52 protein-coding genes and 1 tRNA gene (1 of these 53 only partly in view) are annotated in these 57,429 nt (G+C 61.6%); 24 read left to right on the plus strand and 29 right to left on the minus strand.

Features of this window, described 5'->3' with window-relative positions:
* The 4 genes from ACZM22_RS05555 to feoB form a co-directional block, all read right to left on the minus strand.
* Positions 1–1,361: ParB/RepB/Spo0J family partition protein (locus ACZM22_RS05555; RefSeq protein WP_489543371.1), on the minus strand; the 1,361-nt coding region annotated here is incomplete at its 3' end.
* A gap of 682 nt (positions 1,362–2,043) precedes the next feature.
* Positions 2,044–2,904, minus strand: coding sequence for a DUF2238 domain-containing protein (locus tag ACZM22_RS05560; RefSeq protein ID WP_489543372.1), 861 nt, complete (start codon positions 2,902–2,904; stop codon positions 2,044–2,046).
* The gene (locus ACZM22_RS05565) at positions 2,901–3,080 is read right to left on the minus strand and encodes a FeoB-associated Cys-rich membrane protein (protein ID WP_489543373.1); all 180 of its coding nucleotides are present in this window, start codon (positions 3,078–3,080) and stop codon (positions 2,901–2,903) included. Before ACZM22_RS05565 ends, ACZM22_RS05560 begins: the two co-directional genes overlap by 4 nt.
* On the minus strand, positions 3,077–5,416 hold the full coding sequence (gene feoB / locus ACZM22_RS05570; RefSeq protein ID WP_489543374.1) for a ferrous iron transport protein B: 2,340 nt from the start codon (positions 5,414–5,416) through the stop codon (positions 3,077–3,079). Before feoB ends, ACZM22_RS05565 begins: the two co-directional genes overlap by 4 nt.
* A gap of 264 nt (positions 5,417–5,680) precedes the next feature.
* On the opposite strand from feoB, the gene asnS reads away from it, so the two are divergent.
* From asnS to ACZM22_RS05590, 4 genes are all read left to right on the plus strand, one after another.
* A complete protein-coding gene (gene asnS, locus ACZM22_RS05575) occupies positions 5,681–7,075 on the plus strand; it encodes an asparagine--tRNA ligase (protein ID WP_489543375.1) in 1,395 nt (464 codons plus the stop codon).
* Between the two features lie 224 nt (positions 7,076–7,299).
* Positions 7,300–8,175, plus strand: coding sequence for a hypothetical protein (locus tag ACZM22_RS05580; protein WP_484424267.1), 876 nt, complete (start codon positions 7,300–7,302; stop codon positions 8,173–8,175).
* The gene (locus ACZM22_RS05585) at positions 8,168–9,898 is read left to right on the plus strand and encodes a class I adenylate-forming enzyme family protein (RefSeq protein WP_489543376.1); all 1,731 of its coding nucleotides are present in this window, start codon (positions 8,168–8,170) and stop codon (positions 9,896–9,898) included. Before ACZM22_RS05580 ends, ACZM22_RS05585 begins: the two co-directional genes overlap by 8 nt.
* Positions 9,899–9,925: 27 nt before the next feature.
* Positions 9,926–10,615 carry a helix-turn-helix transcriptional regulator gene (locus ACZM22_RS05590; protein WP_484438339.1) on the plus strand — a complete coding sequence of 230 codons (690 nt, stop codon included), beginning with the start codon at positions 9,926–9,928 and terminating at the stop codon, positions 10,613–10,615.
* A gap of 59 nt (positions 10,616–10,674) precedes the next feature.
* Here ACZM22_RS05590 and ACZM22_RS05595 read toward each other — a convergent pair whose 3' ends face one another.
* Positions 10,675–11,601 (minus strand): AEC family transporter, encoded by a 927-nt coding sequence (locus ACZM22_RS05595; RefSeq protein WP_484424266.1) that lies wholly within the window; start codon positions 11,599–11,601, stop codon positions 10,675–10,677.
* Positions 11,602–11,772: 171 nt separating this feature from the next.
* On the opposite strand from ACZM22_RS05595, the gene polA reads away from it, so the two are divergent.
* The 5 genes from polA (at position 11,773) to ACZM22_RS05620 (ending at position 16,713) form a co-directional block, all read left to right on the plus strand.
* Positions 11,773–14,421, plus strand: coding sequence for a DNA polymerase I (gene polA, locus ACZM22_RS05600; RefSeq protein ID WP_489543377.1), 2,649 nt, complete (start codon positions 11,773–11,775; stop codon positions 14,419–14,421).
* A 3-nt stretch (positions 14,422–14,424) separates the two neighbouring features.
* Entirely contained in the window at positions 14,425–14,892 is a 468-nt protein-coding gene (gene rimI / locus ACZM22_RS05605; protein ID WP_489543378.1) for a ribosomal protein S18-alanine N-acetyltransferase, read from the plus strand.
* The gene (gene tsaD, locus ACZM22_RS05610) at positions 14,889–15,902 is read left to right on the plus strand and encodes a tRNA (adenosine(37)-N6)-threonylcarbamoyltransferase complex transferase subunit TsaD (RefSeq protein ID WP_484424263.1); all 1,014 of its coding nucleotides are present in this window, start codon (positions 14,889–14,891) and stop codon (positions 15,900–15,902) included. The genes rimI and tsaD overlap by 4 nt, the downstream gene beginning before the upstream one ends.
* Before the next feature lie 526 nt (positions 15,903–16,428).
* Positions 16,429–16,504, plus strand: a tRNA-Thr gene (locus tag ACZM22_RS05615).
* Between the two features lie 32 nt (positions 16,505–16,536).
* Entirely contained in the window at positions 16,537–16,713 is a 177-nt protein-coding gene (locus tag ACZM22_RS05620; protein ID WP_489543379.1) for an antitoxin VbhA family protein, read from the plus strand.
* A gap of 131 nt (positions 16,714–16,844) precedes the next feature.
* Here ACZM22_RS05620 and ACZM22_RS05625 read toward each other — a convergent pair whose 3' ends face one another.
* The 10 genes from ACZM22_RS05625 to ACZM22_RS05670 form a co-directional block, all read right to left on the minus strand.
* Positions 16,845–19,445, minus strand: coding sequence for an EAL domain-containing protein (locus tag ACZM22_RS05625; RefSeq protein ID WP_489543380.1), 2,601 nt, complete (start codon positions 19,443–19,445; stop codon positions 16,845–16,847).
* Positions 19,446–19,564: 119 nt separating this feature from the next.
* Positions 19,565–20,350, minus strand: coding sequence for a GGDEF domain-containing protein (locus ACZM22_RS05630; RefSeq protein WP_489543381.1), 786 nt, complete (start codon positions 20,348–20,350; stop codon positions 19,565–19,567).
* Positions 20,332–20,712 (minus strand): hypothetical protein, encoded by a 381-nt coding sequence (locus ACZM22_RS05635; RefSeq protein ID WP_489543382.1) that lies wholly within the window; start codon positions 20,710–20,712, stop codon positions 20,332–20,334. The genes ACZM22_RS05630 and ACZM22_RS05635 overlap by 19 nt, the downstream gene beginning before the upstream one ends.
* Positions 20,713–21,093: 381 nt before the next feature.
* The gene (locus ACZM22_RS05640) at positions 21,094–21,816 is read right to left on the minus strand and encodes a TVP38/TMEM64 family protein (protein WP_489543383.1); all 723 of its coding nucleotides are present in this window, start codon (positions 21,814–21,816) and stop codon (positions 21,094–21,096) included.
* Between the two features lie 151 nt (positions 21,817–21,967).
* A complete protein-coding gene (locus ACZM22_RS05645; RefSeq protein WP_489543384.1) occupies positions 21,968–23,110 on the minus strand; it encodes a homoserine dehydrogenase in 1,143 nt (380 codons plus the stop codon).
* Between the two features lie 103 nt (positions 23,111–23,213).
* The gene (trxA, locus tag ACZM22_RS05650) at positions 23,214–23,519 is read right to left on the minus strand and encodes a thioredoxin (RefSeq protein WP_489543385.1); all 306 of its coding nucleotides are present in this window, start codon (positions 23,517–23,519) and stop codon (positions 23,214–23,216) included.
* A gap of 75 nt (positions 23,520–23,594) precedes the next feature.
* A complete protein-coding gene (locus ACZM22_RS05655; protein WP_489543386.1) occupies positions 23,595–24,116 on the minus strand; it encodes a GNAT family N-acetyltransferase in 522 nt (173 codons plus the stop codon).
* 97 nt (positions 24,117–24,213) lie between these two features.
* The gene (locus ACZM22_RS05660; RefSeq protein ID WP_484424255.1) at positions 24,214–24,501 is read right to left on the minus strand and encodes a DUF1294 domain-containing protein; all 288 of its coding nucleotides are present in this window, start codon (positions 24,499–24,501) and stop codon (positions 24,214–24,216) included.
* A gap of 2 nt (positions 24,502–24,503) precedes the next feature.
* Positions 24,504–25,430 carry a pseudouridine-5'-phosphate glycosidase gene (locus ACZM22_RS05665; protein WP_484424254.1) on the minus strand — a complete coding sequence of 309 codons (927 nt, stop codon included), beginning with the start codon at positions 25,428–25,430 and terminating at the stop codon, positions 24,504–24,506.
* Position 25,431: 1 nt separating this feature from the next.
* Entirely contained in the window at positions 25,432–26,523 is a 1,092-nt protein-coding gene (locus tag ACZM22_RS05670; protein ID WP_489543387.1) for a PfkB family carbohydrate kinase, read from the minus strand.
* Between the two features lie 221 nt (positions 26,524–26,744).
* Here ACZM22_RS05670 and pfkA point away from each other — a divergent pair, with 221 nt between their 5' ends.
* Positions 26,745–27,722 (plus strand): 6-phosphofructokinase, encoded by a 978-nt coding sequence (pfkA, locus tag ACZM22_RS05675; protein WP_489543388.1) that lies wholly within the window; start codon positions 26,745–26,747, stop codon positions 27,720–27,722.
* A 286-nt stretch (positions 27,723–28,008) separates the two neighbouring features.
* Here the strand turns inward: pfkA and ACZM22_RS05680 are convergent, their stop codons facing one another.
* Entirely contained in the window at positions 28,009–29,283 is a 1,275-nt protein-coding gene (locus tag ACZM22_RS05680) for a methionine gamma-lyase family protein (RefSeq protein WP_484437136.1), read from the minus strand.
* A 10-nt stretch (positions 29,284–29,293) separates the two neighbouring features.
* The gene (locus tag ACZM22_RS05685; protein WP_489543389.1) at positions 29,294–30,049 is read right to left on the minus strand and encodes a hypothetical protein; all 756 of its coding nucleotides are present in this window, start codon (positions 30,047–30,049) and stop codon (positions 29,294–29,296) included.
* Between the two features lie 95 nt (positions 30,050–30,144).
* On the opposite strand from ACZM22_RS05685, the gene ACZM22_RS05690 reads away from it, so the two are divergent.
* The gene (locus ACZM22_RS05690) at positions 30,145–30,486 is read left to right on the plus strand and encodes a GIY-YIG nuclease family protein (protein ID WP_489543390.1); all 342 of its coding nucleotides are present in this window, start codon (positions 30,145–30,147) and stop codon (positions 30,484–30,486) included.
* Positions 30,479–31,438 carry a tRNA dihydrouridine synthase gene (locus ACZM22_RS05695; protein WP_489543391.1) on the plus strand — a complete coding sequence of 320 codons (960 nt, stop codon included), beginning with the start codon at positions 30,479–30,481 and terminating at the stop codon, positions 31,436–31,438. The genes ACZM22_RS05690 and ACZM22_RS05695 overlap by 8 nt, the downstream gene beginning before the upstream one ends.
* Positions 31,439–31,480: 42 nt before the next feature.
* Here the strand turns inward: ACZM22_RS05695 and ACZM22_RS05700 are convergent, their stop codons facing one another.
* Positions 31,481–32,794, minus strand: coding sequence for a G5 and 3D domain-containing protein (locus ACZM22_RS05700; RefSeq protein ID WP_489543392.1), 1,314 nt, complete (start codon positions 32,792–32,794; stop codon positions 31,481–31,483).
* 220 nt (positions 32,795–33,014) lie between these two features.
* On the opposite strand from ACZM22_RS05700, the gene yqeC reads away from it, so the two are divergent.
* Positions 33,015–33,680, plus strand: a complete 666-nt coding sequence (yqeC, locus tag ACZM22_RS05705) for a selenium cofactor biosynthesis protein YqeC (RefSeq protein ID WP_489543393.1) — start codon at positions 33,015–33,017, stop codon at positions 33,678–33,680.
* Between the two features lie 57 nt (positions 33,681–33,737).
* On the opposite strand, the gene rsmA is transcribed toward yqeC, so the two are convergent.
* On the minus strand, positions 33,738–34,595 hold the full coding sequence (gene rsmA, locus ACZM22_RS05710) for a 16S rRNA (adenine(1518)-N(6)/adenine(1519)-N(6))-dimethyltransferase RsmA (RefSeq protein ID WP_489543394.1): 858 nt from the start codon (positions 34,593–34,595) through the stop codon (positions 33,738–33,740).
* A 91-nt stretch (positions 34,596–34,686) separates the two neighbouring features.
* Positions 34,687–35,562, minus strand: a complete 876-nt coding sequence (locus ACZM22_RS05715; protein ID WP_483268081.1) for an RluA family pseudouridine synthase — start codon at positions 35,560–35,562, stop codon at positions 34,687–34,689.
* A 91-nt stretch (positions 35,563–35,653) separates the two neighbouring features.
* Here ACZM22_RS05715 and ACZM22_RS05720 point away from each other — a divergent pair, with 91 nt between their 5' ends.
* Positions 35,654–36,763 (plus strand): DUF362 domain-containing protein, encoded by a 1,110-nt coding sequence (locus ACZM22_RS05720; protein WP_489543395.1) that lies wholly within the window; start codon positions 35,654–35,656, stop codon positions 36,761–36,763.
* 56 nt (positions 36,764–36,819) lie between these two features.
* Here ACZM22_RS05720 and ACZM22_RS05725 read toward each other — a convergent pair whose 3' ends face one another.
* On the minus strand, positions 36,820–37,347 hold the full coding sequence (locus ACZM22_RS05725) for an O-acetyl-ADP-ribose deacetylase (RefSeq protein WP_484424243.1): 528 nt from the start codon (positions 37,345–37,347) through the stop codon (positions 36,820–36,822).
* A 144-nt stretch (positions 37,348–37,491) separates the two neighbouring features.
* On the opposite strand from ACZM22_RS05725, the gene ACZM22_RS05730 reads away from it, so the two are divergent.
* Positions 37,492–38,160: a beta/alpha barrel domain-containing protein gene (locus tag ACZM22_RS05730; protein WP_489543396.1), complete on the plus strand. Its 669-nt coding sequence runs from the start codon at positions 37,492–37,494 to the stop codon at positions 38,158–38,160.
* Between the two features lie 41 nt (positions 38,161–38,201).
* Here ACZM22_RS05730 and ACZM22_RS05735 read toward each other — a convergent pair whose 3' ends face one another.
* The 8 genes from ACZM22_RS05735 to ACZM22_RS05770 all read right to left on the minus strand — a co-directional run bounded on the left by ACZM22_RS05735 (position 38,202) and on the right by ACZM22_RS05770 (position 48,744).
* Complete coding sequence (locus ACZM22_RS05735; protein ID WP_489543397.1) at positions 38,202–39,557, minus strand: 8-oxoguanine deaminase; 1,356 nt, start codon at positions 39,555–39,557, stop codon at positions 38,202–38,204.
* A 70-nt stretch (positions 39,558–39,627) separates the two neighbouring features.
* Positions 39,628–40,620, minus strand: a complete 993-nt coding sequence (locus ACZM22_RS05740) for an ABC transporter permease (RefSeq protein WP_489543398.1) — start codon at positions 40,618–40,620, stop codon at positions 39,628–39,630.
* Between the two features lie 4 nt (positions 40,621–40,624).
* On the minus strand, positions 40,625–41,719 hold the full coding sequence (locus ACZM22_RS05745) for an ABC transporter permease (protein WP_484437125.1): 1,095 nt from the start codon (positions 41,717–41,719) through the stop codon (positions 40,625–40,627).
* A complete protein-coding gene (locus ACZM22_RS05750) occupies positions 41,712–43,253 on the minus strand; it encodes an ABC transporter ATP-binding protein (protein ID WP_489543399.1) in 1,542 nt (513 codons plus the stop codon). Before ACZM22_RS05750 ends, ACZM22_RS05745 begins: the two co-directional genes overlap by 8 nt.
* A 299-nt stretch (positions 43,254–43,552) precedes the next feature.
* The gene (locus ACZM22_RS05755; RefSeq protein WP_489543400.1) at positions 43,553–44,821 is read right to left on the minus strand and encodes a BMP family ABC transporter substrate-binding protein; all 1,269 of its coding nucleotides are present in this window, start codon (positions 44,819–44,821) and stop codon (positions 43,553–43,555) included.
* Between the two features lie 255 nt (positions 44,822–45,076).
* A complete protein-coding gene (gene arcC / locus ACZM22_RS05760) occupies positions 45,077–46,015 on the minus strand; it encodes a carbamate kinase (RefSeq protein WP_489543401.1) in 939 nt (312 codons plus the stop codon).
* Between the two features lie 94 nt (positions 46,016–46,109).
* On the minus strand, positions 46,110–47,303 hold the full coding sequence (gene ygeW, locus ACZM22_RS05765) for a knotted carbamoyltransferase YgeW (RefSeq protein ID WP_483268091.1): 1,194 nt from the start codon (positions 47,301–47,303) through the stop codon (positions 46,110–46,112).
* A gap of 43 nt (positions 47,304–47,346) precedes the next feature.
* Positions 47,347–48,744, minus strand: coding sequence for a YgeY family selenium metabolism-linked hydrolase (locus ACZM22_RS05770; RefSeq protein WP_489543402.1), 1,398 nt, complete (start codon positions 48,742–48,744; stop codon positions 47,347–47,349).
* A 221-nt stretch (positions 48,745–48,965) separates the two neighbouring features.
* Between ACZM22_RS05770 and ACZM22_RS05775 the strand changes: the two genes are divergently transcribed.
* The 9 genes from ACZM22_RS05775 to yfmH form a co-directional block, all read left to right on the plus strand.
* Positions 48,966–49,619 (plus strand): helix-turn-helix transcriptional regulator, encoded by a 654-nt coding sequence (locus ACZM22_RS05775; protein ID WP_483268093.1) that lies wholly within the window; start codon positions 48,966–48,968, stop codon positions 49,617–49,619.
* A complete protein-coding gene (locus ACZM22_RS05780) occupies positions 49,616–51,091 on the plus strand; it encodes a pyridoxal-5-phosphate-dependent protein subunit beta (protein WP_489543403.1) in 1,476 nt (491 codons plus the stop codon). The genes ACZM22_RS05775 and ACZM22_RS05780 overlap by 4 nt, the downstream gene beginning before the upstream one ends.
* Before the next feature lie 74 nt (positions 51,092–51,165).
* Positions 51,166–52,407: a threonine synthase gene (locus ACZM22_RS05785; protein ID WP_483269136.1), complete on the plus strand. Its 1,242-nt coding sequence runs from the start codon at positions 51,166–51,168 to the stop codon at positions 52,405–52,407.
* A 174-nt stretch (positions 52,408–52,581) separates the two neighbouring features.
* A complete protein-coding gene (gene ylxM, locus ACZM22_RS05790; RefSeq protein ID WP_483269135.1) occupies positions 52,582–52,947 on the plus strand; it encodes a YlxM family DNA-binding protein in 366 nt (121 codons plus the stop codon).
* 3 nt (positions 52,948–52,950) lie between these two features.
* Positions 52,951–54,330 (plus strand): signal recognition particle protein, encoded by a 1,380-nt coding sequence (gene ffh / locus ACZM22_RS05795; RefSeq protein WP_489543404.1) that lies wholly within the window; start codon positions 52,951–52,953, stop codon positions 54,328–54,330.
* 63 nt (positions 54,331–54,393) lie between these two features.
* Positions 54,394–54,633 carry a 30S ribosomal protein S16 gene (gene rpsP / locus ACZM22_RS05800; protein WP_483269202.1) on the plus strand — a complete coding sequence of 80 codons (240 nt, stop codon included), beginning with the start codon at positions 54,394–54,396 and terminating at the stop codon, positions 54,631–54,633.
* A 15-nt stretch (positions 54,634–54,648) separates the two neighbouring features.
* Positions 54,649–54,879 (plus strand): KH domain-containing protein, encoded by a 231-nt coding sequence (locus tag ACZM22_RS05805; protein WP_483269201.1) that lies wholly within the window; start codon positions 54,649–54,651, stop codon positions 54,877–54,879.
* 140 nt (positions 54,880–55,019) lie between these two features.
* The gene (gene yfmF, locus ACZM22_RS05810; RefSeq protein WP_489543405.1) at positions 55,020–56,285 is read left to right on the plus strand and encodes an EF-P 5-aminopentanol modification-associated protein YfmF; all 1,266 of its coding nucleotides are present in this window, start codon (positions 55,020–55,022) and stop codon (positions 56,283–56,285) included.
* A 1-nt stretch (position 56,286) separates the two neighbouring features.
* Positions 56,287–57,429: the 5' portion of an EF-P 5-aminopentanol modification-associated protein YfmH gene (yfmH, locus tag ACZM22_RS05815; protein WP_489543406.1), read on the plus strand. 141 nt of this gene lie beyond the right edge of the window; only the first 1,143 of its 1,284 coding nucleotides appear in the window; it begins with the start codon at positions 56,287–56,289; its stop codon lies off the right edge, out of view.

Genomic DNA, 57,429 nt, shown 5'->3' on the forward strand with positions numbered 1-57,429 from the left:
TCTTTCATTTTGGCGGGAGTGACCTCCTTGCCAAAATACTTTTCCAGTTCCGCAGTAGAAATAATCACGCCTCGATCCTCCTTTTTCTGTTCTGATAAGATGCCGTCAATGACATCGCCGTTGAGCTTGCCTTCCTTATCCAGCTCCCGGAGCCGTTTAGCTTGGGCCAGCGAGGGCGAAGCCTGCTCCCCGTCAATGGAAACAGCAATAAGCCTCTGATTTTTCGGTTTGATGTAGGACAGTTCCACGGCAGGCATAAAGCCCATCTTTTTATCGTCTACCTTATCCAGAAGCTCCGGCACAAGAGAGTTGAGCCGCAAGTAGCGCATGACCTTTTTATAGTTCATCTCATGCGCCTCGCCCACAATCTCAACCGAGCGTTTTCCAACATCGCCTTCCGCAACGCCTTTCAGCCGCCCGCCCTGATGCTTAATGTCCTCAACCTCAAGTTCCAGCAGCGCGGCCAATTCACTGGGGAGCATCCCGTCACGCTGCTTGTTGCTGTCCTTCATGGCCTGCACCGCTTCGTGGTCGGTCATTTCACGGACAATAAAGGGCATTTCCTCCAGCCCCGCCAGTTCACTGCCGTGGGTACGGCGATGGCCCGCTACAATTTCATAGCCGTTTCCGTCTTTCTCCGGGCGGGCAAGACCGGGAACCATTACACCGTTTACGCGGATAGAAGCAACGATTTCCTGCATCTTCGCATCGTCCCGTACCTTAAAGGGGTGCGGACGGAATGTGTGAAACGGATGAACCTCGGAAAGTTTCAGATAAACCAGCTTGCCTTCCTCAACCGGGCGGGGCGGTGTGGTCGGCTCGGGCGCCGTCTGTTCCGCAGTGGCAGTTTCCTTCGGTGCCGTATCCTGTGCGGGCTTAATGGGCTCCTTGGCATCCGGGGCCTTTCCGTCACTTCGGGACACTTTGTCTCGTTTGGACGGCTTGGGCTTGTCATGGGCCGCCTTATCCGCCTTGGGTGGGCGGCCCTTGCGGGCCCCAGCCGATTTCTCCGATTTCTGATTTTCAGTCGCAGCCTTTTCCGCTTTCGGCGGACGGCCACGGCGCGGCTTTTTCGGTTCCTCCGTATTGGCGGGCTGCGGTGTTTCTCCGGGGGCTGCCGCCTCTGGCGTTTCGTGGGTTTCCGCCTTTTCGACTTCGGCGCGGGCGTTCTGCCTCTTTTCCGCCATAAGTTCATTGATTTTGTCAAAGGACACAACCACATCGCCGGGCTCAGGTATGGCAGGCCCGGTCTGTTCCTGCTGGGGCTCAGACGCTGCGGCCTGTTCGGGTGTGGTGATAGGCTCGGCGGCCTCCGGGGAAATATTCTCCGCAGAGCCAGTATTCAATTTTTCATCGGCCATTTACGATCCTCCTTTTCGTTAAAGTTGCACAAATTTGAACGCTAAAATTTTGTAGTTATTTTTGTGCCTCCTTTCCGTCTATCCACGCAAAAAAGCCGCCCGTTTTTCATGCCGGACGGCTTTTTGCGTAATGTGATAGATCAAATATTATTTTTTCTGGTTTGTAGGCTCCGAAAAGCCTTGTATTTACAGTGTTCCTAATAGGAAGTAATCATATGAAAATGGCATCATAAACAGCAAAAATGAGAAGGCGATTCGGAAACTTTTAGCGGAAAGCAAAGTGCCTAGAATTGCAGCACTAACTGATTATCATTGCAATTAACTGTGACTGAGATATGGCGCAGGTTGCGGACTGATTGTACGAATTTGCCGTCCGCTTCAACCGCGTAGAAAGAATAATGTTGACTTAGTATAGCTGTCAAACAAAATCTGCGCGTACCGCTATCTCCTCTGGGGGCTGCTGGCTGTGCTCTAACTGAGCGAAACGGGTACCGCACGAGTAGCACAGTTCATCCCTACCCATGCAGGATGTCAGCTGAATAAACGAATCAGGGAGGCAGGCCGATGGCCTGCCTCCCTGCAGCTTTATGCGTGCTTAGGTTTGACGTTTACCGACTTTCGCACCAGCTACCCTTGTGCCACAATGTGTACTTGTGAAAACGTAGCCTCGGGCGTCTCTTGTTTACGTTTCCTCCGGTGTATCCGGCGTTTCTTCCGTGTCCGGCAGCTCCTCGGCGGCATTCTCCGATTCTGTGATGGTGGGAATGAACGCCCGGGCCAGCCTGCCCCTGCCGCGGTGCTTGATGTAGAAGTACCCGATGGTGCTGAACACCACTGCGCCGATAAAATTGACGAACAGGTCCGCCATGGTGTCGTACAGTCCGATGTCCAGATACCCGTCAAACCCCAGGTCCTGTCCGTTGACGGCTACGGAGTGGATGCCGTCGATGGTGACGGGAGTGTTGCTGTTGGTGGGGTCCAGCATCACGGAGGTGATGGACTGCACCACGGTGTCCTTCTGCATGTCCATGTGGAACAGCCGGTCCATGCCGAACTCAAAAAACTCCCACAGCACGCCCACCGTCATGGAAAAGCAGAACGCTGCCAGCGCCACGTAGATGGGGGACAGCTCAAACTTGATGCGGCTGTTGCGGTTGAGGATGTCGATGAGGGCGAAGCCTGTGGCGGCGCACAGAAAGCCGGTGGTGGTGTGGAGCATGGAGTCCCAGTGGGGATAGGTGATGAAATAGCACTCCAGCTCGCCCAGGATCTCCGCCGCGAAGATAAACAGCAGGATGATGATCTCCAGCGTGGACGGCAGCTCGATGCCGAAGTTCTGCTGGATAAAGAACGGCAGCATGAACAGCGCCAACACCAGCAGGCAGATGAACGCGCTCTCGTACTCGCCGCGGATGATGGAGGATACCAGCGTGCCCAGCACGATGAGCCGCAGCACCAGATACACCGCGAATACCACGGGCTGCCGCCGGATGGTGCCCTTCAGGTCACGAGGGCTGGGAATGGGCTTGTGGGGTTTCTTCATAGTGTCTCCTCCTTGTGGGCCGACCGGCAGGATGAGCAGGACCGGTCGTGTTTCCCGCGGCTGCTGCATCCCTTGCAGCCGCCGCAGCAGTTTTTCCGGTTTCCGACGGCGGTGCGGAACGCAAGAAACAGCGCTGCCGTCACCGCTGCGAGAATGAGAATGTCCCAGACGTTCATAGCAGCACACTCCCGATACCGTGGGCCACGAAAGCCACCACCCACGCGATGAGACACTGCCATACGGCCAGCCCGACCGCCCATTTGCCGCCCAGCTCACGCCGGACGGAGGTCACCGCCGCGATACAAGGGGTATACAGCAGGCTGAACACCAGCAGCGTCGCCGCAGCCAGCGGAGAAAGAATGCTGCCGATGCTGTTTCCGAATAGTACCTCCAGTGTAGACGCCACGCTCTCCTTGGCCATAAAGCCGCTGATGAGGGCGGTGCAGATGCGCCAGTCGCCCAGCCCAAGCGGCGCGAACAGCGGAGCCAGTACGCCGGCGGCCATGGCCAGCATGCTGTCCGCAGAGTCGGACACCATGTTCAGGCGCAGGTCAAAGCTCTGGAGGAACCACACCACCACCGTGGCGATGAGAATGACGGAGAAGGCCCGCTGCAAAAAGTCCTTGGCCTTTTCCCACAGCAGCTGCGCCACGTTCTTAGCGCTGGGCAGCCGGTAGTTGGGCAGCTCCATCACGAAGGGAATGGGCTCGCCGCTGAACAGCGTGCCCCTATAGAGCAGTGCCGCCAGGATCCCCACCAGGATCCCCAGCAGGTACAGCCCCGCCATGATAAGGCCGCCCCGGCCGGGAAAGAACACGCTGACAAAGAACGAGTAGATGGGCAGCTTGGCCGTGCAGCTCATGAACGGCGTCAGCAGAATGGTCATTTTCCGGTCCCGTTCGCTGGTCAGGGTGCGGGTGGCCATCACTGCGGGGACGGTGCAGCCGAAGCCGATGAGCATGGGAACGATGCTCTTGCCGGACAGGCCGATCTTCCGCAGCGGCTTGTCCATGACAAAGGCCACTCTGGCGATGTAGCCGCTGTCCTCCATCAGGGACAGGAAGAAGAACAGCGTCACGATGATGGGCAGGAAGCTCAGCACGCTGCCCACGCCGGTGAAAATGCCGTCAATGACCAGGCTGTGGACGGCGGGGTTCACATCCAGCCCTGTCAGGGCGCTGTCCGTCAGGGCGGACAGCTTGTCGATCCCAGCTGCCAGCAGGGACTGGAGCCACGCCCCGATGACGTTGAAGGTCAGATAGAACATCAGCAGCATGATGCCGATAAAGCAGGGGATCGCGGTGTAGCGGCCGGTCAGGATGCGGTCGATCTTCTCGCTGCGCACGCGCTCCCGGCTCTCGTGGGGCTTGATGACCGTCTGCTCGCAGAGGCGTTCAATAAAATCGAACCGCATGTCCGCGATGGCGGCACTGCGATCCAGACCGCGCTCCGCCTCCATCTGCAGCACGATGTGCTCCAGCATTTCCCGCTCGTTTTCATCCAGCGCCAGCTGCGCCAGAATGAGACTGTCTCCCTCGATGGCCTTGGTGGCGGCAAAGCGTACCGGCAGACCGGCCTGCACGGCGTGATCCTCGATGAGATGTACCACCGCGTGGATGCAGCGGTGTACCGCGCCGCCGTGGTCGTCCTTGCCGCAGAAGTCCTGCTGCAGCGGCGGCTCCTGATATTTCGCCACATGGACAGCGTGCTGCACCAGCTCATCCACACCCTCGTCCTTGGCGGCGGAGATGGGGACGACCGGAACGCCCAGCATGGCCTCCATGGCGTTGACGTCGATGGAGCCCTGATTGCCCACCAGTTCATCCATCATGTTCAGCGCCACCACCATGGGAATGCCCATTTCCAGCAGCTGCATGGTCAGATACAGGTTTCGCTCGATGTTGGTGGCGTCCACGATGTTGATGATGGCTTTGGGCTTGTCCTGCAGCACGAAGTTCCGCGACACGATCTCCTCGCTGCTGAACGGGGACATGGAATAGATGCCCGGCAGGTCGGTGACCTCCGTGTTGGGATAGCCGCGGATCACACCTGTTTTGCGGTCCACCGTGACGCCGGGGAAGTTGCCCACGTGCTGTCTCGCTCCGGTGAGCTGGTTGAACAGTGTGGTCTTGCCGCAGTTCTGATTGCCCACCAGCGCGTAGGTCAGGACGGTGTCCTCCGGCAGCGGATGCTCGCCCTCCTTGCTGTGGTACTTGCCGCTCTCGCCAAGACCGGGATGGTCGGGGTCCCGGGCGCGATCCACACCGACATGGCTGCGGCTGCGCTGCCGGATCGGCTCGATGTCGATCTGATCGGCCTCCGCCAGACGCAGCGTCAGCTCGTAGCCATGGACCTGTACCTCCATGGGGTCTCCCATGGGGGCCAGCTTTACCACCGTTACCTCTGCGCCGGGGATCATGCCCATATCCAGAAAGTGCTGCCGCAGCGCACCCTCGCCGCCCACCCGGCGAATCACGGCGCTTTTGCCTGCCTCTAATTCTCTCAGCGTCATATGTAAGTGTTCCTCTTTTCAGGAATAGTTTATCTTCTTACTGTACAGGATGGCATGGCGCTCTGTCAAGCCCCGTTCCCTCGCAGGAGCGGGTTTTGCCCGCCTGTAATCGAAAAAAATATGCCAAAAGCGGAGAGAAGAGCCTTCCGGCGGTTTCCCGAAACTCCTCCTTGTAAAATCTGCCGCGGCAGTGTATAATATATTGCCAAAGCATATTATGGCACAGCGTGTGCCCCGAAATATCAACAGAAAAGGTGAAAGACTATGGAACGAATGAAAATCGCAGCGATCTTCGCCGATCAGGAGTCTCTGGGCGGCAAAGAGGTCACGGTCTGCGGCTGGGCGCGTACCATCCGCGACATGAAGACCTTCGGCTTCATCGAGCTGAACGACGGCTCCTGCTTTAAGAATCTGCAGGTGGTCATGTCCGCCGAGGAGGTCTCTAATTATAAGGAGATCGCCGCGCAGAACGTGGGCGCGTCCCTGATCGTCCACGGCGCCGTAGTGCTGACGCCGGATGCCAAGCAGCCGCTGGAGGTCAGAGCCTGCGCCATCGAGGTGGAGGGCAAGTCCACCCCGGATTACCCTCTGCAGAAGAAGCGCCACAGCGTGGAGTTCCTGCGTACTATCCAGCATCTGCGTCCCCGCACCAATCTGTTTTCCGCCACGTTCCGCGTCCGCTCTGCGGCGGCCTACGCCGTCCATGAGTTCTTCCAGAGCCGCGGCTTCGTGTATGTCCAGACTCCCATCATCACCGGCTCCGACTGTGAGGGCGCCGGCGAGATGTTCCAGGTCACCACGCTGGATCTGAACAACGTCCCTAAGACCGAGGATGGTCAGGTGGACTACTCTCAGGACTTCTTCGGCAAAAAGACCAGCCTCACCGTGTCCGGCCAGCTGAACGCCGAGAACTTTGCCATGGCCTTCGGCGATGTGTACACCTTCGGCCCCACCTTCCGCGCCGAGAACTCCAACACCCAGCGCCACGCCGCCGAGTTCTGGATGATCGAGCCGGAGATGGCTTTCTGCGATCTGGCCGGCGACATGGACGTGGCCGAGGCCATGATCAAGCACATTATCCGCAGGGTGCTGGAGCGCTGCCCGGACGAGATCGACTTCTTCAACAGCTTCGTGGACAAGGGCCTGAAGGAGCGGCTGGAGCATGTGGCTTCCTCCGACTTCGGCCGCGTCAGCTACACCGACGCCGTGGAGATTTTGAAAAAGAACAACGATAAGTTTGACTACAAAGTGGAGTGGGGCACCGATCTCCAGACCGAGCACGAGCGGTATCTGACAGAGCAGGTGTTCAAAAAGCCGGTATTCGTCACCGACTATCCCAAGGAGATCAAGGCGTTCTATATGCGCCTCAACGACGACGGCAGGACTGTGGCCGCGGCGGACTGCCTGGTGCCGGGCATCGGCGAGATCATTGGCGGCAGCCAGCGCGAGGAGCGTCTGGACCTGCTGGAGAGCCGCATCCGCGAGCTGGGCATGAAGCCGGAGGACTACTGGTGGTACTGCGACCTGCGGCGCTACGGCTCCTGCCGCCACGCCGGCTTTGGCCTGGGCTTCGAGCGCATGGTGATGTACCTCACCGGTGTCAGCAATATTCGTGATGTGGAGCTGCACCCCCGCACTGTGGGCAGCGCCGATTTCTAAAAAAACGTGCAGGCAAAGGGACTGCGGCCATGTGCCGCAGTCCCTTTTAATACTTCTTCATCATGAACTGCAAAAAAACGAAAAAAAGGGTAGTAATTTGGGGGGTGGCCTGCTATAATGAAAAACTGCAGGTTAGTCATGTTATTGGTGCTATCTGATATAAATTATTAGGTGTGCTTGTAAATAGTTGACATTTTTATTAGGTAAACTTACAGGAGAAAAATATGGAAACACAGAAAAAACGCCGTGGTGACCGGAAGGACGGACGGCTCCTGCGGGAGTTGGACTCCCTCCACTACATCACGGGCATCATCTACCCCAACCGCTGCGACAACGAGGCCTATGTCTCCCTGCGCATCGACCTGACGGCCATGAACGCCTATCTGGCCGAGAAGAACAAGGAGGAGACGGAATTTCCCTACACCATGTTCCATCTGGTGGTGGCGGCACTGCTGAAGACGATCATGCTGCGTCCCAAGCTGAACCGCTTCATTGCCAACAGCAATTTCTATCAGAGAAACTATATCTCCGCCTCTTTTGTGGTGAAAAAGCAGTTCTCCGACAAGGGCGCCGAGGCGCTGGCCGTCATGCGCGGCAAGGAGGACAACACTCTGGCCGATGTACACGAGTATATCCGCCAGCAGGTGACGGAGTGCCGCAGCGAGAAGGTGGACCCTACCACCGGCGTCATGGACTATCTCAACAAGATCCCCCGCTTCGTCAGCAAGGCCGCTATCCGCATCCTGATGTGGCTGGATAAGCACGGCTGGGTGCCCAAGGATATCATCGCCACGGACCCCTATTATAATTCGGTGGTCATCTCCAATCTGGGCTCTATCAAGCTCAAATGCGGCTATCACCACCTGACCAACTGGGGCACCTGCTCCCTGTTCTGCATCATCGGCGAGAAGAAGCTGTTTCCCTTCTATGATGCGGACGGGAACGTGACAATGAGGGAGACGCTGGATCTTGGCCTGACCATCGACGAGCGTCTGGCAGACGGCTATTACTATTCCAAGTCCGTGCGGCTGCTGAAATATCTGTTGGAGCACCCCGAGGAACTGGAAAAACCGCTGAGCGAGGAGGTACAGTATGAGTGAAGTAAAGACCCCGTGGGAGAACTATATGGGCGACGTGCCCATGCATCTGGACTATTTTCAGGGCAGCATGTTCGACGCTGTGGAGCGTATGGCGGACATGTATCCCAATTATATCGCGTTTGACTTTATGGGCCGCTCCGTCACCTACCGCCGGATGGTGCAGGAGATCGAGAAGTGTGCCAAGAGCCTGAAGACCCTTGGCGTGCGGCCCGGCGACCGCATCACCATCGCCATGCCCAACTGCCCCCAGGCCATCTACATGTTCTACGCCGTCAACCTGGTGGGCGGCATTGCCAACATGATCCACCCCCTGTCGGCGGAGAAGGAGATCGAATTCTATCTCAACGCCTCCGAGTCCACCACGGCCATCACGCTGGACCAGTTTTACAACAAGTTCGAGCATATCCGCCAGAACACCCATATCATCAACATCATCATCGCATCGGTGAAGGATGAGCTGAGCCGCACCATCCGCGCCGGCTACATGCTCACAGAGGGCCGCAAGATCCAGAAGATCCCCGAGGATGCGCCTGTCATCCGCTGGCGGGAGTTTATGGAGATGTCCCGGTACTGCTTCTATAAGAACTACCGGGTGGAGCGGGGCTTCAACGATCCCGCCGTCATCCTGTACTCCGGCGGAACCACCGGCACCACCAAGGGCATCGTGCTGACCAACGGCAACTTCAACGCGCTGGGTCAGCAGATCATCGCCACCAACCCCATGTTCCGGCCCGGCGACAAGATGCTGGCGGCCATGCCCCTGTTCCACGGCTTCGGCCTGGGCGTGTGCGTCCACTCCATGCTGGCCAACGGCGGCCGCTGCATCCTCATCCCCCGCTTCACCGCCAAGAGCTACGCCAAGCAGATCGTCAAGTACCGCTGCAACTTCATCGCCGGCGTCCCCACGCTGTACGAGGCGCTGCTGCGCCTGCCCAGCATGGACAACGCCGACCTCAGCAGTCTGAAGGGCGTGTTCTCCGGCGGCGACAGCCTGTCCATCGAGCTGAAGAAGAAGTTCGACAAGTTCCTGTACGACCATAAGGCCGTTATCCAGGTGCGGGAGGGCTACGGTACCACCGAGACGGTGACGGCCTGCTGCCTGACGCCCACCAACATCTATAAGGAGGGCTCCATCGGCCTGCCGTTCCCCGACACGTACATCAAGATCGTGAAGCCCGACACCGACGAGGAGGTGCCCTACGGCGAGGAGGGCGAGATCCTGCTGGCCGGGCCCACCGTGATGAAGGAGTACATGAACAACCCCGAGGAGACGGCCAGAACCCTGCGCAAGCACGCGGACGGCCTGACCTGGGTGTACACCGGAGACCTGGGCACCATGGACGATCAGGGCTTCATCTACTTCAAGGGCCGCGCCAAGCGGATGATCATCTCCTCCGGCTACAACGTGTACCCCGGCCAGCTGGAGAACATTCTGGACGCCCACGAGAAGGTGCAGATGAGCTGCATCATCGGCGTGCCCGATGCCTATAAAATGCAGAAGGTCAAGGCATTCGTGATGCTCAAGCCCGGCGTTCCCGCCGACGATGCCACCAAGCAGGAGCTGCTGGCCTACTGCCGCAAGCACATCGCCAAGTACGCCATGCCCTACGACATCGAGTTCCGCGAGGAACTGCCCAAGACGCTGGTGGGCAAGGTGGCCTACCGCGTGCTGGAGGACGAGGAGAAGGCCAAGCTGGCTGTCCAGCAGCCGGAAGAGGCGTAATATAACAAACAAAGGAGGCTGACTCCCATGGACAAAGAATTGAAGCGGCACTATACGCTGCTCGTGGACTTTCTGGGCCACGTCATGGGCCCCGACTACGAGATCGCGCTGCACGAACTGAAGGATGATTCCAACGAGATCATCGCCATCGCCAACGGCGAGTTGACGGGACGTCATCTGGGGTCGCCTCTGAGCAACAAGATGCTGGAGTATCTGGCAGGGAATCTCAGCGAGACGCAGAACTATGTGCTGGATTTCGAGACGGTCTCCGCCACCGGCAAGACCATGTGCTCCAACTCCATGCTTATTCGCGGCCGCTCCGGCGAGCTGACGGGATTTTTGTGCATCAACTTCGATGCCAGCCGCTATGAGGAACTGGCCCGCAAGGTCATGGAGCTGTGCGGCGGCGGCCTGAAGCGCGGCGTACCCAGCGGTACGCGGCTCATCGCCGACAGCAACGATCCGGTGGAGATGCCGGTGCGCAGCGGATATCCCACGTCGATCGCCGGCGCCACCGCCAGCATCGTGTCTCAGGTGGTGGCGGACTATCCGGTGGAGGTGGACCGCCTGACCCAGGACGAGAAGATGGAGATCATGGACATCCTGAACCGCAAGGGCGTGTTCCTGCTGAAGGGCTCCGTCAGCCACGTAGCCCAGGCGCTCCACAGCTCTGAGGCCAGCATCTACCGGTATCTGGGGAAGCTGAACAACAAGTGAAGAACGCGAAAAGCCTCCCGCAGCATAGGCTGCGGGAGGCTTTTTATGCACAGAAGAAATCAGGCCAGATAGTCCACCAGACTCACGACCAGGGGCATGGTCAGGGCGGAGAAGGCGGTTTGTACCGACACCATGGAGGAGGCCAGCTCCGAGTCCAGCTCGAACTTGGCCGAGAGCATGCTCAGCAGAGCAGCTGCCGGCGCACTGGCGGCGATGACCAGGACCATGGTCAGATCGCTGTTCAGACCCAGGGCCAGGCAGATGCCCAGAGACAGCAGGGGGAACGCCACCAGACGCAGCAGCATGGTGATCCAGGAGCTGGCGCCCTTCAGAGCGGCGCGAAAGTCGGCGTGGCTCAGCTGGGAGCCTACCACCACCATAGGCAGCGGCGTATTCAGGGCCGAGAGGTACGTCGCGGGGGTCATGATGATATCCGGCAGAGTGATTTCCAGCAGGTACAGGGCCAGAGCCAGCACGATGCTGATGACGCCGGGATTCAGCAGCAGGGGGCGCAGCTTCAGCTGGGTCTTGTCACCGGTGATGGCGTAGATGCCGTAGGTCCAGCTGAGGAACGTGAAAATCACGTTGTAGGCCGAGCCGTAGAATACGCCGATGGTGCCGATCAGAGAGGTCATCACGGGGTAGCCCATGAAGCCGCAGTTGGAGAACACGGCGGCAAACAGCAGCAGGTTCCGGCGATGCCGGTCCGTGTCGTGGATCATCAGGCGGGACAGCACGATGAAAGCCACGTGCAGCAGGAGGGACACGGCCACCACGACATAAAAGTTGTGGAGCGTATCCTGCTCAATGGGACGCTGGAAGGCCACCAGCAGCATACAGGGGCTGACGATATACATCACCAGCGTGCTCATGCTGGCGGCGCCATGGTCGTCGATGAGCTTGAGCTTCCCCAGCACGTAGCCCACGGCCATCAGCAGATATAGCGTAATGATCTGACGGCCCACCGTCAGAAAGGATTCGATCATGCCAGGGAGCCTCCTTTATCCAATGGCGCAGCGCGCCGATGTCTTTATAAAAATTCCGCAAAGCACCAGACAAGTCTATCACAAAACCGAAAGCTGTCAAGAGAAACGGTTGTTTTATGGGGGAAATCGGCGTATAATACAATTACTTATGGATAAAAACGGAGGCTCCCTATGAAATTGATGGTCCTTGACGGCAACAGCATCGTCAACCGCGCCTATTACGGCATCCGGCCCCTGACCACGCGGCAGGGACTATACACCAACGCCATCTACGGCTTTATCACCACGCTGCAGCGCCTGCTGGACGAGGAGAAGCCGGAGGCGCTGTGCGTCACCTTCGACCGGCGGGAGCCTACGTTCCGGCATGAGGCCGATGCGGCCTACAAGGCCCAGCGCAAGGGAATGCCGGAGGAGCTGGCGATGCAGATGCTGCCGCTGAAGCAGGTGCTGACGGCCATGAGCATCCCTCGGTATGAGCTGACGGGGTACGAGGCCGACGACCTTATCGGTACCATCAGCCGCAAATGCGAGGCGGCGGGCTGGGACTGCGTCATCGTCACCGGCGACAAGGACAGCCTCCAGCTTATCACCGACCACACCAAGGTGAAGCTGGTGTCCACCCGCATGGGCCAGACCACCACCAAGGACATGACGCCGGAGACATTTCAGGAGACCTACGGCTTCGCACCCATCCATATGATCGACCTGAAGGCTCTGATGGGCGATAGCTCCGACAACATCCCGGGCGTGCCGGGCATCGGGGAAAAGACCGCCATGGCCCTGGTACAGGAGTACGGCAGCATCGATACGCTGTACGCACAGATGCCGGACGTTCACGCCAAGCCCGCCGCCCTGCGGAAGCTGCAGGAGGGGGAGGAGTCGGCGCGGCACAGCTATTGGCTGGCCACCATCGTCACCGACGCGCCGCTGGAGTTCAGACCGGAGGACAACCTGCGCCAGCCCTTCAAGCCGGAGCTGTACGACCTGTTCCTGCGGCTGGAGTTCCAGAAGCTCATCGACAAGTACGGTCTGTCCCCCAGCCGCACCGCGGAGGAAAAGCCGTCTCACACCGCCCATGCGGAGATCGTGGAGACGGCGGCGCGGGCGGAGGAGCTGCTGACCCTGTGGCGGGCGGCAGAGCGCGTCACCGTCTACGGCCTGCCGGATCTCTCCGCGCTGGCGGTAGAGTGCGAGGCGGGGGAGGATGCGACCCTGATGGCGGAGCTGTACGAAAACCGCTACGCCGGGAACTGGCATGACCTGTTGGCGTCGCTGTTCGCGGCGGACATCAAAAAGGTGGGGCACAACGTTAAGGATATGATACGCGCCCTGCTGGAGCGGGAGCTGCCCGCCGAGGGCTTTGTGTTCGATACGGCGCTGGCGGCGTACCTCTGCGACGCCACCGCCGGCAGCTACGATATCGCCAAGCTGTTCCTCTCCTTTTATAACGAGGAGCTGCCCAAGCCCGCCCATCTGGAGCCGGAGGCGTTCACCTCCCTGCTGGGGGACGACGCGGCGGCGCAGACGGCGCTCATCAGCTATACCTCCGCCGTGTCGGCGCTCCACGAGACGCTGGCGCCCAAGCTGCGGGAGCTGGACATGGAGCCGCTCTACTACGATGTGGAGCTGCCGCTGTGCCGCGTGCTGGCGGAGATGGAGACGGCGGGCTTTCTGGTGGATCGGAAGGCGCTGGCCCAGTACGGCGAGACGCTGCAGGGCGTCATGGACGAGACGGAGCAGGCTATCTACGACGCGGCGGGAGAGACATTCAACATCAACTCTCCCAAGCAGCTGGGCGTGATCCTGTTTGAAAAGCTGGGCCTGCCCCACGGGAAAAAGACCAAGACCGGCTGGTCCACCAATGCCGACGTGCTGGAAAAGCTGCGGTACGATGCGCCCATCGTGGCGGATGTGCTGCGCTACCGGCAGTACGCCAAGCTGAAAAGCACCTACGTGGATGGGCTGATGAAGGTCATCGAGCCGGACGGGCGAGTGCGCACCAGCTTCCAGATGACGGTGACGGCCACGGGGCGGCTGAGCTCCACGGAGCCAAACCTCCAGAATATCCCCACCCGCACGGAGCTGGGCAGCCAGCTGCGGCGGATGTTCACCGCGCCGGAGGGCTGCGTGCTGGTGGACGCGGACTACTCTCAGATCGAGCTGCGGCTGCTGGCCCACATTGCCGGCGACACCGAGATGCAGGCGGCGTTCCGGTCAGGGGAGGATTTCCACACCGTCACCGCCTCCCGCGTGTTCCATGTGGAGCCGCAGGAGGTGACACCGGAGATGCGCCGCCGCGCCAAGGCGGTGAACTTCGGCATCGTCTACGGCATCTCCGCCTTCTCGCTGGCGCAGGACATCGGCGTCACGGTGGCGGAGGCCAAGGCGTATATGGAGCGGTATTTTGAGACGTATCAGGGCGTGCGGCAGTATATGACCGACGTGGTCACCAAGGCGGAGCAGGACGGCTACGTCCAGACGCTGATGCACCGGCGCCGCGCCCTGCCGGAGCTGAAAAGCAGCAATTTCAACATGCGGGAATTCGGCAAGCGGGTGGCGCTGAACATGCCGGTGCAGGGCACCGCCGCCGACATCATGAAGCTGGCCATGGTGCGGGTACACCACCGCCTGAAGCGGGAGGGGCTGCGCGCCCGGCTTCTCATGCAGGTACACGACGAGCTGATCGTGGAGTGTCCGGCATCGGAGCGGGAGCAGGCAGAGCGCCTGCTGACGGAGGAGATGGAGCAGGCCGCGCAGCTGTCCGTGCCCCTGATCGCCGAGGCGCACAGCGGCAAAAACTGGCTGGCAGCGAAGGAGTAAGACATGAAACAGGTAAAGATCGTACCCATGGCGGCGGAGCATCTGGACCGGCTGGAGCAGCTGGAGCGGATGTGCTTCTCCCGCCCGTGGTCCAAGAAGATGCTGGCTGAGGAGCTGGACAACCAGTGCGCCGCCTTTCTGGTGGCGGTGGAGCCGGAGACGGAGAAGGCGGTGGGCTACGCGGGCCTGCTGGTGGTGGCTGACGAGGGCTACATTACCAACGTGGCCGTGGACCCCTCCTGCCGCAGGCAGGGCGTGGCAGCCCAGCTTCTGCAGGTGTTCGACAACTTCGCAAAGGGCAATCATCTGGCGTTCCTGACGCTGGAGGTGCGGTCCTCCAACGCGGCGGCCATCGCGCTGTATGAGGGCTTCGGCTTCCGGGAGGTGGGGCGGCGGCGCAACTACTACGACCTGCCCAAGGAGGACGCCCTCATCCTCACAAAATACTACACGGAGGAGGCGGCGCAATGAACATTCTGGCCTTTGAATCCTCCTGCGACGAGACGGCTGTGGCAGTGGTGCGGGACGGACGGCAGCTGCTGTCCGACGCGATCCTCTCTCAGGCGGACATGCACGCCCTGTACGGCGGCGTGGTGCCGGAGATCGCCTCCCGCAAGCACGTGCAGGCCATCGCCGCCCTATCCGACAAGGCGCTGGCCGACGCGGGCCTGACGAAGCGAGACATCGACGCCGTGGCGGTAACGTATGCCCCGGGGCTTATCGGCGCGGTGCTGGTGGGGGTGTCCTTTGCCAAATCCGCTGCCTACGCGCTGGGGGTGCCGCTGATCCCCGTACACCATGTGCGGGGCCACATCGCCGCCAACTATCTGGCGTTTCCGGAGCTGGAGCCGCCCTTCGTGGCACTGGCCATCTCCGGCGGCAACACCCTGATCGTGGACGTGAGGGACTACACGGATATGACGGTGCTGGGCGCTACCCGCGACGACGCGGCGGGGGAGTGCTTCGACAAGGCGGCCCGTGTGCTGGGACTGCCCTATCCCGGCGGCAAGCCCATGGACGAGCTGGCGCAGCAGTCCGCCGGCGGCAAATATGAGCTGCCCCGTGCCCACGTGTCCGGCGCGGAGCTGGACATGAGCTTCTCGGGCCTGAAAACGGCGGTGGTGAACCTGGCCCACAACGCCCAGCAGAAGGGGGAGGAACTGGACGCCCCCGCGCTGGCACGGGACTTCGCCTGCGCCGTGTCGGGCGAGCTGGTGCCCCGCGCCATGCGGGCGCTGGAGCTGACAGGGTATGACACGCTGGTGGCCGCCGGGGGCGTGGCGGCGAACTCCGTCATCCGCGGGGATCTGGAGCACGCCTGCCGTAAGACGGGGACGCGGCTGTTCCTGCCGCCGCTGCGATGGTGCGGAGATAACGGCGCTATGATCGGCGCGCAGGGCTACTACGAGTATCTGGCGGGCCGCCGTGCCGGACTGGACCTCAATGCCTACGCCACCATGGATCTGGGTACACTGACATAACGTGCAGCCCCGCTCTTTCGGGAGCGGGGCGTTTTCCTGCTCCGATGGCTGGCAGAAGGGGTCGTTATGGTAAACAAGATGGCTGTGCGCGTCGATTTGTGATGTTATGTAAAGTAAAACGGGGAGATTAGAAAAGTGGAAACCGAAGTATGAGTGTCGGTGAATCTGGCGAAAAAGGAGGAAAAGTATTGAAAATACAGGGAGCACATAGCTGTGGAAAACTTTGTGGAAAGTGTGGATAACTCTTTGTAAAAATTATGTAATGCAGGATTATGTAAAATGTATGTAAAGGGAACGTCTTGCAGCGGAATAGCGAAATTGTCAGGGAAAAGCGGGGGAATAGGGAAAAGCGAAGCTTTTTCCCAGGGTGTGACGGAAACGGGGAAGGGAGCGGATTTTCGCGGCGTGAGAAAAAGCGGCAGGCTTCGATGGGGAGATTACGTTATGTATTATTTCGCCGGAACGGCGAAAAGACGGTTGACGGCGGCACGGGGATATGTTATACTATCATCTGGTATTTCACTGTGCTTGTGTGGCTCAGCTGGCAGAGCAGCTCACTCGTAATGAGCAGGTCGCCGGTTCGAATCCGGCCACAAGCTCCAGACTCCTCGCGGATGACGCGAGGAGTTTTTCTATGTGCAAGAGCAGCGACAAACGATATACACTTCCTATGAAGAACGCGGAGGCCTCCGTCCGCATGGAGGGCTGCCAGGTGACGCCCCAGATGCGGGAGCAGTGCCAGCGTGTGCTGCGGGGCGAGGTGACCACGGCGGAGCTGCTGCGGCAGATACTTGGCGAGGCGATAAAATGAGTATAGCAAAAAAGGCCGCCGCAGGGAATTCCCTGCGGCGGCCAGCATCAGCACCGACATCGATCAGCGCCGGCGTGCCCGGCCCGAATTGCCTTTTGTTTTTACTCCCTGCTTCTATGTCTGCGCTGTCTTTACAGGCAGATATCTTTCTCGGCTTCGTCGTGCCAGAGACAGCAGGTACCTTTGCCCAGACGCTTGGCCCGGTACAGGGCCTTGGTCGCCTTTTCCAGCAGCTCGGAAAAGGGACATTCCTCGTCGCCGCACAGGACGGCGCCGGCGGAGCAGCTGCCGAGAAGCTCCGCACCCGGCAGGAGCTCGCCGATGGCGCGGCAGATCTCGGTACCCTTGCGCCGGACCGCCTCGGCGTTGTCCATGCGGCGGAGGATCACCACAAACTCGTCCCCGCCGTAGCGGCAGAGGATGTCGCCGTTTCGGGTGCGCCTGCGCAGCAGCTCGCCGAAGGCTTTCAGCAGCTGGCTGTCATGGTCGTGACCGCAGCCGTCGCTGACTTTTTTCAGGCCGCCCAGATCGAAAATATACAGTGCCAGAGGCAGGTCCTCCCGCCACAGGGAATCCAGCGCGGTATGGAGGCCGCGGCGGTTCAGCAGACCCGTCAGATAGTCTCGGCAGGTATGGTTCTGCGGCGTGCGCTCCCGTGCCTTGTGGGTGGATAAGCCGGTCAGCAGCTCCAGCCGCTTCCGCAGACCCACCTGGGTATGGGGCTTTTTGATGAAGTCATCCGCACCGGCGCGCAGGGCCTGGCTCTCCAGCGCTTCGTCCTGTGGCAATGTTACCAGAACAGGGACGTGCCAGAGGGCGGGGTTGGCTTGGATGGCGGCCAGCACGTCGAAGGCTCCCTGCTGCGGCAGGGTCATGCTCAGCAGCACAGCGAACGTCTCGTCGCGTTCGTGCTCCGCCACGCAGGCAAGAGCCGTGACCGCGTCGGCGGCCTCCAGCACCTGGCGGAGACCGGAAAAGGTGGCGCGCACCTGGGCGCGGTAGTCGGGATCCTCGTCCGCCACCAGCAGAGTCTGGGCAGGGCGGGTGAACACCGCGCGGCCTATGATGGCGCGAGAGGGCTCCTCGGTCAGGTATTTTTCAAACTCGGCGCTGGGCATGGGCTTGGCAAAGAAGTAGCCCTGCACGTAGTCGCAGCCGATGTCGCGGATGTGCTCCAGCTGCTCCCGGGTCTCCACGCCCTCGGCCACCACGCTGAGGTTCAGCCGGCGGGCCAGCTCGACGATGAAGCAGAGGATGCCCTGCTCCGGCGGTTTGGCTGTCTCACTCTGGATGAACTTCATGTCCAGCTTCAGGATGTCCAGCTTCATCTGGTTCAGCATGTTCAGGGAGGAGTAGCCGCTGCCGAAGTCGTCCATCTCGATGATGAAGCCAAGGGAGCGCAGATGCGCCACGGTGTCGATGATCTGCTGCGGATCCTCAGTATAGGCGCTCTCCGTGATCTCCAGATGCAGCAGGGCGGGCTTCAGCCGGTACTTTCGTATCAGACCCAGCAGCACATCGGCCACGTCTGCCTGATAGATGTCGGCGCGGGAGATGTTGACGGACACGGGGACGGTGGTGAGCCCACGGCTCTGCCAGTCGTGGAGCAGGCGGCACGCCTCCTCCCAGACGTAGCGGTCCAGCTGGGTGATGAAGCCGTTCTTTTCAAAAAGGGGGATAAACTCACCGGGGGACAGGAAGCCCATCTCAGGATGGATCCAGCGCACCAGCGCCTCGGCACCGGCCAGTCGGTCGTCCAGCAGGCTGAACTTGGGCTGGAGGTAGACCTGAAACTGCCTCTGGGCGAGGGCGGCCTCCATGGACTCGGTGATGACCTGCTCCCGCAGCAGCTTGCTGCGCAGGCTGTCATCGTAGACGGAGAAATGGGTGTTGTACTGGCCACGGATGCTGTCCGCTGCCAGAAAGGCACGGTCGCACATCTGCTCCACAGAGACGCCTTCGCTGGCCACCTCATACACGCCCCACTTCATAACGGTGTTCTTCGCCGCGCTCAGCATCTGCTGACCGGTCTCCACAAGGTGATCGTAGTTTGCAGTGCGGTGCTCCTGACTGCGCAGGAGCATGAAGCGGTCGGCGTTGAAGCGGCCGCAGATCTCATCGCGGCCCTTTAGCTCCAGAAACATGTTGGCGATCTCGCGGAGCAGGCGGTCGCCGGCGGCGATGCCGAACACATCGTTATACAGCTTGAAATTTTCGATATTGGAGCAGATGATGGTATACTGCCGCTCCGGATGGGTGCGCATCTGCTCCTGCGCCTGCTTATAGAAGAACTCCTTGCTGTAAAGACCGGTGAGCCGGTCATAGCGGAGCTGGTTGACCATGGCTGCATTTTCCCGCAGGTTGATGAGGCTGGCCACGCGGTGCAGGATGATCTGGGGGCGGTAGGGCTTTGGCACGAAGTCCGTGGCACCGTGCTCCAGCGCGGCGATCTCATCGGTCTCGCTGTCATTCTGGGTGGTGACGATGACGGGGATCAGGGCCAGCTCGGGGTCCTGCTTCACCAGCTCCAGAAACGTATAGCCATCCATCACCGGCATCATCACATCCAGCAGGATCAGGGCAATATCGTCCTTGCGATCCCGCAGAAGGTTCAGGGCTGTCTGGCCGCTATCCGCCTCTGTCACGTCGTATTGGCCGGACAGGATCATGCGCAGCATCTCGCGGTTGATCTGGTTGTCCTCCACCACAAGGATCTGTTTCTTCAATGACATCTCTACTACTCCTCTTTTGCTTGTTTGACAGCGATGCCGCGCATCGGTTGGGGGGGAGAGCTGCGCCCGGGCCGCCCGGCTGCCGGCGAAAGGTTTCCGGGGTCATGATGCGTCGCGCCTCAGCTTTTGCTGCCGGTCTCGTCTGGCGCGGGGGATACGCTGCAGCCGCAGCGGCCATGGGCCTTGGCGGTATAGAGGGCGCTGTCCGCCGCCCTGAACAGGCTGCCGCAGAAGCCATTCTCATCGGAGAAGGCCACGCCTGCGCTGAGGGATACCGCGGGGAGGCCGTCCTCCGGTACGGCCAGCAGGCCGTTGATCTCCGCGATTTTATCGGTGATGGTGTAGTATAGCTCGCGGCTCATATCCACCATGATGACGGCAAATTCGTCGCCGCCGATGCGGCACACGTAGTCGGTGGAACGGAAGGTGGTGTGCAGGAGCGCGGCCACCCTTTTCAGGATGCGGTCGCCCGTGTCGTGGCCGCAGGTATCATTGATCTGCTTAAAGACGTCCACATCCGCCAAGATCAGAGCGAAGCTGCTCCGGTCTTTTTCATACAGGCTCAGGATCTGATCGAAGGAGCGGCGGTTCAGCAGCTCCGTCAGACTGTCGTGCTCCGCCTGATGCTTCATCAGCATCTCCCGTTCCTCATTTTCCTCGTAGATGCTGTTATAGGTCTCCGCCAGCGTCCGCAGCTCCGCTACTCCGTGGATGGGGGCGATGACGCCGTGGTGGATGCTTTCGTTATACTCCAGCAGGGGGTGTACGATGCCGCGGCGGATGACCATGCACTCCAGCAGCATCACTGCGGCGAAGAGCACCACGCAGACGGTGATGGTCCGGAAAATGCGGGCAAACACATCCGCCGCCCGCTGCTGCCGTGCCGTCAGTGTGTCGGTGAACACGCCAGAGCTGCATCCACGTCGCCGGCGATCTCGGACTTGGCGTCCTCGCCGCCGTGGAGGGCGGACAGGTCCGCCAGCGCGGTCTCACGGCTGCGGGTGACGTTGGCCTCCTCGAAATAGGCGTCGATATAGGTCTGCTCACCGGTGGCGGCGGCCAGCCGCACCTGACGGGTCAGCGTGTCCGAGCCTGTCTGGAATCGCTGGGCTGCGGCCTCACAGGCGATGTAGTCCCGGGTGGAGCTTTGCAGCACCTCGTATTTCCGAAAGCCCAGAATGGACACGGCGATACAGAGGATCGCCAGTACCGCGGTGATCCCCAGACTCCAGTTGCCCAGCGTCCGTATTTTCAAATTCCCGGCCATGCCAACGCCTCCTTTCCGGGCGCACAGGGCGCAGTCCTCCGAATGAGAAAAAACCAAAATCGCACGGGCGTTCTTGACAGTATTTTAACGATATTATACAGCATTCTCTGGAAAAATCTACAAGTAATTTTGTGCAAAGAGGAAAATTTTACAAATCAAAATTGGAGATTCTGCCGAAGGAGACAAGCAGACGAAAAGGCGTTTCAGATGCCGGAGCGGGCGAAGTGCTATGATCTGCCGGCAGCGGCCGCGCATCAGATATGCTGCATCAGTATGAACCCACCGAATAGAATTGTCAACCTGCCCTCGCCGCTGACAGAAAAAACGCCGCCCCGGCGGGCGGCGTTTCGATGACGGACGATATACTATGGCTCCTGCATGTCACGTATCACTGTTGGCAGAGCCGCGGTGGGCGTCGTGGCGGCGGCAGACCTGCCGGTAGATCAGCAGGCCGACACCGGCGATGACCAGCGTGGCGAGGAAAGTGACAACGGCGAACTGGTAATTCTGCATGCCCAGAGCATCGCCGCCCACGGTGGACGTGACGATGGAGGGGATGCGGCCCACGGAGGCGATCAGCAGCCAGGAAGACCAGCTCAGGTCCGTGAGGCCCGCAAAGTAGCACAGCAGGTCCTTGGGTGTGCCGGGGACGGTGAATACCAGCCACAGCAGCGCTGTCCGCTTAGGGGACGTGCGCAGAAAGGACAGCTTTTCCAGCTTCTCCCTGGGGAAGAACACCTCCACCAGCGGGATACCCCATTTCCGCACCACGGCGAACACCGTCACACTGCCCAGGATCGAGCCCAGCAGGCACAGCACCGTGCCCCACACGGCGCCGAAGGCGTAGCCTCCCGCGATCTCCAGCGGTTCGCCGGGGATGATGGCCACCAGCACCTGCAGAAACACCATGCCCGCGTAGGCGGCCATGCCCCAGACGCCGTGACCGGCCACCCACTGGCGGAACGCCTCCGGCTCCCTGGCGAAACGGACCATGGGACGGCCCGCGAACCAGGCCAGCGCCGCAGACAGCAGGACAAAAATGACGATCGCGCCGCCGGACAGCAGCTTTTTCTGTTTTTCAGTGAACGCGCGGTGCTGTTTCATGTGTGCGGGCCTCTTTCGTGGAAATATAGTTCATCATGCTGCATGGTATCCTACCACAAAAAACGGGGGAATATTTGAACGAATCATAAAGATTTCCTTAAACGGAGAAAGAGAGCCGCAGCGCAGCCCTCTTTTTGCGTGATGAAGAAGTTCAGCGGATACCGGCGATGAAGCAGGCAGGGTCCGCCGCCAGCTGGCGCCTGGCCCATGCCAGCATGGCGTAGGTGTTGACGGCGGAGGTGACGACGCCCGCGCCCCAGTGGTCAGCGGTGACGCTGCGCAGGAAGTCGTCCGGCGCGGCGGTGCGCACGTAGTAGGGGTGGGCCTCGGCGGAGCCGTCCAGCTGGGCGGTGTCGGCCTTGCCGGTGTAGAAGGACTTGTCACCGGACAGGATGGTCAGACAGTCCTGCACCACATTGGAGGCGGTGGGGAAGCGGCCCGCGCCCTGACCGAAGAAGCTCTGGCGGCCCACGCGCTCGGCGGTGCAGGTGATGAGGTTGTAGTTGGCGGGCACGGCGGCCTCCGGTTCACCGGCGTCCACCAGTGTGGGCTCCACATAGGCACAGACGCCGTTTTCCGTGGACTCCGCTGCGGCCAGCAGCTTGCACACGAAGCCGTGGGCCTTGAAGGCGGCAATGTCCTCCGCCGTGACGGTGCGGATGCCGAAGGTGGGAATGGCCGTCTCCTCCAGTACTGCGTCAAAGGCGATGTTGGCGGAGATACACAGCTTCCGGCGGATGTCATCACCGTCGATATCGGCGGAGGGGTCCGCTTCCGCGTAGCCCAAGTCCTGCGCTTCCTTGAGAATGGCGGGGAAGTCCACGGGGGACTTGTGCATGGCGTCCATGATGAAGTTGGTGGTGCCGTTCATGATGCCGCCCACGGCGCCCACGGTGTCCAGCCGCTTGACACGGGCCAGATTCACCAGCCACGGGATGCCGCCGCCCACGGCGGCGGTGCAGCGCAGGGCCACGCCCTTTTTCTTTGCCAGTGCCGTCAGATCCGGATAGTAGGCGGCGATTAGGGCCTTGTTGGCCGTGACCACGTTCTTGCCCCGCTCCATAGCGGCGCTGACGTACTCGTAGGCGGGGTGCAGCCCGCCCATGACCTCCACCACCGTGTCGATGGCGTCATCGGTCAGAATGTCGTTGAAGTCGTAGGTGGCCAGGCCCTCCGGCAGGCCGGCCTTGGGGCTGCGCAGCAGCACACGGGAAACGGCGATGTCGCTGCGGCTCTGGGTCAACTCCAGCACGCCGCCGCCCACCACGCCAAAGCCCAGCAGTCCGATGTTCATTGGGAAGTACCCCCTGTCAGTTGATTTTGCCCCATTGTACCCAGCCGCAGACGGGTTGTCAACAGGAAAAATGCCTGTACCAGCGGCGGTACAGGCATTCGGTTCACTGCATCAGACGCAGGATCTCCGGCTGGGAGACAAGTCCGATGGATCTGTTCACCAGCTGGCCATTCCGGAACACCAGCAGGGTGGGGATGCTCTCGATGCCGAACTGCATGGCAAGGGCCGGTTCCGCATCCACATCCACCTTGACGATCTTGAAATCGTCCCGATCGGACAGGGACTCCAGCACGGGGGCCAGCATCCGGCAGGGACCGCACCATGCCGCCCAGAAGTCCACCAGCACCGGCTTGTCCGCGTGCAGGACCTCCTGTTCAAAGCTCTGCGTCGTTGCGTGTACAATGGCCATGACACGTCCTCCTTTGTGGATGATTTTCTTTAGTATATGGAATGTTCTGCCGAATATCAGCGGCATATGCAACAATCAGACGGTTTTTTCCAGACAGACCAGCTGTACGCCGGGGATACCGTTGAAGCTGCCACCGATGATGCCCGCCTCGATATAGCCCAGACGGGCGTACAGGGTGCGGGCGGGGGTGTTGCGGGCGTTGGTGTCGATGCGCAGGCAGTTCCGTCCCGTCTCGCGGCCCAGCTGCTCGTAGAACCGGACGAAGGCGGTGCCATACCCCTTGCCCTTGACGGCAGGGTCCACCACCAACGTGTGGAGCACCAGCACCCGCTCCGGCGGGGCCTCGTACTGCCAGGGACACTGGGCGTACTGGGGCATCTGGTGCTGGTCGATCTTGGCGGCAGCGGTGACGCGGCCCTCGTCCTCCAGCACGTAGAGGGTGCCGGCGGTCAGGGCGTCCAAGGCCGTCTGCTCCGTGGGGTAGATGCCGCGGGTCCAGCCGGTGGTCAGCAGACCCTGCTCCTCACGGTCCAGCAGGGCATTATAGATGGCCGCGATGGCGGGGATATCGGCGGCGGCCGCTTTTCGGATCATCATGTTGCTCACCTCACCGGCATTATAGCATCCGAAAGCGGCGCTGTCACCTGCTTTTTCGCGGAAAACCGGCTCCCCGTCAGACGGAGAGCCGGTTTTGTTATCGGTACAGCAGCCATGCCGCCAGCGCGATCTGCGCCAGCAGGATCGCGGGGATGCCCCAGACGAAGTACCAGTGCTTCGTCTTGTGACGGAACGTCCGCATGCCCAGCAGAGCTCCGATGCTGCCGCCCAGCAGGGGCAGCAGGAACAGCGTCTTTTCCGGTACGCGCCACACGCCCCGCTTGGCGCGGCTCTTGTCGATACCGTACACCGCAAAGGTGGCCAGGTTGATGACGATGAGCCACAGGGCCAGTACACCGGCGGGGGTGGTCAGGAGCTCCTTCACCGTCAGTCGGCGTTACGCAGCTTGCTGAGCTCCACTGCGGTGGCAGTGGCCAGACGGGCGTTGTTGTACACCAGCTGGATGTTGGCAGCCAGACTGCTGCCGCCGGTGATGTCCTTGATCTTGGCCAGCAGGAAGGGCGTGGTGGCCTTGCCGTGGATGCCCTGCTCCTTGGCCTCCTCCACGGCCTCATCAATGGCCTTATTGATGACATCGGCGTCCATGGAGTACTCCTCGGGGATGGGGTTCGTCACCAGCATGCCGCCGCGCAGGCCCAGCTCACGCTTGACATGGAACGCCTCGGCCAGCTGGGCGGGTGTGTCCAGACGGTAATCCACGCCGAAACCGGACTTACGGGTGTAGAAGGCAGGCAGCTCCTCGGTCTGGTAGCCGATGACGGGGACGCCGTGGGTCTCCAGATACTCCAGGGTCAGGCCCAGATCCAGAATGGACTTGGCACCGGCGCACACCACCATCACGGGGGTCTGGGCCAGCTCCTCCAGATCGGCGGAGATGTCCATGGTGGTCTCCGCGCCGCGGTGGACACCGCCGATGCCGCCGGTGGCGAACACCTCGATACCGGCCATGGCAGCGATCATCATGGTAGTGGTGACGGTGGTAGCGCCGTCGCGCTTCTCCGCCACCAGAATGGGCAGGTCGCGGCGGCTGGCCTTGGTGACGCCGGCGCCGGTCTTGCCCAGATAGTCGATCTCCTCGGGGGTCAGGCCGGCCTTCAGGCGGCCGCCGATGATGGCGATGGTGGCGGGCACGGCGCCGCCCTCGCGGATGATCTTCTCCACGTTCAGGGCCGTCTCCACGTTCTGGGGATAGGGCATGCCATGGCTGATGATGGTGCTCTCCAGCGCCACGACGGGCTTACCGGCCTTGATGGCCTCCTGTACTTCGGGTGCAACGTCCAGATAACGGTTCATATCAAAGTTCCTCCTTGTCAAGAATATATTGGATGTTCTCCCAGCTCATGCCGGGGTGGATCGTCTCGGGTGAGGTGCAGGCCAGCGCGCCGGCACCGATCGCCAGATGGGCTGTCTCCTCCAGCGTTTTGCCGTGGGCTATGCAGGAGGCCAGCGCGGCGGCTGCCGCATCGCCGCCGCCGGTGGCGTTGGCGATCTGGACCTTGGGGCAGACCACCCGCGCGGTATGGCCCTGCCGGTCGGCGGCGTACAGGCCGTCGCTGCCAAGGGAGATGTAGACCTGCTGCAGGCCGGTGTCCAGCAGATTTTCCGCCGCACGGGCCGCGTCGGCCTCATTATGGATGGGGACGCCGCTGAGCAGTTCCGCCTCCATGCGGTTGGGCTTCAGGGCTGTCAGGCGGCCCAGCACCGGCTGGAGCTTGGGGGCTTTGATGGTGGAGACCGGGTCGGCCAGCAGGGGCGCGGTGCAGTGCTGGCACAGCCAGTGCAGCGACGCCTCCGGCAGGTTCGTCTCTACCACCACCAGGTCGGCGTGGTTGATGAAGTCCAGACGCTGGCGCAGGAAGTCCGGCGTCATGTGGTCGTAGATGGACATGTCATTGACGGCCAGCGCCATGTCACCGTCGCTGTCGTCGATGAACAGGTAGGTGCCGGTGCGCCCGTCGGGGATGACGGCGCTGTGGGTCAGGTCCAGGCCGATGGCAGCGGCGTTCTCCCGCACGCTTTGGGCGAAGCTGTCCTGCCCCAGCACCGTGACCATGGAAACATGCTCGCCCAGCAGGCACAGGTTATGGGCAATGTTGCGGCCCACACCGCCCAGCGAAGTGGTGACGCGGCCGGGATTGGAGTCCCGCGCCACCAGAGGCGCGTGTGACACGGCACCGATGTCCATGTTGACGCCGCCCACCACCACGATGTAGGGGTCGGTGCGCAGCAGATAGCCCCGTCCGGCGATATAGCCCTTCTTCATCAGGCTGGAGATGTGTACTGCGGCGCTGGAACGGGTGATACCGGCCTTTTCGGCCAGCTCCTGCTGGGAGATCATGGGATTTTCCCGGATCCACTCCAACAACTGGCGCTCTCGCTGGGTCATGGTATCGCCTCCTAAACGAAAATTAATTTTCTAATCATGTGCTTATCATAGCGCGGCGCGGCGGATTTGTCAAGGGGGAATTTACGGGAAGGGACCAAAGGCACGGGACAAGTTTCGTGAAAAGGACGTTGCAAACAGCCCGAACGTATGGTACAATACGGGCAATGCAGCAATAGCGGGCACCTGCGGGCGCCGGCAGCGAGGAAAGAGGTAGAGATCTTATGAGCAATGCAGTCAAGCGTATCGGCGTGCTGACCAGCGGCGGAGACGCACCTGGTATGAACGCCTGCATCCGTGCCGTGGTCCGCAGTGCGCTGGCCCGCGGCATCGAGTGCGTGGGCATCCGGCGGGGCTACGCCGGCCTGATCTCCGGCGACATCATGGAGATGAACGGCGCCAGCGTCAGCCGCATCATCAACCGCGGCGGCACCATCCTGTACAGCGCGCGGTGCGACGAGTTCCGTACTCAGGAGGGCCAGCAGAAGGCGGCCAACACCTGCAAGCTGCTGGGATTGGACGGTCTGGTGGCTATCGGCGGCGACGGTACGTTCCGCGGCGCACAGGACCTGTCCAAGTTCGGCATCTCCGTGGTAGGCATCCCGGGTACCATCGACAACGATATCGTCTGTACCGACTACACCATCGGCTTCGATACCGCCGCCAACACGGCGGTGGAGTGCATCGACCGGCTGCGGGACACCATGCAGTCCCATGAGCGCTGCTCCGTGGTGGAGGTCATGGGCCACCGCGCCGGTTATCTGGCGCTGTATGTGGGCGTGGCCGTGGGAGCAACGGCAGTGCTGGTGCCGGAGCGGGAGTACGACTTTGAACAGCATGTAGCGGAGAAGATCCGGCGGGCGCGGCTCAGCGGCAAGACCAATTTCATGATCGTTGTGGCTGAGGGCGCGGCCAGCGGCATCGCCGTGGGGGAAGAGATCCGCGAAAAGCTGGGACTGGATCCCCGCGTCACCATTCTGGGCCACATCCAGCGGGGCGGCAACGCCAGCGCCAAGGACCGCGTGATGGCCACCCGCATGGGCTATGAGGCTGTGCAGGTGTTGGCAGAGGGCAAGACCAACTGCATCATCTGCGCCAAGGGCGAGCAGATCATCAGTGTAGACATCGACGAAGGGCTGGCCATGAAAAAGACCCTGAACCCCGAGGAGATGGAGGTCATGACTGTGATGAGCGGCCGGTAAACAACATAAAAAGAGGAGACGCGCCGCGTCTCCTCTTTTTATGTTGTTATGCGTTGTACGGCCCCGCGATCACGATACCCGCGGCTACCAGTAAAATCATGGCGCAGTGCTTCCGGCTCAGCTTCTCCTTGAGGAACAGGCGGTTCCACAGCACGAGGGCCGCACAGCAGGCGGTGATGATGGGGCGGCCGGAGCGTAGATATGGGCGAACCGGCCCGCCGTCTCGCAGACGGCGCTGAAAATGGTGATTTGGCAGCGGAAGGGCTGTCTCTGTAAGTTTACATAATTAAAGAGAGATGAGGCCGGCCTCCAGCATTTTCTGGAGGCTCATGAGGATGCCCAGCTTGGCGTGATACCACGTCAGGCCGCCCTGAAAGTACACGGCGTAGGGCGGGCGGATGGGGCCGTCGGCGGAGAGCTCGATGGAGCTGCCCTGCACGAAGGCACCGGCGGCCATGATGACCTCACTGTCGTACCCGGGCATGGCCCATGGTTCGGGGGTCACATAGCTGTCCACCGGCGCGGCGGACTGGATACCCTTGCAGAAGGCCACCATGCCCTCGCGGCTGCCCAGCTCCACGGCCTGGATGATGTCGTGGCGGGTCTCGGCGGCGGAGGGCACCACGCGGAAGCCCAGCTTTTCGTAGCAGGCGGCGGCAAACACCGCACCCTTTACGGCGGAGGCCGTCACGGTGGGGGACAGGAAAAATCCCTGATACAGCTGGGTCAGCAGGCCAAGATTGGCGCCGACCTCCCGCCCAAGACCTGGGGCGGACAGGCGGCGGGCGCAGCGGTCGATGAGATCAGCCCTGCCGCAGACGTAGCCGCCGGTGGGGGCCAGACCGCCGCCGGGGTTTTTGATGAGACTGCCCACGATCATGTCCGCGCCCACGTCGGACGGCTCCCGCAGCTCGGTAAACTCGCCGTAGCAGTTGTCCACCATGCAGATCACGTCCGGCTTGCACTGCTTGCAGAAGGCGATGAGCTGGCCGATCTGATCCACGGAGAAGCTGGGGCGGGTGGCGTAGCCCTTGGAACGCTGGATGGTAATGAGCTTGGTCTGGGGGCCGATGGCGGCGCGGATGCCGTCGTAGTCGAAGCTGCCGTCCGGCAGCAGATCCACCTGCCGGTAGGAGACGCCGTACTCTTTGAGAGAGCCGGCGGAGGGACGGATACCGATGACCTCCTCCAGCGTGTCATAGGGGCCGCCCACAGGGCTCAGCAGCTCGTCGCCGGGTAGCAGGTTGGCGCCCAGCGCCAGCGCCAGCGCGTGGGTGCCGCAGGTGATCTGGGGACGCACCAGCGCCGCCTCGGCGCCGAAGCAGTCGGCGTAGACACGCTCCAGCGTGTCGCGGCCCTCATCGTCGTAGCCGTAGCCGGAGGAGAGGTTGAAATGGTTGGCGGCCAGCCGGTTCTTCTGCATGGCGGCGATGACCTTCATCTGGTTGGCCTCGGCGATGGCGTCGATACCGGCGAAGCGATCCTTCAGGTCGGCGAGGACGCCCTCGCCGAAGGTGAGCACGGCGTCGCTGACGCCCAGAGCTTTATATTGTTCAAGCATGTTCGATACCTCAGTCAGGAAATTTTACGCCGTTCAGGCGCATGATGAGCCGGATGGGGTAGTCCCGATCCAGATAGTGCTGCGCGTACCAGTCGTAGGTGGCCACAGGGGCGTGAACCAGCTCCGGCGCCTCGCAGCGCAGGGCCTCGAAGGTCTTCCGGTCGCCGCTGAGCAGGGCGGCCACCGCATCCAGCCGTCCCTCCTCCGCCAGACGCAGCAGGACGGCATCCATCACGGCGGCGCAGGCCCGCTCATCCTCACCGGCGTAGTCCTGCCGGTGAGCCAGCCAGTACAGGAACTCCTCCGGGTCCAGGTCCAGCTTGGTGGTGATCTGGCTCAGCTTGAAGAACTCGGCGCGGTCCATACGCTTGAGTACGTCAATGAGGTACTGCACCAGCCCATCGTCCATGGCGATGCAGTCCAGAAAGACCTCGAAGGCGTGCTTGCCGGCGTCAGGGTCCGGCTCCGGCGGCTGGGCAGGAGCTTCCGGCGCGGCTTCCGGCGTCTCCGCACCCTGCAGGAAGACCTGAAATCCGCCCAGATCGCTGCTCTCGGTGACGAACAGCTCCTCCGGCAGCACCGTGCCGTCCTGCGCGGCGCAGGCGCGGACAAAGGCCGCCATGCCCATGGCTTGCAGCTGCCGGCCCAAAGTCTGGATGCGGGCGGCCTCGTCGCCGTCCTCAGGCAGGGTGATGCCCTCCGGGGCGGGGCGCTTGCCCTCCCACACCTGGGTCATGTATTGCAGATAATAGTCAAAAAGGGTCATAGTATCCCTCGCTTTCCAACACCATATCTTATCATAAGGCTGTTGCCAATGCAAGGAATATCGGGTATGATGGGGAAAGAAAGGGGGCGGAGGTCTTGTACTATGTCTATGTGCTGGTCTGCGGGGACGGCAGTCTCTACACCGGAATGACCAACGATCTGCACCGGCGGATGGCGCTGCACGCCGCGGGCAGGGGCGCGAAGTACACCCGCTCCCACCCGCCGCAGGAGCTGGCGGGGCTGTGGCGCTGCGGGGAGAGGACTGCGGCGGCACGGCTGGAGTACGCGGTCAAGACGCTGCCGCGGGCGGCGAAGCTGGCGCTGCTGAATGTGCCGGAGCAGGTGGGGCAGGTGTTCCCCGCGCTGGCGCAGTACGACTACACCCCGGTACGGGGCGAGACGCTGGCGCACCTGCTGGAGGAGGGATCGAATGGTTGACATAAAACTATACGCCGCACCCATGGAGGGGCTGACCACCTACATCTGGCGCAGGGCCCAGCGGGAGGTATTCGGCGGTGTGGACAAGTATTTTACGCCGTTCCTGTCGCCCAACGGGAACCTGGCGTTCCAGCAAAAGGAACTGGATGAGGTGTCGCAGGGGGAGACGGACACGGTGCCCCAGCTGCTGACCAACCGCGGGGACTACTTCGTGTGGGCGGCGCGGGAGCTGTACGCCATGGGGATTCGGGAGGTCAACTTCAATCTGGGATGTCCCTCCGGCATCGTCACCGCCAAGCGCAAGGGGGCGGGGCTGCTGGCCTATCCGGAGGAGCTGGATCGGTGTCTGGAGGAGGTCTTCGCGGCGCTGCCGGACATGCGGGTGTCTATCAAGACCCGCATCGGGAAGAACGATCCGGCGGAGTGGGGGCGGCTGCTGGCCATCTACGGAAAATATCCCGTGTCGGAGCTCATCGTCCACCCGCGGGTGCAGAAGGAGTTCTACCGCGGGGCGGTGCACCGTGACGCCTTCGAGCTGGCACTGGCGCGGCGGCGGGAGCCGCCGGTGTATAACGGCGACCTGTTCACCGTGGCGGAGGCGGAGGACTTCTGCCGCCAATACCCCCAGGTGCGGGCGGTGATGCTGGGACGGGGACTGGTGGCCGATCCGGCGCTGGGCCGCCGGCTGCGGGGCGGCGCTGCCGCGTCGCGGCAGGAGCTGGAGGCGTTCCATCACCGGCTGTTGGCGGATTACCGGCGGCGGTTGTCCGGCGATACGCCGGTGCTGCACCGGATGCGGGAGCTGTGGAACTATCTGAGCGGCAGCTTTGACGGCGCGGAGCGGGAACTGAAGGCCATCCGCAAGGCACGCACGCTGGCGGAGTATCAGGCGGCGGCCCAGCGGCTGCTGGGAGACTGTCCCCTGCGGGAAAACGCGGTCATTGAAACATGAAAAAACCCCTGCGGCACGCCGCAGGGGATTTTTTCATACACTTCAGGAGGACTTGCGGTCCAGAATATACACGGTGACGTTGCGGCGGCCCCAGCTGCGGCAGTCCGCGAAGGAGGGGAACCACAGGTCCACGATGTTGCCCTTGATGGCGCCGCCGCAGTCCAGGGCGGTGCCCATGCCGTAGACGCGGCTGCCGTTGGAGGTCTGGATGAACATCTTGGTGTAGTAGGGGATGACGGTGGGGTCCACGGCAATGGTGCCGATGCCCACCTTGGCGCCCACGGCGGTGGTCCAGGCTGCGCCGCCGTCGCCGCCGCTGTAATAGGCGGTGGAATTACAGGTCATGACCTTGGAATAGGTCATGGTAACGCCGGACTTGAAGTACAGGATGCCGCCCTCACCGCTGTCGTAGGGCACCACCTTTTCGATGGTGTCATCGCGGTCTACCTCATAGACGCGGGTGCCGTAGCGGATCAGCTCGGCGTGGGAGGTGTCGTGGCTGGCGCCTACGTAGCGGGTGGAGACCACCTCGCCCCGCACCACCGTATCCTCATACGTCTCCACGATCTGACCGGCCACGCCCTTGCGGATGATCTCCTCCGTACCCTGGTCCATCAGGGGATCGGGGGTGCGTTTGATCTCGTAGTCCGTCTCCACCGTCACGAAGTGCTGGTAAGTCAGGGTGCCGCTGATGCGGATGGACAGCTCGTCACCGGTGAGGTTCAGTTCCACCATCTCGTCACTGCCCAGCTGGATGCCGCAGCGGTCCAGAAAAGCAGGCAGGCGCTCGGCCTGGGAGACGGCGGTGATAGTTTGACCATTGTGGGTGACGTTGATGCTCTGCCCGGCGGGCAGCAGGTATTGCATGTCGTGGCTGCCGCCAAGACTGCGGCGCAGGGACAGGTAGCCCGTGTCCCGCTCCTCCGTGTCCTGGGACACCACGTGGGGGCCGGAGCTGTCCACCAGAATGCAGATGGCGTCCAGCGTGGGGACGGAGGGGTCCAGCGACACGCCTACGAAGATGGCGGCGGTCAGCGCGGCCATGGCCGTCAGGCGCACCAGCCAGTTGCTCCGCAGCGCCGCCGTGAAGCCCGTCAGGGTGGGGCTGCGGAAGAAGGCGCGCCAGCGGGTGACAAAGCGGGAGCGGAGAAAGTCGTGATACATCTGCTTTTGGTCAGTGACCACAGCGTCCCACGTCCAGGCCAGCCAGTAACCCACGGCACCGACGCCGCGGCGCACAAGGCGCGCAAGACCGTAAGGAGCGTCGTGGATGGCTTGGCACACGGAAACGGGAGTCAATTTTGGGCGGCGGCGCACCGGTGCGGCGGGCCGTCTCACAGGTTCGATTCGTTCCATAGTACCTCGCAGTATGGCCGCTCTGAGGGAGTCTTAAACAGGGCGGCAAAAGATTCTGAAACAATTTGTAACTTTTGTTACCGATCAGAAATACTTGTGGAGTATAACACCATCTGGATTTTTTGTCAAGTTTTACCGTGATTTTTGACGATTTGCACCTGTTTTCCGTTGCAAGAGGTAGTTTGGCGTGGTATGATGGGAAAAAACAGGAGGTGGAGGTATGGAACCGCTTTGGAAATTGCTGGGCGTCACACAGGGCCTCACGGCAGTGATCGGCAGCGGCGGCAAGACCAGTCTGCTGTACGAGCTGGCGGAGGAGCTGCGGCCCTGCGGCACGGTGCTGCTGGCCACCACCACCCACATCATGAAGCCGCCCCAGTATCCGTTTGCGGAGACGGCGGAGCAGCTGTCCGCGGCGCTGGCGGCAGAGGGCGTGGCCTGTGCAGGGAGCTTCACACCGGAGGGCAAGCTGACCGCACCGGACTTTGACGGCTGGCAGCAGGCGGCGGACTTCGTGCTGGTGGAAGCGGACGGCTCCAAACGCCTGCCCGCCAAGGCGCACGAGACATGGGAGCCAGTGCTGCCGCCCCAGCGGACGCGGACCATCTGCGTGGTGGGAGCCTCGGCCTTCGGTCAGCCCATCCGACAGGCGGCCCACCGTCCAGCCATTTTCGCGCGGCTGGCAGGAGTCGGCTGGGGCTCGGTCATCACGCCGGAAATGGTTGCCCGCGTCATCGCGGCGGAGGGGCTGTGCGATGTGATTTACGTCAACCAGGTGGACGCGCCGGAAACAGCTCTGCCCTGGGCGGCCAGCTTTGTGAAGGCGGCGGGTGTACCCGTTGCAGCAGGTTCGTTACAGACACGGCACTGGGAAAAGCTGTCGTGAAAAATGCAGAACACGCGAGGTATGCGATGAGCATACCTCGCGTGTTGTTATGTGAACTTATCGACTGGCGTTCAGCAGCGCGTCGGACAGGCGGGCATATTCCGCAAGACCCAGCCGTTCACCCCGGACCGCAGGCTCCAGACCGCAGGCGGTGACGATGTCCGTCAGGGTGTCCTTGGGCAGCTCCCAGCCGGTTTGCAGACTGTTGACCAGCGTCTTGCGCCGCAGGGCAAAGCCGGCGCGGACGGTGCGCCAGAAGGCGGCCTCGCTCTGCACCTGTACCGGCGGGGCGGGGCGGGTTTTACAGCGGATGACGGCGGACGTCACCTTGGGGGCGGGGAGGAAGCAGGTGCTGGGCACGGTGAACAGCAGCTCCGGCTCTGTGTAGTACTGCATCAGCAGGGTGAACGCGCCGTAGTCTGCGGTGCCCGGGGCGGCGCAGATGCGCTGGGCCACTTCTTTTTGGATCAGCACCGTCAGGCTGTCGAAGCAGTGGGATTCCACGCAGGCAGTGAGAAACGGCGTGGTGATGTTATAGGGCAGATTGGCGCACAGCACGGGCCGCAGGCTGCCGAGATGCTCCTGCACCAGCGCGGGCAGGGACAGCTGCATCACATCGCCCTCCACCAGTGTGAAGTTCTTGTAGGGGGCCATGGTCTCCGCCAGCACGGGGTACAGGCGGCGGTCCAGCTCCACCGACACCACCTTACCGGCGCGGCGGGCCAGCTGGGTGGTGAGGGAGCCGATGCCCGGGCCTACCTCCACCACGCCGGTATCGGCATCCGCGCCGCTGGCGGCGGCAATGTCCTCCGCTACCCAGCCCTCGATGAGGAAATTCTGGCCCAGAGCCCTGGAGAAACGGAAGCCGTGCCGTGCCAGCAGGGCCTGTATGTCATTGCGGTCGCAGAGATCCATGGCATTGCTCCTTTTGTCGTTCTTGCGGTCCAGTATACCACGAAAGAAACGGCTTGACAATGGCTGGTATGGGTATATTCTTTTGGCGAGATCAAAGCAGGCGGCGCATGTCCTCCGGCAGGGGCGCGGTGACATCAATGACGGCGCCGGTGACGGGGTGGACCATCCGCAGGTGATAGCTGTGGAGGGCAGGGCGGGCGATGAGGGTGCGATCCTCCGTGCCATAGAGCCAGTCGCCGGTGAGTGGGCAGCCGATGGCGGCCATGTGGACCCGCAGCTGATGGGTGCGGCCGGTGGTGGGCGTCAGGCGCAGCAGGGCACGACCGTTGGCAGCGGACAGCACCTGATAGTGGGTGTGGGCGCTCTGGCCGTGGGGATCGGGGCAGCGCTTCAGCAGGGAACCCTCCGCGCGGCCAAGCGGCAGGTCGATATCGCCCTCCGGCTGGGGCGGCAGGCCGTCGCACACGGCGCGGTAATCCCGCTGGAAGTCGTTGGTATGGAGCAGGGTCATGCAGCGGGCGTGGACAAAGCCGGTCTTGGCTACGGCCATGATGCCGGTGGTGCCGCGGTCCAGCCGGTTCACGGCGTGGAAGCTGTCGCTTTGCAGGTAGTGGGCCACAGCTCCTGCGACGGTGGCGGTCTCCTCCGTCAGGGCGGCGGGGTGGATGGCGATGCCCGCGGGCTTGTCCAGAAGCAGCAGGTCCTCGTCCTCGTAGAGGATGGCCAGCGGGTAGTCCACCGGCAGGATGTGGGGATTCTCCCCGGGCTGGTCAGACACATCGGCTTGCAGGATATCGCCGGTGTGGAGCAGGTGATTCACCGTGACGGGCGCACCGTTGACGGTAATGGCGCCGCGGAATTTCAGACGGCTCAGCAGGCTGCCGGAGATGTGCCACAGGCCGCGCAGCAGTTCCTTGGCGGTGCGGCCGGACTCCGCGGCGATGACGGTATGGGACAAGATGCGCACGGCGGCACCTCCTTTCGATGAAAAGAGTATAGCACAAACGGGGGAAATGTGGTATCATGAAAATACTATCCACGAAAGTGAGGATGACGAAATGGCATCGAAGGTCTATTTTGCCGACCTGCGGGCGGACTATCACGAGAACCTGCAGCGGAAGCTGACCCGGCTGATGAAAACGGCGGGCATGGGCAACATCGACTTCCAGGACAAGTACGTGGCCATCAAGCTGCACTTCGGTGAGCCCGGGAACCTGGCGTTCCTGCGGCCCAACTGGGCGAAAACGGTGGCGGATTTCGTGAAGGAGCGGGGCGGCAAGCCGTTTCTCACCGACTGCAACACCCTGTACGTGGGCGGGCGGAAGAACGCCCTGGACCACATGGACAGCGCCATGCTCAACGGCTTTGGCCCCATGACCACCGGATGTCAGATCATTATCGCCGACGGTCTCAAGGGCAACGATGAGGTGGAGGTACCGGTGGTGGGCGGCGAATACGTGAAGAATGCCAAAATCGGCCGCGCCGTCATGGATGCGGATGTGTTCATCTCTCTGACCCACTTCAAGGGCCATGAGGAGGCGGGCTTCGGCGGCTGCCTGAAGAATATCGGCATGGGCTGCGGAAGCCGCGCCGGTAAGATGGAGCAGCACAACGCCGGCAAGCCCCATGTGAAGCAGAAGCTGTGCATCGGCTGCGGCCAGTGCTGGAAGATCTGCGCCCACGGCGCACCGATCATCGCCGACGGCAAGGCCGTCATCGACCACGACAGATGCGTGGGCTGCGGCCGCTGCATCGCCGTCTGTCCCAAGAACGCGGTACAGATCAACTGGGACGAGACCACCACTAACCTGAACCGGAAGATCGCGGAGTACACCAAGGCCGTGGTGGACGGGCGGCCCTGCTTCCACATCTCACTGGTTATCGATGTGTCCCCCAACTGCGACTGCCGTCCGGAGAACGATATGCCCATCGTGCCCAATGTGGGCATGTTCGCATCGTTCGATCCCGTGGCACTGGACATGGCCTGCGTGGACGCGGTCAACGCCCAGACGCCCCTGCGGGGGTCCGCCGTCGACGATGGAGAGGGTCATGTCCACGAGCACGACCACTTCCGGCGCATCCACCCCGACACGGACTGGCGCAGCTGTCTGGAGCACGGCGAGAAGATCGGCATCGGCGTCAGAGACTACGAACTCATCAAGATCTGACGCATTGGTGCGCAAAAGAAGCCCTCCGACCCACTTCATGGGCCGGAGGGCTTCTTTTATTCTTCGTGGGGCCTCACGTCCTGATAGAGCATGTTCCACACCACCTGATAGGCGTGGAGGGTGTCCTCCCCGTGGCAGACTATGCGCACATCCATGTCCGGATGACCGCGGAGGAAGTCCATGATGGCTTTCAGGGCCACGTGGGCGGCCTGCAGCACGGGATAGCCATAGACACCGGTGGAGATGGAGGGAAAGTCCACACTGCGGCAGCCGTGCTCCGCCGCCAGCGCCAGGGAATTGCGGTAGCAGGCGGCCAGCAGCGATGCCTCGCCGTGTCCGCCGCCCCGCCAGATGGGACCGGCGGTATGGATGACATAGCGGCAGGGCAGGCGGTAGGCTGCGGTGAGCTTGGCCTGCCCTGTTTCACAGCCGTGGAGCGTGCGGCACTCCGCCAGCAGCTCCGGTCCGGCGGCGCGGTGGATGGCGCCGTCCACGCCGCTGCCGCCCAGCAGGGAGGTATTGGCGGCGTTGACGATGGCGTCAGCGTGAGATCGGGTGATGTCGCCCAGCACGATGAAAAGCATAAAAGTCACCTCACAGAAAAGTGCAGAAAAGCAGACAGTATTAAGAAACTGTTCAAATTTTAATGGGAAATATTTACAGAGCATCGACCGCGTGGTATAATTAACCGATCAGAATAGACATATCGCAGCGGGAAAGGAATACCAGTGAGAAAATTTGTACCGGCCTATGAGGGCAACCTGCGCAAGCACGCGCTGTCCGTGCCCCGCTGCATCAGCGAGTGCAGCGGCATCCGTGTGTTCGGACGCCGTATCAAGTCGCTGGTGTTCAGCACAGACGTGGCCATCATCAAGAATATCAACGCCGACGCCATCATCGCCGTCTATCCCTTCACGCCCCAGCCTGCCATTACACAGGCTATCATCGGCGTGTCGGAGGTGCCGGTGTTCTGCGGTGTGGGCGGCGGCCTGACCAACGGCGTCCGTTCCGCCAGCATGGCCGCCTACGTGGAGCACCAGGGGGCTTACGGCGTGGTGTGCAACAGCAAGATCGGGGTGGAGACCATCCATGCCATCAAGGACGCGGTGGAGATCCCCGTGGTGTATACGGTCATCTCGGAGAATACGGACATCCAGCCCTACCTGACGGCGGGGGTGGACATCATCAACGTGTCTGGTGCGGCCAGGACGCCGGAGATCGTTGGGACCCTGCGGCAGCGCTATCCGGAGCTGCCCATCATCGCCACCGGCGGCCCCACGGAGGAGAGCATCCTGGCCACCATCCGCGCGGGGGCCAACGCCATCACTTACACACCGCCCAGCAGTGCGTCACTGTTTGCCAAGACCATGGCGGGCAATCGCAGCGAGCTGGAATAAGGAACACAGCAGGGCCGGTAGATACCGGCCCTGCGTTTTTGCTACATGGCCAGATAGGCGCGGCACTTGGCCTCGGCTTCCCGCGCCAGCTGTTCCTCATCCACGGTGGTGAGGCGGCCGTCCTCCACGGTGACGCGGCCATGGACTACGGTATAGTCCACGGGACCGCGGACACCGACAGTGCCCAGCAGGTCGCCGACGCCGCAGCCGCAGCCAACCAGCTCCAGCCGGCGGGCGTCGATCATAAACAGGTCGGCGCACTTGCCCTCGGCCAGCTGGCCGATGTCGTCGCGGCCCAGCAGGCGGGCGCTGCCGCGAGTGGCCATCTTCAGCACGTCGTAGCCGGTGGGGGCCCTGCGGCTGGAGGTCAGGCGGTGCAGCAGGAATGCCATCCGCAGTTCCTCCAGCAGGCTGGAGCCGTCGTTGGAGGCGGAGCCGTCCACCGCCAGGCCCACCGGCACACCCAGCTCCAGCATCTCGGGAATGCGGGCCACGCCGCTGGCAAGCTTCATGTTGCTGATGGGGCAGTGGGCCACGCCGGTACCGGTCTGGGCCAGCAGACGCAGCTCCTCATCGTTGAAATGGATGCCGTGGGCGAACCAGACGTCATCGCCGATCCAGCCCAGCCGCTCCATGTAGGCCAACGGGCGGACGCCCTCCCGCGCCAGCATGAAGTTCTCCTCGTCCTTGGTCTCACACAGGTGGGTGTGGAGCCGTACACCGTACTGGCGAGCCAGCTTGGCGCTCTCGCGCAGCAGGTCGGCGGACACGGAGAATGGGGAGCAGGGGGCCAGCGCCACACGGTGCATGGCGCCGTAGGACGCATCGTGGTAGGCTTCGATGGCGTGGACGCTGTCGCGCAGGATCTCGTCCACCGTCTGCACCACGCTGTCCGGCGGCAGACCGCCGTCCTTCTTACTCAGATCCATGCTGCCGCGGCTGGCGTACATGCGGATACCCAACTCATCGGCGGCGGCAAATTGCGCCCCCAGCAGGTCGCCGCTGCCGGCGGGAAAGACGTAGTGGTGGTCGAAGCAGGTGGTGCAGCCGTGCTTCATCAGCTCGCCCATGCCGGTGAGACTGGACAGGCGGATGACGTCGGCGTCCAGATTCTTCCAGATCTCGTACAGTGTGCGCAGCCAGTCGAACAGCTCCATGTTCTGGACCTGGGGCAGGTTGCGGGAGAACACCTGGTACAGGTGGTGGTGGGTGTTGACGAGGCCGGGGTAGCAGAACATATGGCTGCCGTCGATGACGCGGTCGGCCTCCACGTCCAGATCGCGGCCGATGGTCTTGATGAAACCGGCCTCACAGTAGAGGTCGGCGCCTTGCAGGATGCGGTCGCCGTCATCGCAGGTGACCAGCTGGGCGATGTTCCGGATGAGCAGGGTGGACATGGCGTTTCCTCCTTAAAAATAGATAGGAAAAAAGAGCAGGCCGCAAGCGGCCTACTCTTTTTGTGTGTGGTCAGCGTTCCTCGCGGAAGTAGGAGAGACCGAGGGACGCAGGGGGCTGATCCTCCCGCTTCTTACGCAGGGAGACGATGATCAGCACCACCAGAGTGATGACGTAGGGCAGCATCTTGTACAGCTCCTTCACAGCCATCTGGGTGCCGGTGGGCAGGTAGATGTTCAGAATGTACAGGCCGCCGAACAGGATGGAGGCCCAGATGCTGGTGTTGGGACGCCAGATGGTGAAGATGACCAGGGCGATGGCCAGCCAGCCGCGGTCGCCGAAGGCGTTGTTGGACCACACGCCATTGGCATAGTCCATGACGTAGTACAGACCGCCCAGACCCGCGATCATGGAGCCGATACAGGTGGCCAGGTACTTGTACTTGGTGACGTTGATACCGGCGGCATCGGCAGTGGAAGCGCTCTCGCCCACGGCACGCAGATGCAGGCCGGGACGGGTGCGGTTCAGAAAGTAGGACGTGCCGATGGCGATGAGAATGGCGGCGTAGGCCAGAAAGCCGTAGGACAGGAACAGCTCGCCGAACCAGCCGGTGCTGTCCGCACCGGGGAGGGTAGTCTTGAAGAACAGGCTGGTCTTGGACAGGGCAATGGAGGGGACCTCGCTGCCGGTGAGCTTGATGAGGGAGCCGCCGAAGAAGTTGCCCACGCCTACGCCGAAGGTGGTCATGGCCAGACCGGTGACGTTCTGGTTGGCGCGGAGCGTCACGGTGAGGAAGCAGTACAGCAGGCCCATCAGCAGGGAGCCCAGCAGGGAGCAGAGCAGGGGGATCAGCACGGCCAGGAAGCCGTTCATCTGGGCGGCGCTCTGTTCATAGAAGAACGCGCCGATGACGCCGCTTATGCCACCAACGTACATGATGCCGGGGATACCCAGGTTCAGGTTGCCGGATTTCTCCGTCAGGATCTCACCGGTGCTGCCGAACAGCAGAGGGATACCCTGCATGACGGCACGAGGGAAGAACGATACAATAAACTTAAAAAACATCCGATTACGCCTCCTTCTTGCTGTTCTTGCGCAGGCTGACCTTGTAGGTGATGAAGAACTCGGTGCCGATGATGAAGAACAGGATGATACCGGTCAGGATGTCGGCGAAGGAGTGGTTCAGGCCGAACACGCTGGACACCTCGCTGGCGCCGCGGTCCATGACCACCAGCAGCAGGGAGGCAGCGATCATAATGAAGGGGTTGAACTTGGACATCCAGGACACCATGACGGCGGTGAAGCCGCGGCCGTCCACGATGGTAGTAGTCAGGGTGTGATCCACGCCGGTGGTCAGAAGGAAGCCGATGAGGCCGCACATAGCGCCGGAGAGCACCATGGTCCGGATGATGACGCGATCCACCTTGATACCGGCGTAGCTGGCGGTGCGCTGGCTCTCACCCACCACGGCGATCTCGTAGCCGTGCTTGCTGTACTGCAGGTAGACGTACATCAGGCCGGTCATGATGGCGATGACCAGAATGGGCAGCAGGTACTGCTGGTTGGCCAGACGGGGCAGCCAGCCTGCCTCCGAGGACTGGTTGATGATGCCGATCTTACCGGCGCCCTTGGGCACCTCCCATATGATGATGAAGAAAGCGGTGAGCTGGGTAGCGATGTAGTTCATCATCAGGGTGAACAGCGTCTCGTTGGTGTTCCAGTGGGCCTTGAAGAAGGCGGGCAGGAAGCCCCACAGGGCGCCGGCCAGCAGAGCGGCCACCAGAGACACCAGGATCAGCAGGGCGTTGGGCAGGGTCTTTCCCAGCGTGATCATACAGGCGGCGGAGGCAAGACAGCCGATGAGGGTCTGACCCTCCGCGCCGATGTTCCAGAAGCGCATCTTGAACGCGGGCGTTACGGCCAGAGAGATGCCCAGCAGGATGGCCACGTTCTGCCACGTGACCCAGCTTTTGCGGACAGTGCCGAAGGCACCCTTGAGGATGGTGCCGTACACATTGATGGGGTTCTCGCCGGTCAGCAGGGTGGTGATGAGACCGCAGAACACCAGAGCCAGCAGGATGATGCCGCCGCGGATGGCCAGTGCCTTAGGCAGGGGCAGCGTGTCGCGCTTGGAAATATGAAAGAGCGATCCTCTTTTATTCATCTGCCTTGCCTCCTCCCATACGGGTCATCAGTGCGCCCACTTCCATCTTGTTGGTGGTGCGGCCGTCCACCACGCCGGAAACCTGACCGCCGCAGAGCACAACGATACGATCGCACAGCTCCAGCAGCACGTCCAGATCCTCGCCGACGTAGACCACGGCAACACCCTTCATTTTCTGCTCCGTCAGCAGGTTGTAAATGGTATAGGATGTGTTGATATCCAGACCGCGGACGGCGTAAGCCGTCATCAGCACGGCGGGCTGCTGCGCGATCTCACGGCCCACCAGCACCTTCTGCACGTTGCCGCCGGACATACGGCGGACGGGGAAGCTGGTGCTGGGAGTGACGACCTCCAGCTCCTGCCAGATGCGCTGGGCCAGGGCCTCAGGGTTTTTACGGTCCAGAAAAATGCCGTGGCCCTTACGCCAGGAGCGCAGCATCATGTTGCCGGTCATGCCCATGGAGCCAACCAGGCCCATGCCCAGGCGATCCTCCGGCACGAAGGACATGGCGATACCGGCCTTGCGGATATCCATGGGATCCTTGCCTACCAGCTCCTGAGGCTTGTTGTCCTCGGGAGAGTAGTAGGTAACGGAGCCGGAGGCAATGGGGTACAGGCCCGCGATGGACTCCAGCAGCTCACGCTGACCGGAGCCGGCCACACCGGCCACGCCCAGTACCTCGCCTGCCTTGATATCGAAGCTCACATTGTCCAGACGCTTGACGCCCAGTTCGTCGAACACGGTCAGCCCCTCCAGCTTCAGGCGGGTGGCCACGTTCTTAGGCTCGGGACGGTTGATGTTCAGGCTGACACTGCGGCCCACCATCATGTCCGTCAGGGACTGCTGGTCGGCGTCCTTGGTCAGCACATCGCCTATGTACTCGCCCTTGCGCAGCACGGCCACGCGGTCGGACACGTCCAACACCTCGTGGAGCTTGTGGGTAATGATGATGAGGGATTTGCCGTCAGCCTTCATGTTGCGCATGACGGTGAACAGCTTATCCGTCTCCTGGGGCGTCAGCACGGCGGTAGGCTCATCCAGAATGAGAATGTCGGCGCCGCGGTACAGCACCTTGACGATCTCGACGGTCTGCTTCTGGGAAACGGACATGTCGTAGATCTTCATGTCGGGGTCGATGTCGAAGCCGTACTTGTCACAGATGTCCTGCACCTTTTTGCGGGCGTTGGCAAGGTCCAGCTTGCCCTCCAGGCCCAGGATGATGTTCTCCGTGGCCGTGAACAGATCGACCAGCTTGAAGTGCTGATGGATCATGCCGATGCCGAGAGCAAACGCATCCTTGGGCGATGCAATGGTCACGGGCTTGTCGTGGATGTAGATCTGCCCCTCGTCGGGGAAATAGATGCCGGAGAGCATGTTCATCAGAGTGGTCTTGCCGCTGCCGTTTTCACCCAGCAGAGACAGGATCTCACCCTCACGCAGCTCCATGTTGATCGCGTTGTTGGCGACAACTTTTCCGAACCGCTTGGTGATGTTCTCCATTTTGATCGCGCATTTGTTTTCCAAGGCTGTCATCCTTTCTTTCGGCGCAGACGGCTGCAACACCTCGCAAACGCCGGGGCTTTGTTCCATGCGGTTTATTTTACCATACATGTCGAGCATTGTAAATCAAAAATCACAAAAAAATTGTAAGGGATGCACAAAAAATGTAAGGTTATACAAAGAGGGGTGTGGCGACTTGTGAAAAACGTCAAGCCAGCTGCGGGAGGAGAAAATAGCGCCTCCCGCAGCGGCGGCGGAGGACGGCAAAAATGGGATGAAAAAAGGACGGACTGCAAAGCAGCCCGTCCTTTTTGTGGCTTGGAAAACGTCGATCAGAACGCGGTATCCAGGGTGTTGATGCCATCGATGAACAGATCGAAGTAAGGAGCGGAGCGGAACTCGGACTCGGAGAAGTAACCGTCGTGCACGACCTCGGTGTCGCCGGTGTACGCCTCGTCGGTATTCACGTCGGCCATGTAGGAGGTCAGGTGACCGTCAGCATCGACCTTCATGGTGTCCTTGACGTTGGCACCGCTGACAGTGAAGGTGGAGCAGTCAAAGACGTGCAGCTCGCCGCTCTCCAGCTTGGCCTTGGCCGCGTCGATAGCAGCCTGGGTGCCCTCGGCGGCCACAGCGGTGTTCAGGTCGGTCAGGACCACGGAGCCGGTGGACAGATTGCCGGTGTAGTCAGCGGGGATCTCAGTACCGTCCATGACGGCCTTGATGGCCATCTCATAGTAGGGAGCCCAGTCGATGCGGGAGGAGATGATGTAGGTGTTGGGGCCGGCGGTGATGGTGGAACCGTTGTAGGAGACGTTGGGGACACCAGCATTCTCGCAGGCGGTAGGAGCACCCAGGGAGTCGGCGTGCTGGCTGATCAGCTTGCAGCCGCCGTCGATCAGCTTCTGAGCGCCTTCCTTCTCCAGGGTCTCATCGTACCAGCTGCCGGTGAAGGTCACGTCCATGGTGACGGAGGGGCAGACGGACTTGGCGCCCAGATAGAAGGAGGTGTAGCCGGAGACCACTTCGGCGTAGGTGAACGCACCAACGTAGCCCATCTTGGCCTCAGCCTCGGTGAACTTGCCGGCAGCGATCATCTCGTTCATCTTCATACCGGCAGCGATACCGGCCAGATAACGGCCCTCATAGATGGAGGCGAAAGCGTTGTGGTAGTTGGACAGGCCCTCGGTGTGGGCGCGGGTGCCGGTGGAGTGGCAGAACTGCACGTTGGGGAAGTCCTTGGCGGCCTGGATCATGTAGGACTCATGACCAAAGCTGTCGGCAAAGATGATGTTGCAGCCGGCGTCGGCCAGCTCGGCAGCGGTGTCGTAGCACTTCTGACCTTCCTCAATGTTGGTCTTGAGGATGTAGTCATTCTCGGTGAGACCCAGGTTCGCAATGGCCTCCTTGGCAGCGTTGATGAAGTTCAGGTCGTAGGTGGAGTTCTCATCGTGCAGGGTGATGAAGCCCACCTTGATGGTAGCAGTCTGCTCGCCGCCGTTGTCGGGGACGTCGGGAGTCTCAGGCTGCGTCTGCTCACCGCAGGCCACCAGGCTCAGAGCCATGACCAGGGCGATGATCAGTGCAAGGAACTTTTTCATTCTTGTTTTCCTCCTTTTAATATGTGACATGCGGCTGAAGGTAAGGGTAAATTTACCGCATGCCTGAACAACGGGCACAGCCCGTGATTCACGAACACAGGATGGGAGTATTATACAGGAAAGCACGCAAGATTTCAACTGAAAATGTGTACTATCAGAAATTCTTTTGGCAGACTGCCGCGGAAACGTTATTGGCGAATGCGGCCATCAAGGGCCCGGAGACGCAGCGCCGCCGGGAAATTCACCGCGTGGGAGTTACTGGTGTACTCTCGTGCCGGTCTTGCCCTCGATGCCGTCCTTGGCCTTCTCCAGCAGAGTGATGAGGGCGGTGCGGCCGGCCTTGGACTCGGCGAACTTCACGGCCGCCTGTACCTTGGGCAGCATGGAGCCCTTGGCGAACTGGTTCTCCTCCATATACTTACGGGCTTCGGCGGGGGTCAGATCGTCCAGCCCCTTCTGGTCGGGCTTGTTGAAGTTGATAGCCACCTTCTCCACGGCGGTGAGGATGATGAGCATATCGGCGTCCAGCTGCTCGGCCAGCAGCTCGGAGGCGAAGTCCTTGTCGATGACGGCGGCCGCGCCCTTCAGGTGGTTATGCTCGGTACGGTAGACGGGGATGCCGCCGCCGCCGCAGCAGATGACGATGTTGCCGCTGTCGCTGAGGGCGCGGATGGCGCCCAGCTCCACAATCTGCTGGGGCTTGGGGGAGGCCACATAGCGGCGCCAGCCGCGGCCCGCGTCTTCCTTGAACAGGAAGCCGGTCTTGGCGGCCATGACCTTGGCCTCTTCCTCGGACAGGAACTTGCCGATGGGTTTGCTGGGATCGTTGAAGGCGGGATCCTTGGGATCCACCTCCACCTGCGTGACCATGGTGACCACGGGCTCGTCGATGCCGCGGTTCAGCATCTCCTCGCGGAGGGCGTTCTGCAGGTCATAGCCGATGTAGGCCTGACTCATAGCGCCGCAGACGGACAGGGGGGTGCTGTCCTGTGTGGCATCCTCATGCATCAGGGCCAGCATGGCGTTGTTGATGATGCCCACCTGAGGGCCGTTGCCGTGGGCCACGATGACCTCGTGTCCCTCGGCGATCAGGTCTACGATGGCCTTGGCGGTGATCTGTACGGCGTCGGCCTGCTCGTGCAGAGTGCTGCCCAGAGCGTTGCCGCCCAGTGCGATAACGATTTTCTTAGACATAGTTGTTTACCTCAAAACAGTCAGAATAATGTTGGCTCAGCGGGAAAAAGCAGCAGCGGCGGCGATGCCGCCGCTGCTGCGGGTGGTGCGTTTTTTAGAAGATCTTGCGGGTGTCTTTGCCCTCGTCCAGCTCCATCAGAGCCTTGACGGGATCCTTCACCTGAGCCATGAAGATCATGGCGGCGATGACGTAGGGCTTGTAGGATGCCTGCTTGTACAGAGGCACGATGTAGCGGTCGAACACGGAGTTGTCCACTTCGCCCTCGGCGCAGCTCAGACCGGTGATGTCGGCAGGCAGGCAGTGCAGATACAGAGCCTTGCCGTCCTTGGTGAGCTTCATCATCTCCTCGGTGCAGGCCCAATCCTTGTGCTCGGCGTTCTGGGCCAGCAGGCGCTTCTCCAGCGCGTCGATGCCTTCCTTGTCGCCGGCGGCGTACAGCTTGGTGCGCTCTTCCATGGCGGCGTAGGAGGCCCAGCTCTTGGGATACACGATGTCGGCGTCCTTGAAGGCTTCCTTCATGTCGTTGGTCTTGTGGAACTTGGAGCCGTACTTCTCGCAGTTCTTGCGGGCGACCTCCTCCACCTCGGGCATCACATCGTAGCCCTCGGGATGGGCCAGCGTCACGTCCATGCCGAAGCGGGTGAACAGGCCGATGACGCCCTGCGGCACGGACAGGGGCTTGCCGTAGGAGGGAGAGTAGGCCCAGGTCATGGCGACCTTCTTGCCCTTCAGGTTCTCCACGCCGCCAAAGTAGTGGATGACGTGCAGCATATCGGCCATGCACTGGGTGGGGTGATCCACGTCGCACTGCAGGTTCACCAGAGTGGGCTGCTGCTCCAGGATACCGTCGCGGTAGCCCTCCTTCACGGCGTCCATGAAGGTCTTCTGATACTTGTGGCCCTCGCCGATGAACATATCGTCGCGGATGCCGATGACGTCGGCCATGAAGGACACCATGTTGGCGGTCTCACGGACGGTCTCTCCGTGGGCGATCTGGGACTTCTTCTCGTCCAGATCCTGCACCTCCAGGCCCAGCAGGTTGCAGGCGGAGGCGAAGGAGAAGCGGGTACGGGTGGAGTTGTCGCGGAAGATGGAGATACCCAGACCGGAATCGAACACGCGGGTGCTCTTGTTGCGCTCACGCAGGTCGCGGAGGGCGTCGGCCACGGTGAAGATGGCGTCGATCTCATCGTCAGTCTTGTCCCAAGTCCAATAGAAATCGGTCTTGTACATATTGTTGATGTTCAGGGTGGACAGATGACGTGCCAGCTCAACAGTCTTGCTCATTTTCTTTATTCTCCTTACAAAATAAGTGGTTTCATAGAAATGCTTACTTGATGTCGTTGCCGGTCAGCTCCTGACGGAAGCTGGTGGCGGAGCCATCCTTGTTCTCGGGCTTGTACAGACCGGGAACGGCGGCGTACAGCGCGGCGCAGGTCACCAGATCCTGCTTGAAGGTCACCTCGTTGGGGGCGTGAGCCTGAGACTCGGCGCCGGGGCCGAAGCCCACGCAGGGGATGCCGTAGCGGCCCTGAATGGATACGCCGTTGGTGGAGAAGGTCCACTTGTCGGTGAGGGGACGGCCCTCGCGCTTGGAGGCGGCCAGCTCGGTGGGCATCAGGCGCTTGTCGCCCCACAGGTTGTGGTGGGCGTCCACCAGCGCCTGCACGTGGGGTGCGGTCTCCTTGTTGATCCAGGTGGGGAAGAAGCACTCGGTCTCGTAGACGTGGCCGGTCCATGCCGGACGGTCATACATGTACATGGACACCTTCACGTCCTTGGCGTACTTCTTGCAGGCGGGCAGATCCTCGATCTCCTTCAGGCAGGACTGGTAGGTCTCGCCGGCGGTCATGCGGCGGTCGATGGAGATGGAGCAGCTATCCGCCACGGCGCAGCGGGAGGGGGAGGTGTAGAAGATCTGGCTGGTGGTGCAGGTGCCGCGGCCCAGGAAGCGGGCATCCTCGTAGTGGTCGGGGTTGAACTTGGGATCCAGCATCTTCACCAGGCCGTTGATCTCGGTGGAGCTATCGGCGGGATTCTCGTTGAGGTCGCGGACATTCAGAATGACCTCGGCCATCTTGTGGATGGCGTTGTCGCCGCGCTCGGGAGCAGAGCCGTGGCAGGAGATGCCGTGCATATCCACGCGGATCTCCATGCGGCCGCGGTGACCGCGGTAGATGCCGCCGTCGGTGGGCTCGGTGGAGATGACGAACTCGATCTTCTCACGGGCGTCCTCGGGGCCGTTGAAGTACTCGTTGACGATGGACTGCCAGCACATACCGTCGCAGTCCTCCTCCTGCACGGAGCCGACCACCATCATCTTGTAGCCCTTGGGCAGCAGATCCAGATCCTTCATGATCTTCACGCCGTAGGCGGCAGCGGCCATGCCGCCCTCCTGATCGGAGCCGCCGCGGCCGTAGATAATGTCGTCCGTCTCATAGCCCTGATAGGGGTCAGCTTCCCAGTTCTCGATGTTGCCGATGCCCACAGTGTCGATGTGGCTGTCGACGGCGATGATCTTGTCGCCCTCGCCCATCCAGCCGATGACGTTGCCCAGCTTGTCGAACTCCACCTTGTCATAGCCCAGAGCCTTCAGCTCCTCGGCGATGCGCTTGGCGACGCCCTCCTCCTCGCAGGACTCGGAAGGAATGGCGATCATGTCACGCAGGAACTTGACCATGGCGGGCTTATAGCCCTCGGCAGCTTTTCTGATGGCTTCGAAATCCATAACGTACCTCCGCATATTTTCTTTGTTCCAAACATACAAAATAAGGTTTTTCTTTTGGTGCTATCCCTATCATAACACACAGACGCCGGATGTCAAACAAAAATTTATGAAACCAAAAAAAAATTCTGAAAAAATCGTTGATTTCTTCGCAAAGTGTGGTATGATAGTAGTGGTAAAAGCCGAAAGAACCGTAAAAAGCTACAAAAATGGAGGGCGGCCTATTGGAGACGAAGCGACTGGAAACACTGAAACAGATTGCCGCAGGCATCGCGGCGCAATTCGGCGACAAATGCGAGGTCGTGATCCACGACGTCAGCAGCAGCCATCCGGAGCATACCATCGTACATATTGAAAACGGGCACGTCTCCGGCCGCAAGGTGGGAGACGGCGCGTCCATGGTGGTGCTGGAGCAGCTGGAGCACCAGCACGAGCAGCCTCAGGACCATCTGTGCTACCTGACGCGGACGCCGGACGGCAAGATATTGAAGTCCTCATCCCTGTACATCCGCAACAGCCGCGGCGCCGTGACGGCCATCTTTTCCATCAACTACGATGTGACGGGGCTGATGATGATGCAGCGGCAGCTGACCGAGATGCTGTCTACCCAGGACAAGGAACAGACGGAGCCGGAGAAGATCATCAACGTCAACGATGTGCTGGACGAGCTGATCGAGCAGTCCGTGGCGCTGGTGGGCAAGCCGGCGGCGCTGATGAATAAGGACGACAAGATCAAGGCCATCCAGTTCCTGAACAAGGCGGGGGCGTTCCTGGTCACCAAGTCCGGCGACAAAGTGGCAAAATACTTCGGTATTTCCAAATATACTTTATACTCTTACATTGACGCGAACAAGCAACAGGAGGAAAAGAAAAAATGATCGATCTGTCCATCAACAAAGTCGGCCTGGAGCATAATATCCAGAAGGCCAAGGAGAACAACGTCATCATCCCCACCATCGCGCAGATGCAGAATCCCGATCTGATCCCCGAGAAGATCAAGGCCAAGCTGAGCCACACCGGTCTGTGGGACGTGGACCCCGTTAACCTGTTCCGTATTTCCTGGCACAACGAGGCCAAGGAGAGCGGCGGCCTGTTCCAGAAGGTCCCCAACTATGTGGAGATCCCCAGCAAGCTGTCCGGTGTGCCCTGCCGCATCGTGGCCATGTCCGGCAAGTGGTTCCCCACCGGCTGCCATAAGGTGGGCGCTTCCTTCGGCTGCCTGGCTCCCCGTCTGGTGACCGGTCAGTTCGACGCCACCTATCACCACGCCGTGTGGCCCTCCACCGGCAACTACTGCCGCGGCGGCGCCTTCAACTCCAAGCTGCTGGCCTGCGAGTCCGTGGCCATCCTGCCCCAGGATATGTCCAAGGAGCGCTTTGACTGGCTGAAGTCCATCGCCGGTCAGATCATCGCTACCCCCGGCTGCGAGTCCAACGTCAAGGAGATCTTTGACAAGACCTGGGAGCTGAAGCAGGATCCCACCATGATGATCTTCAACCAGTTCGCCGAGATGGGCAACCCCCTGTGGCACTACAACGTCACCGGCTACGCGCTGGCTGAGCTGTTCGAGGCCATCAAGAAGCCCGGCCAGAACTTTGCCGGCGCCTGCTTCACCTCCGGCTCCGCCGGCACCATGTCCGCCGGCGACCTGCTGAAGGAGCGCTATCCTCACCTGAAGCTGGCCGTGGGCGAGGCTCTGCAGTGCCCCACCATTCTGGACAACGGCTTCGGCGGCCACCGCATCGAGGGCATCGGCGACAAGCACATCCCCTGGATCCACAACGTGAAGAACACCGACATGGCCATCGCTATCGATGACGAGGACAGCCAGCGCCTGCTGCGCCTGTTCAACACTCCCGAGGGCCAGAAGTATATGAAGGACGAGCTGGGCATGTCCGATGAGGAAATCCAGAAGATGACCTGGCTGGGCATCTCCGGCATCGCCAACGTGCTGTGCTGCATCAAGATGGCCAAGTACTACGAGCTTACCGAAAACGACGTGGTGGCCACCGTCCTCACCGACTCCGCCGTCATGTATGGCAGCCGCATCGAGGAGCTGAACCAGATGCACGGCGCCTACAATGCCCACGAGGCCGCTCTGGACCACAACCTGCACATGCTGGGCCTGAAGACCGACTCCATGCTGGAGCTGACCTACACCGAGCGCAAGCGCGTCCACAACCTGAAGTACTACACCTGGGTGGAGCAGCAGCAGATGGATGTGGAGGACCTGAACGCCCAGTGGTACGACACCAAGGGCACCTGGGACGCCGTCCACGCACAGGCCAAGGACCTGGACGAGCTCATCAACGAGTTCAACGAGGCCACCGGCCTGCTGAAGGCTCTGTAAGAAAAGAGAATACGACCCATCAGGGCGGGGCCTTCGCCCCGCCCTGGTCTTTATACCAAATAAGGAGAGACGCCATGAGAAACGTAAAATACGGCAAGTGTGTCCGCTGCGGCAAGACCTACGACGCGGTGCCCGACCTCACCAATTGTGCGTGCGGCGGCATTCTGGACATCGTGTACGACTACGACTATATCAAGTCCGTGCTGACCAAGGAGAAGCTGGCCCGGCGTGATAACCGCTCCATGTGGCGCTACCGGGAGCTGCTGCCCGTGGAGGAGACCACCCCCGACACGCCCCTGCGCGTGGGCTGGAGCCCTCTGTACGAGGAGCCCAAGCTGGCGGAAATGCTGGGCATCAAGCGCCTGTGGGTGAAGGACGACGGTCAGAACCCCACCGCCTCCCTGAAGGACCGCGCCAGCGCCATGGCCGTGGCCAAGGCCATGGAGGCCGGAGCTAAGACCATCGCCTGCTCCTCCACCGGCAACGCCGCCAGCTCTCTGGCCGGCAACGCCGCCGCTGCGGGCATCAAGACCTACATCTTTGTCCCCGAGCGCGCGCCCAAGGGCAAGGTGGCTCAGCTGATGATCTTCGGTGCCAATGTCATCTCCGTCAAGGGTAACTATGAGGACACGTTCAAGATGTCCGCCGCCGCCATCGACAAGTACGGCTGGTATAACCGCAACGCCGCCATCAACCCCTACCTCAGCGAGGGCAAAAAGACGGTGGCACTGGAGATCGCTGAGCAGCTGAACTGGGAGATGCCCGACTATCTGGCCATCTCCGTGGGTGACGGCTGCACCATTGCCGGCGTGTGGAAGGGCTTCAAGGATCTGTACGCCATCGGCTTTATCGACAAGCTGCCCCGCCTGATCTCCGCCCAGTCTCTGGGCTGCTACCCCATCAACCGCGCCATCCAGGAGGATAAGCCGTGGGAGCCTATGGAGGAGAACACCATCGCCGACTCCATCTCCGTGGGCGTGCCCCGCAACGCCGACAAGGCGCTGGCCGCCATCCGCGAGTCCAACGGTATTGCCGTCAACGTCTCCGACGAGGAGATCCTGGCGGCTCAGCGCCTGCTGGGCCGTACCTGCGGCGTGTTCGGCGAGCCTGCCGGCGTCACCGGCGCGGCGGCGCTGAAGAAGGCCTGCGAGGAGGGACTCATCCCCCACGACGCCACCGTGGTGTCCGTGGTCACCGGCAACGGCCTGAAGGATGTGGCCAACGCCATCAAGTCCGCCGGCGAGCCCATCCACATCGCGCCCGATCTGGACCTGATGGTGGAGGAGTTCAAAAAGCGCGGCGTTACCGTGGAGTAAAATGCCGTTTTTCATCGAAAACACCGACGAACCCGAAAAAGAGACGGCGCAGCCGTCTCTTTTTTCTGAAAAATTTTCAGCCGCCGCCACATTTCACCTTGACTTTTATGCCGCTATCGTGTAAGATATTCAATGTTGTAAAGGCTTATAACTTTACAGAAGGGGGAGATTCCCGTGAAAAACCAGACCTACCGCATGACCATGCTGTTCGATTTTTACGGCGACATCCTCACGGAGCGGCAGCGCGAGCTGTTCGATCTCTACTACAATGAGGATCTGTCGCTGGCGGAGATCGCCGAGAACTGCGGCATATCCCGTCAGGGCGTGCGAGATGTGATCGTCCGCGCCGAGGCCGCCATGAACGAGCTGGAGGACAAGACGGGCCTGCTCAAGCGCTTTATGCGCATGCAGGACAGCGTGGACGCCATCGTGGCCGCCGCCAATGAGATCAAGACCATCAACTACCGGCAGTATGAGAACCACCGGCTGGAGGAGCTGGCCGACAGCATCATCGCCGGGGCCGGCGTATTGAAGGAGTAATACATGGCATTTGAGGGACTGAGTGAAAAACTGAATGCGACCTTCAAACGGCTGCGGGGTAAGGGCCGCCTGACGGAGGCGGATGTCCGCGAGGGCATGCGCGAGGTGCGCATGGCGCTGCTGGAGGCCGATGTCAGCTACAAGGTCGTCAAAGACTTTGTAGCGTCCGTCACCGAGAAGTGCGTGGGCGCGGACGTGCTGGACAGCCTGACCCCCGCTCAGCAGATCATCAAGATCGTCAACGAGGAGCTGACGGCGCTGATGGGCGGCACCAACGCCCGTCTCACCATGGCCTCCAAGGGCCCCACCGTGGTGATGATGGTGGGTCTTCAGGGCGCCGGTAAGACCACCAACGGCGCCAAGCTGGCGGGCCTGATGCGCCGCCAGTTCGGACGGCGTCCGCTGCTGGCAGCCTGCGATGTGTACCGTCCCGCCGCCATCACCCAGCTGCAGGTGGTGGGCAAGCAGCTGGATATTCCCGTGTTCGAAATGGGGCAGATCGACCCCGTGACCATCGCAAAGGAAGCCATCAAGTACGCGGCCGACCACGGCAACGATATGGTGTTTCTGGATACCGCCGGCCGTCTCCACATCGATGAGGCGCTGATGGACGAGCTGAAGGCTGTCAAGGCCGAGGTGAAGCCCAGCGAGATATTGCTGGTGGTGGACGCCATGACCGGCCAGGACGCGGTCAACGCCGCCAAGGCGTTTGACGAGGCCCTGGGCATCGACGGCGTGCTGCTGACCAAGCTGGATGGCGACGCCCGCGGCGGCGCGGCCCTCTCCATCCGGGCGGCCACCGGTAAGCCCATCAAGTTCGTGGGCACCGGCGAAAAGCTGGACATGATCGAGCCGTTCCATCCCGACCGCATGGCCTCCCGCATTCTGGGTATGGGCGACATGCTCACCTTCATCGAGAAGGCGGAGCAGCAGTACGATGAGAAGCAGGCCAGAAAGCTGGAGGAGAAGCTGCGGAAGAACCGCCTGACCCTCAGCGACTATCTGGATCAGCTGGAGCAGCTGCAGAACATGGGCGACCTGAGCCAGATCGCCGACATGCTGCCCGCCGGTATGGCCAAGGGCTTCGATGCCAGCCAGATCGACGAAAAGCAGATGGCCCACAACAAAGCCATTATCCGCAGCATGACTCCCAAGGAGCGGGAAAATCCCCAGATCCTCAACGCCAGCCGTAAGCGCCGTATCGCCGCAGGCTGCGGCTTGGAGGTGGTGGACGTCAACCGCCTGCTGAAGTCCTTCGAGATGCTGCAGCAGATGACCAAGGCCATGACCAAGGGCAAGCTCCGCGGTCTTGGCGGTATGATGGGCGGCATGCCCAACATGAACCGAATGCACGGCTTCGGCCGGAAGAAGCGGCTCAAATAAGTGTGTAAGTGCAGAAGCATTTAACAAATAAATCATACAAAAATACATGGAGGAAAAAGAACTATGGTCAAGATTCGTCTGAGAAGAATGGGCGCTAAGAAGGCTCCTTACTACCGCGTGGTCGTCGCTGATTCCCGTTATCCCCGCGATGGCCGTTTCATCGAGGAGATCGGCACCTACAATCCCTGTGTCTCTCCCGCCCAGATCACCATCGATGCTGACCGCGCCCGTGAGTGGATCAAGACTGGCGCTCAGCCCACTGAGACCGTTCGTGCTCTGCTGAAGAAAGTCGACGTTCTGTAAGCCGGGGGCAAAACCATGAAGGATTTGCTGCTGTATATCGCCAGAAGCCTTGTGGAGCATCCCGAGCAGGTGTCCGTCACCGAGGTCGAGGAGGGCGATGAGCTGACGCTGCAGCTGCGTGTGGCCCCTGAGGACATGGGCAAGGTCATCGGCCGTCAGGGCCGCATCGCCAAGGAGATCCGCACTGTGGTGCGTTCCTATGCCCAGCGCACCGGCGCCAAGGTTTCGGTGGATATCGTTGATTGACGAAAAGGAGCTCCCGCCGCAGGCGGGAGTTCCTTTTTTTCTCCACAGGCGGGCGCTCCGTTTTGCCGCTTTTCTTTTGGCTGGCGTTGGTGTATAATACCATACTGTATACGCAGAAGAAACACTTAGGAGGTCCCATCATGTATGAAAATCGTCGGGAGATCATGCAGGACGTGTTCCTGACCTATCTGCCCGCCCGGAAATTCAAGACCAGCCGCCTGACGGTGAACCTGATCGCCGGACTGGACCGCGCGTCCGCATCGGCCAACGCACTGCTGCCGGCTGTGCTGAGCCGCGGGACGGCCCGCTATCCGGACATGGAGCAGCTGTCCGCCGCCATGGACACGCTGTACGGCGCCACGGTGGACAGCATCGTCCGCAAGAAGGGAGAGCGCCAGTGCATCGGCTTTGCCGCCTCCTTCATCGACGATGCCTTCACGCCCCACGGCGAAAAGCTGCTGGAGCCGGTGGCGGAGCTGATGGGCGAGATGCTGCTGGAGCCGGTGACCCGGAACGGCAGCTTTCTGGCGGAGTATGTGGACAGCGAAAAGGCAAACCTCATCGACGCCATCCGCTCGCTGCGCAACGACAAGCGGGACTGGGCGGAGATCCGGCTTATGCAGGAGATGTGCGCCGGCGAGCCGTACAGCATCCTGCGTCTGGGCGACGAGGAGTCGGCGGGACGGCTGAGCCACCACGCCCTGTACCGCCACAGCGGCGCGCTGCTGGCAAGCAGCCGGGTGGAGGTGATCTACTGCGGCAGCGCAGAGCAGCAGCGGGTGGAGGACGCGGTGTTGTCGGCGCTGGCGGCTCTGCCCAGAGGTGCCGCGGCGCCCCTGCCCGCCATGGAGCAGCTGCCGCCCCGGGAGACGCCTCGGATGGTGACGGAGGTCATGGACGTGAATCAGGGCAAGCTGTCGCTGGGCTACCGCTGCACCACGGAGGATGTACCCGCCATGATCCTTGCCAATCTGATCTTTGGCGGCACCAGCAATTCCAAGCTGTTTATGAACGTGCGGGAGAAACTGTCCCTGTGCTACTACGCCTCCAGCAGCTACGCCCGCAGCAAGGGCATCATGACCGTCTCCAGCGGTGTGGAGCAGAAGGACTGCGACCGCGCCATGGAGGAGATCGCCCGCCAGCTCACCGCCGTGCAGAACGGCGAGTGGGAGGAATGGGAGCAGGACGGCGCCTTACAGGCGATGCTCAGCTCCCTTACGTCCCTGCCGGACTCCCAGGGTGCGCTGGAAAACTACTATCTGGGTCAGATCGCCACGGATGCCGGCGAGACGCCGGAGGAGCTGACCGCGGCGCTGCGTGAGGTCACGAAGGAGCGCATCATGGCGGCGGCCCGGTCCGCCAAGCTGGACACCGTGTACTTCCTGCATGGAAAGGAGGAGGCGTAACATGGCACATTCCGAAAAGACCATCTATCCCCGCATCGGCGAGGAGGTCATCCGCACAACGCTGGAAAACGGCCTGCCGGTGTTCGTCGTTCCCAAGAAGGACTATCGCCGCAAGTACGCCATGTTCGCTACCCGCTACGGCGGCATGGATATGCGCTTTCAGCTGAACGGCCAGTGGCTGGACACCCCCGCCGGTATCGCCCACTATCTGGAGCATAAGATGTTCGACACCGAGGCGGGCAACGCCTTGCAGGAGCTGGCGAAAAACGGCGCGGAGCCCAATGCCTTCACCTCCAACGCCATCACCTGTTACTATTTCGACTCCACGGAGAAGTTCTACGAGAATCTGGAGATTTTGCTGTCCTTTGTATCCGTGCCTTACTTCACCGACGAGAGCGTGGAGAAGGAGCAGGGCATTATCGCCCAGGAGATCAACATGATCGAGGACAATCCGGAGTGGCAGGTCTATAAGCGCCTGATGCAGGCGCTGTACCACACCAGCCCCGCCCGTACCTCGGTGGCCGGCTCGGTGGAGAGCATCCGCCAGATCACGGCCCAGACCCTGTACGACTGCCACAGAGCGTTCTACACGCCGGCCAACATGTGCCTGGTGGTAGTGGGCGACGTGGACACCGATAAGGTGCTGGCAGCGGCGGAGCGCATCCTGCCCAAAACCAGCGGGCCGGACATCCCCCGGGATCACGGCCCTGCGGAGGATCTGACGGCGGCGCAGCCGGAGACCGCGTGCACCATGGAGGTGGCTATGCCCACGTTCCTGCTGGGCTTCAAGTGCGCACCCCAGCCGGAGGGGCCGGAGCAGATGCGTGCCACCGCCGTGGGCGAGCTGGCCTGCGACCTGATGATGGGCGAGTCCAGCCCGCTGTATGTGCGGCTTTACAGCCAGGGCCTTATCAACGGCTCCTTCGGAGCCAGCTACGACATCCTGCCCGGCGCGGCCTACGTCTACGCCGGCGGCGACAGCAAGGACCCCCGCGCCGTGGCCCGGGCCATCCTGTCGGAGGCGAAGCGTCTGACGGAGGAGGGACTGGACGAGGCGTACTACCGCCGCATCGTCAACGCCAACTTCGGCGCGGCCCTGAAGGCCCTGAACTCCTTCGAGTCCATCGCCGTGTCCATGGCGGAG

Source organism: Vescimonas sp., from assembly GCF_057856985.1.

Bases quoted from the DNA above. Each gene is read 5' to 3' on its own strand.
- ACZM22_RS05640 (WP_489543383.1), bottom strand. From the start codon at position 21,816: ATGAAACAGCACCGCGCGTTCACTGAAAAACAGAAAAAGCTGCTGTCC.
- ACZM22_RS05585 (WP_489543376.1), top strand. From the start codon at position 8,168: ATGAGTGAAGTAAAGACCCCGTGGGAGAACTATATGGGCGACGTGCCC.
- ACZM22_RS05750 (WP_489543399.1), bottom strand. From the start codon at position 43,253: ATGACAGCCTTGGAAAACAAATGCGCGATCAAAATGGAGAACATCACC.
- ACZM22_RS05645 (WP_489543384.1), bottom strand. From the start codon at position 23,110: ATGAACATCGGACTGCTGGGCTTTGGCGTGGTGGGCGGCGGCGTGCTG.
- ACZM22_RS05755 (WP_489543400.1), bottom strand. From the start codon at position 44,821: ATGAAAAAGTTCCTTGCACTGATCATCGCCCTGGTCATGGCTCTGAGC.
- ACZM22_RS05590 (WP_484438339.1), top strand. From the start codon at position 9,926: ATGGACAAAGAATTGAAGCGGCACTATACGCTGCTCGTGGACTTTCTG.
- ACZM22_RS05595 (WP_484424266.1), bottom strand. From the start codon at position 11,601: ATGATCGAATCCTTTCTGACGGTGGGCCGTCAGATCATTACGCTATAT.
- ACZM22_RS05670 (WP_489543387.1), bottom strand. From the start codon at position 26,523: ATGACCCAGCGAGAGCGCCAGTTGTTGGAGTGGATCCGGGAAAATCCC.
- ACZM22_RS05695 (WP_489543391.1), top strand. From the start codon at position 30,479: ATGGTTGACATAAAACTATACGCCGCACCCATGGAGGGGCTGACCACC.
- feoB (WP_489543374.1), bottom strand. From the start codon at position 5,416: ATGACGCTGAGAGAATTAGAGGCAGGCAAAAGCGCCGTGATTCGCCGG.
- ACZM22_RS05580 (WP_484424267.1), top strand. From the start codon at position 7,300: ATGGAAACACAGAAAAAACGCCGTGGTGACCGGAAGGACGGACGGCTC.
- ACZM22_RS05740 (WP_489543398.1), bottom strand. From the start codon at position 40,620: ATGTTTTTTAAGTTTATTGTATCGTTCTTCCCTCGTGCCGTCATGCAG.
- ACZM22_RS05685 (WP_489543389.1), bottom strand. From the start codon at position 30,049: ATGACCCTTTTTGACTATTATCTGCAATACATGACCCAGGTGTGGGAG.
- arcC (WP_489543401.1), bottom strand. From the start codon at position 46,015: ATGTCTAAGAAAATCGTTATCGCACTGGGCGGCAACGCTCTGGGCAGC.
- ACZM22_RS05770 (WP_489543402.1), bottom strand. From the start codon at position 48,744: ATGGATTTCGAAGCCATCAGAAAAGCTGCCGAGGGCTATAAGCCCGCC.
- ACZM22_RS05625 (WP_489543380.1), bottom strand. From the start codon at position 19,445: ATGTCATTGAAGAAACAGATCCTTGTGGTGGAGGACAACCAGATCAAC.
- ACZM22_RS05620 (WP_489543379.1), top strand. From the start codon at position 16,537: ATGTGCAAGAGCAGCGACAAACGATATACACTTCCTATGAAGAACGCG.
- ACZM22_RS05635 (WP_489543382.1), bottom strand. From the start codon at position 20,712: ATGGCCGGGAATTTGAAAATACGGACGCTGGGCAACTGGAGTCTGGGG.
- ACZM22_RS05720 (WP_489543395.1), top strand. From the start codon at position 35,654: ATGGCATCGAAGGTCTATTTTGCCGACCTGCGGGCGGACTATCACGAG.
- ACZM22_RS05805 (WP_483269201.1), top strand. From the start codon at position 54,649: ATGAAGGATTTGCTGCTGTATATCGCCAGAAGCCTTGTGGAGCATCCC.
- ACZM22_RS05700 (WP_489543392.1), bottom strand. From the start codon at position 32,794: ATGGAACGAATCGAACCTGTGAGACGGCCCGCCGCACCGGTGCGCCGC.
- ACZM22_RS05680 (WP_484437136.1), bottom strand. From the start codon at position 29,283: ATGCTTGAACAATATAAAGCTCTGGGCGTCAGCGACGCCGTGCTCACC.
- asnS (WP_489543375.1), top strand. From the start codon at position 5,681: ATGGAACGAATGAAAATCGCAGCGATCTTCGCCGATCAGGAGTCTCTG.
- tsaD (WP_484424263.1), top strand. From the start codon at position 14,889: ATGAACATTCTGGCCTTTGAATCCTCCTGCGACGAGACGGCTGTGGCA.
- ACZM22_RS05560 (WP_489543372.1), bottom strand. From the start codon at position 2,904: ATGAAGAAACCCCACAAGCCCATTCCCAGCCCTCGTGACCTGAAGGGC.
- trxA (WP_489543385.1), bottom strand. From the start codon at position 23,519: ATGGCCATTGTACACGCAACGACGCAGAGCTTTGAACAGGAGGTCCTG.
- ffh (WP_489543404.1), top strand. From the start codon at position 52,951: ATGGCATTTGAGGGACTGAGTGAAAAACTGAATGCGACCTTCAAACGG.
- rsmA (WP_489543394.1), bottom strand. From the start codon at position 34,595: ATGGATCTCTGCGACCGCAATGACATACAGGCCCTGCTGGCACGGCAC.
- yfmF (WP_489543405.1), top strand. From the start codon at position 55,020: ATGTATGAAAATCGTCGGGAGATCATGCAGGACGTGTTCCTGACCTAT.
- ACZM22_RS05565 (WP_489543373.1), bottom strand. From the start codon at position 3,080: ATGAACGTCTGGGACATTCTCATTCTCGCAGCGGTGACGGCAGCGCTG.
- rpsP (WP_483269202.1), top strand. From the start codon at position 54,394: ATGGTCAAGATTCGTCTGAGAAGAATGGGCGCTAAGAAGGCTCCTTAC.
- rimI (WP_489543378.1), top strand. From the start codon at position 14,425: ATGAAACAGGTAAAGATCGTACCCATGGCGGCGGAGCATCTGGACCGG.
- ACZM22_RS05785 (WP_483269136.1), top strand. From the start codon at position 51,166: ATGAGAAACGTAAAATACGGCAAGTGTGTCCGCTGCGGCAAGACCTAC.
- ACZM22_RS05745 (WP_484437125.1), bottom strand. From the start codon at position 41,719: ATGAATAAAAGAGGATCGCTCTTTCATATTTCCAAGCGCGACACGCTG.
- ACZM22_RS05735 (WP_489543397.1), bottom strand. From the start codon at position 39,557: ATGTCCACCCTGCTCATCCGGAACATCGCCCAGCTGGTCACCTGCGAT.
- polA (WP_489543377.1), top strand. From the start codon at position 11,773: ATGAAATTGATGGTCCTTGACGGCAACAGCATCGTCAACCGCGCCTAT.
- ACZM22_RS05725 (WP_484424243.1), bottom strand. From the start codon at position 37,347: ATGCTTTTCATCGTGCTGGGCGACATCACCCGATCTCACGCTGACGCC.
- ygeW (WP_483268091.1), bottom strand. From the start codon at position 47,303: ATGAGCAAGACTGTTGAGCTGGCACGTCATCTGTCCACCCTGAACATC.
- pfkA (WP_489543388.1), top strand. From the start codon at position 26,745: ATGAGCAATGCAGTCAAGCGTATCGGCGTGCTGACCAGCGGCGGAGAC.
- ACZM22_RS05780 (WP_489543403.1), top strand. From the start codon at position 49,616: ATGATCGATCTGTCCATCAACAAAGTCGGCCTGGAGCATAATATCCAG.
- ACZM22_RS05665 (WP_484424254.1), bottom strand. From the start codon at position 25,430: ATGAACCGTTATCTGGACGTTGCACCCGAAGTACAGGAGGCCATCAAG.
- ACZM22_RS05655 (WP_489543386.1), bottom strand. From the start codon at position 24,116: ATGATGATCCGAAAAGCGGCCGCCGCCGATATCCCCGCCATCGCGGCC.
- yqeC (WP_489543393.1), top strand. From the start codon at position 33,015: ATGGAACCGCTTTGGAAATTGCTGGGCGTCACACAGGGCCTCACGGCA.